55 protein-coding genes and 1 pseudogene (2 of these 56 only partly in view) are annotated in these 55,151 nt (G+C 70.1%); 24 read left to right on the top strand and 32 right to left on the bottom strand.

Annotated features, from left to right (window positions below):
• Positions 1–258, top strand: the 3' portion of a protein-coding gene (locus V2J85_RS08400; protein WP_261954101.1) for a hypothetical protein. 33 nt of this gene lie to the left of the window's left edge; the window shows 258 of its 291 coding nt (coding positions 34–291); its start codon lies beyond the left edge, outside the window; it ends in the stop codon at positions 256–258.
• 22 nt (positions 259–280) lie between these two features.
• On the opposite strand, the gene V2J85_RS08395 is transcribed toward V2J85_RS08400, so the two are convergent.
• Positions 281–523: a hypothetical protein gene (locus V2J85_RS08395; protein WP_261954100.1), complete on the bottom strand. Its 243-nt coding sequence runs from the start codon at positions 521–523 to the stop codon at positions 281–283.
• A gap of 284 nt (positions 524–807) precedes the next feature.
• Here V2J85_RS08395 and V2J85_RS08390 point away from each other — a divergent pair, with 284 nt between their 5' ends.
• Complete coding sequence (locus tag V2J85_RS08390; protein ID WP_330821096.1) at positions 808–1,755, top strand: FG-GAP and VCBS repeat-containing protein; 948 nt, start codon at positions 808–810, stop codon at positions 1,753–1,755.
• Here V2J85_RS08390 and V2J85_RS08385 read toward each other — a convergent pair.
• Positions 1,701–4,745: a M48 family metalloprotease gene (locus tag V2J85_RS08385; RefSeq protein WP_330821095.1), complete on the bottom strand. Its 3,045-nt coding sequence runs from the start codon at positions 4,743–4,745 to the stop codon at positions 1,701–1,703. The two genes, V2J85_RS08390 and V2J85_RS08385, sit on opposite strands and share 55 nt — an antisense overlap.
• Positions 4,746–4,816: 71 nt before the next feature.
• Positions 4,817–5,317, bottom strand: coding sequence for a hypothetical protein (locus tag V2J85_RS08380; protein WP_419836761.1), 501 nt, complete (start codon positions 5,315–5,317; stop codon positions 4,817–4,819).
• A 270-nt stretch (positions 5,318–5,587) separates the two neighbouring features.
• Between V2J85_RS08380 and V2J85_RS08375 the strand changes: the two genes are divergently transcribed.
• The 3 genes from V2J85_RS08375 to V2J85_RS08365 all read left to right on the top strand — a co-directional run bounded on the left by V2J85_RS08375 (position 5,588) and on the right by V2J85_RS08365 (position 7,853).
• Positions 5,588–6,298 (top strand): maltokinase N-terminal cap-like domain-containing protein, encoded by a 711-nt coding sequence (locus tag V2J85_RS08375; RefSeq protein ID WP_330821093.1) that lies wholly within the window; start codon positions 5,588–5,590, stop codon positions 6,296–6,298.
• 188 nt (positions 6,299–6,486) lie between these two features.
• A complete protein-coding gene (locus V2J85_RS08370; RefSeq protein WP_330821092.1) occupies positions 6,487–6,987 on the top strand; it encodes an LppU/SCO3897 family protein in 501 nt (166 codons plus the stop codon).
• A gap of 149 nt (positions 6,988–7,136) precedes the next feature.
• On the top strand, positions 7,137–7,853 hold the full coding sequence (locus tag V2J85_RS08365) for a haloacid dehalogenase type II (protein ID WP_261954094.1): 717 nt from the start codon (positions 7,137–7,139) through the stop codon (positions 7,851–7,853).
• 42 nt (positions 7,854–7,895) lie between these two features.
• Here V2J85_RS08365 and V2J85_RS08360 read toward each other — a convergent pair whose 3' ends face one another.
• The gene (locus tag V2J85_RS08360) at positions 7,896–8,933 is read right to left on the bottom strand and encodes an oxidoreductase (protein WP_330821091.1); all 1,038 of its coding nucleotides are present in this window, start codon (positions 8,931–8,933) and stop codon (positions 7,896–7,898) included.
• A gap of 99 nt (positions 8,934–9,032) precedes the next feature.
• Between V2J85_RS08360 and V2J85_RS08355 the strand changes: the two genes are divergently transcribed.
• Complete coding sequence (locus tag V2J85_RS08355; RefSeq protein WP_261954092.1) at positions 9,033–9,677, top strand: TetR family transcriptional regulator; 645 nt, start codon at positions 9,033–9,035, stop codon at positions 9,675–9,677.
• 16 nt (positions 9,678–9,693) lie between these two features.
• Here V2J85_RS08355 and V2J85_RS08350 read toward each other — a convergent pair whose 3' ends face one another.
• Both V2J85_RS08350 and V2J85_RS08345 read right to left on the bottom strand, forming a co-directional pair.
• Positions 9,694–10,194, bottom strand: a complete 501-nt coding sequence (locus tag V2J85_RS08350) for an RICIN domain-containing protein (protein ID WP_261954091.1) — start codon at positions 10,192–10,194, stop codon at positions 9,694–9,696.
• 564 nt (positions 10,195–10,758) lie between these two features.
• The gene (locus V2J85_RS08345) at positions 10,759–11,157 is read right to left on the bottom strand and encodes a DUF3662 domain-containing protein (protein WP_261954090.1); all 399 of its coding nucleotides are present in this window, start codon (positions 11,155–11,157) and stop codon (positions 10,759–10,761) included.
• A gap of 179 nt (positions 11,158–11,336) precedes the next feature.
• On the opposite strand from V2J85_RS08345, the gene V2J85_RS08340 reads away from it, so the two are divergent.
• A complete protein-coding gene (locus V2J85_RS08340; protein ID WP_261954089.1) occupies positions 11,337–12,200 on the top strand; it encodes a calcium-binding protein in 864 nt (287 codons plus the stop codon).
• Between the two features lie 159 nt (positions 12,201–12,359).
• On the opposite strand, the gene V2J85_RS08335 is transcribed toward V2J85_RS08340, so the two are convergent.
• Together V2J85_RS08335 and V2J85_RS08330 are read right to left on the bottom strand one after the other, a co-directional pair.
• Positions 12,360–12,899, bottom strand: a complete 540-nt coding sequence (locus V2J85_RS08335; protein ID WP_330821090.1) for a DinB family protein — start codon at positions 12,897–12,899, stop codon at positions 12,360–12,362.
• 29 nt (positions 12,900–12,928) lie between these two features.
• The gene (locus V2J85_RS08330) at positions 12,929–13,621 is read right to left on the bottom strand and encodes an RraA family protein (protein WP_330821089.1); all 693 of its coding nucleotides are present in this window, start codon (positions 13,619–13,621) and stop codon (positions 12,929–12,931) included.
• 290 nt (positions 13,622–13,911) lie between these two features.
• Between V2J85_RS08330 and V2J85_RS08325 the strand changes: the two genes are divergently transcribed.
• Entirely contained in the window at positions 13,912–14,820 is a 909-nt protein-coding gene (locus V2J85_RS08325) for a trypsin-like serine peptidase (RefSeq protein ID WP_261954086.1), read from the top strand.
• A gap of 84 nt (positions 14,821–14,904) precedes the next feature.
• Here V2J85_RS08325 and gntA read toward each other — a convergent pair whose 3' ends face one another.
• A complete protein-coding gene (gene gntA, locus V2J85_RS08320; protein ID WP_261954085.1) occupies positions 14,905–15,633 on the bottom strand; it encodes a guanitoxin biosynthesis heme-dependent pre-guanitoxin N-hydroxylase GntA in 729 nt (242 codons plus the stop codon).
• A gap of 773 nt (positions 15,634–16,406) precedes the next feature.
• On the opposite strand from gntA, the gene V2J85_RS08315 reads away from it, so the two are divergent.
• Positions 16,407–18,044, top strand: a complete 1,638-nt coding sequence (locus V2J85_RS08315) for an APC family permease (protein ID WP_261954084.1) — start codon at positions 16,407–16,409, stop codon at positions 18,042–18,044.
• A gap of 126 nt (positions 18,045–18,170) precedes the next feature.
• On the opposite strand, the gene V2J85_RS08310 is transcribed toward V2J85_RS08315, so the two are convergent.
• From V2J85_RS08310 to V2J85_RS08290, 5 genes are all read right to left on the bottom strand, one after another.
• On the bottom strand, positions 18,171–18,935 hold the full coding sequence (locus tag V2J85_RS08310; RefSeq protein WP_261954083.1) for a Clp protease N-terminal domain-containing protein: 765 nt from the start codon (positions 18,933–18,935) through the stop codon (positions 18,171–18,173).
• 203 nt (positions 18,936–19,138) lie between these two features.
• Entirely contained in the window at positions 19,139–20,689 is a 1,551-nt protein-coding gene (locus V2J85_RS08305; RefSeq protein WP_410011344.1) for a M4 family metallopeptidase, read from the bottom strand.
• A gap of 348 nt (positions 20,690–21,037) precedes the next feature.
• Positions 21,038–21,829, bottom strand: coding sequence for a class I SAM-dependent DNA methyltransferase (locus V2J85_RS08300; protein ID WP_330821088.1), 792 nt, complete (start codon positions 21,827–21,829; stop codon positions 21,038–21,040).
• A gap of 108 nt (positions 21,830–21,937) precedes the next feature.
• Positions 21,938–22,864, bottom strand: a complete 927-nt coding sequence (locus V2J85_RS08295) for a hypothetical protein (RefSeq protein WP_330821087.1) — start codon at positions 22,862–22,864, stop codon at positions 21,938–21,940.
• Between the two features lie 84 nt (positions 22,865–22,948).
• The gene (locus V2J85_RS08290) at positions 22,949–23,605 is read right to left on the bottom strand and encodes a class I SAM-dependent DNA methyltransferase (protein WP_261954079.1); all 657 of its coding nucleotides are present in this window, start codon (positions 23,603–23,605) and stop codon (positions 22,949–22,951) included.
• Between the two features lie 371 nt (positions 23,606–23,976).
• Between V2J85_RS08290 and V2J85_RS08285 the strand changes: the two genes are divergently transcribed.
• Entirely contained in the window at positions 23,977–24,270 is a 294-nt protein-coding gene (locus V2J85_RS08285) for an LppU/SCO3897 family protein (protein ID WP_261954078.1), read from the top strand.
• Between the two features lie 181 nt (positions 24,271–24,451).
• Here the strand turns inward: V2J85_RS08285 and V2J85_RS08280 are convergent, their stop codons facing one another.
• The 3 genes from V2J85_RS08280 to V2J85_RS08270 are packed head-to-tail and all read right to left on the bottom strand — an operon-like array spanning position 24,452 to position 26,282.
• Positions 24,452–24,985 (bottom strand): ABC transporter substrate-binding protein, encoded by a 534-nt coding sequence (locus V2J85_RS08280; protein WP_330821086.1) that lies wholly within the window; start codon positions 24,983–24,985, stop codon positions 24,452–24,454.
• Entirely contained in the window at positions 24,982–25,728 is a 747-nt protein-coding gene (locus V2J85_RS08275) for a 2OG-Fe(II) oxygenase (protein ID WP_330821085.1), read from the bottom strand. The genes V2J85_RS08280 and V2J85_RS08275 overlap by 4 nt, the downstream gene beginning before the upstream one ends.
• 44 nt (positions 25,729–25,772) lie before the next feature.
• On the bottom strand, positions 25,773–26,282 hold the full coding sequence (locus V2J85_RS08270) for a methylated-DNA--[protein]-cysteine S-methyltransferase (protein WP_261954075.1): 510 nt from the start codon (positions 26,280–26,282) through the stop codon (positions 25,773–25,775).
• Between the two features lie 273 nt (positions 26,283–26,555).
• Between V2J85_RS08270 and ctaD the strand changes: the two genes are divergently transcribed.
• The gene (gene ctaD, locus V2J85_RS08265) at positions 26,556–28,274 is read left to right on the top strand and encodes an aa3-type cytochrome oxidase subunit I (RefSeq protein WP_330821084.1); all 1,719 of its coding nucleotides are present in this window, start codon (positions 26,556–26,558) and stop codon (positions 28,272–28,274) included.
• On the top strand, positions 28,271–28,660 hold the full coding sequence (gene ctaF / locus V2J85_RS08260) for a cytochrome c oxidase subunit 4 (protein ID WP_261954073.1): 390 nt from the start codon (positions 28,271–28,273) through the stop codon (positions 28,658–28,660). Before ctaD ends, ctaF begins: the two co-directional genes overlap by 4 nt.
• 16 nt (positions 28,661–28,676) lie before the next feature.
• Here ctaF and qcrB read toward each other — a convergent pair whose 3' ends face one another.
• The 4 genes from qcrB to V2J85_RS08240 all read right to left on the bottom strand — a co-directional run bounded on the left by qcrB (position 28,677) and on the right by V2J85_RS08240 (position 32,819).
• Positions 28,677–30,329, bottom strand: a complete 1,653-nt coding sequence (gene qcrB / locus V2J85_RS08255) for a cytochrome bc1 complex cytochrome b subunit (RefSeq protein WP_261954072.1) — start codon at positions 30,327–30,329, stop codon at positions 28,677–28,679.
• 140 nt (positions 30,330–30,469) lie between these two features.
• Positions 30,470–30,790, bottom strand: a complete 321-nt coding sequence (locus V2J85_RS08250; RefSeq protein ID WP_261954071.1) for a phage holin family protein — start codon at positions 30,788–30,790, stop codon at positions 30,470–30,472.
• 379 nt (positions 30,791–31,169) lie between these two features.
• Positions 31,170–31,802 carry a hemerythrin domain-containing protein gene (locus V2J85_RS08245; protein ID WP_330821083.1) on the bottom strand — a complete coding sequence of 211 codons (633 nt, stop codon included), beginning with the start codon at positions 31,800–31,802 and terminating at the stop codon, positions 31,170–31,172.
• Positions 31,803–32,330: 528 nt separating this feature from the next.
• Positions 32,331–32,819, bottom strand: a complete 489-nt coding sequence (locus V2J85_RS08240; protein WP_330821082.1) for a TetR/AcrR family transcriptional regulator — start codon at positions 32,817–32,819, stop codon at positions 32,331–32,333.
• A gap of 211 nt (positions 32,820–33,030) precedes the next feature.
• Here V2J85_RS08240 and V2J85_RS08235 point away from each other — a divergent pair, with 211 nt between their 5' ends.
• On the top strand, positions 33,031–34,092 hold the full coding sequence (locus V2J85_RS08235) for an FAD-dependent monooxygenase (protein WP_330821081.1): 1,062 nt from the start codon (positions 33,031–33,033) through the stop codon (positions 34,090–34,092).
• 145 nt (positions 34,093–34,237) lie between these two features.
• Here the strand turns inward: V2J85_RS08235 and V2J85_RS08230 are convergent, their stop codons facing one another.
• The gene (locus tag V2J85_RS08230; protein ID WP_261954067.1) at positions 34,238–34,795 is read right to left on the bottom strand and encodes a SixA phosphatase family protein; all 558 of its coding nucleotides are present in this window, start codon (positions 34,793–34,795) and stop codon (positions 34,238–34,240) included.
• Positions 34,796–35,101: 306 nt separating this feature from the next.
• On the opposite strand from V2J85_RS08230, the gene V2J85_RS08225 reads away from it, so the two are divergent.
• The 4 genes from V2J85_RS08225 (at position 35,102) to V2J85_RS08210 (ending at position 38,475) form a co-directional block, all read left to right on the top strand.
• Positions 35,102–35,584: a hypothetical protein gene (locus V2J85_RS08225; RefSeq protein ID WP_261954066.1), complete on the top strand. Its 483-nt coding sequence runs from the start codon at positions 35,102–35,104 to the stop codon at positions 35,582–35,584.
• 282 nt (positions 35,585–35,866) lie between these two features.
• On the top strand, positions 35,867–36,613 hold the full coding sequence (locus V2J85_RS08220; RefSeq protein WP_261954065.1) for a VC0807 family protein: 747 nt from the start codon (positions 35,867–35,869) through the stop codon (positions 36,611–36,613).
• Between the two features lie 436 nt (positions 36,614–37,049).
• Positions 37,050–37,967 carry a DMT family transporter gene (locus V2J85_RS08215; RefSeq protein ID WP_410011215.1) on the top strand — a complete coding sequence of 306 codons (918 nt, stop codon included), beginning with the start codon at positions 37,050–37,052 and terminating at the stop codon, positions 37,965–37,967.
• 235 nt (positions 37,968–38,202) lie between these two features.
• Positions 38,203–38,475, top strand: coding sequence for a hypothetical protein (locus tag V2J85_RS08210; protein ID WP_261954063.1), 273 nt, complete (start codon positions 38,203–38,205; stop codon positions 38,473–38,475).
• Positions 38,476–38,611: 136 nt separating this feature from the next.
• On the opposite strand, the gene V2J85_RS08205 is transcribed toward V2J85_RS08210, so the two are convergent.
• The gene (locus V2J85_RS08205; RefSeq protein ID WP_330821080.1) at positions 38,612–38,893 is read right to left on the bottom strand and encodes a DUF6355 family natural product biosynthesis protein; all 282 of its coding nucleotides are present in this window, start codon (positions 38,891–38,893) and stop codon (positions 38,612–38,614) included.
• Between the two features lie 521 nt (positions 38,894–39,414).
• Between V2J85_RS08205 and V2J85_RS08200 the strand changes: the two genes are divergently transcribed.
• Both V2J85_RS08200 and V2J85_RS08195 read left to right on the top strand, forming a co-directional pair.
• Complete coding sequence (locus V2J85_RS08200) at positions 39,415–40,491, top strand: mechanosensitive ion channel family protein (protein ID WP_261954061.1); 1,077 nt, start codon at positions 39,415–39,417, stop codon at positions 40,489–40,491.
• A 313-nt stretch (positions 40,492–40,804) separates the two neighbouring features.
• Positions 40,805–41,752 carry an NmrA family NAD(P)-binding protein gene (locus tag V2J85_RS08195; RefSeq protein WP_330821079.1) on the top strand — a complete coding sequence of 316 codons (948 nt, stop codon included), beginning with the start codon at positions 40,805–40,807 and terminating at the stop codon, positions 41,750–41,752.
• A 13-nt stretch (positions 41,753–41,765) separates the two neighbouring features.
• Here the strand turns inward: V2J85_RS08195 and V2J85_RS08190 are convergent, their stop codons facing one another.
• Positions 41,766–43,247 (bottom strand): DUF4419 domain-containing protein, encoded by a 1,482-nt coding sequence (locus tag V2J85_RS08190; protein ID WP_330821077.1) that lies wholly within the window; start codon positions 43,245–43,247, stop codon positions 41,766–41,768.
• 353 nt (positions 43,248–43,600) lie between these two features.
• Between V2J85_RS08190 and V2J85_RS08185 the strand changes: the two genes are divergently transcribed.
• On the top strand, positions 43,601–44,254 hold the full coding sequence (locus V2J85_RS08185; RefSeq protein WP_330821076.1) for a DUF3159 domain-containing protein: 654 nt from the start codon (positions 43,601–43,603) through the stop codon (positions 44,252–44,254).
• Between the two features lie 96 nt (positions 44,255–44,350).
• Positions 44,351–44,605 (top strand): hypothetical protein, encoded by a 255-nt coding sequence (locus tag V2J85_RS08180; RefSeq protein ID WP_261954057.1) that lies wholly within the window; start codon positions 44,351–44,353, stop codon positions 44,603–44,605.
• Positions 44,606–44,773: 168 nt separating this feature from the next.
• Here V2J85_RS08180 and V2J85_RS08175 read toward each other — a convergent pair whose 3' ends face one another.
• A complete protein-coding gene (locus V2J85_RS08175) occupies positions 44,774–45,094 on the bottom strand; it encodes a hypothetical protein (protein ID WP_261954056.1) in 321 nt (106 codons plus the stop codon).
• Between the two features lie 15 nt (positions 45,095–45,109).
• Positions 45,110–46,369 (bottom strand): hypothetical protein, encoded by a 1,260-nt coding sequence (locus tag V2J85_RS08170; RefSeq protein WP_330821075.1) that lies wholly within the window; start codon positions 46,367–46,369, stop codon positions 45,110–45,112.
• A 175-nt stretch (positions 46,370–46,544) separates the two neighbouring features.
• Here V2J85_RS08170 and V2J85_RS08165 point away from each other — a divergent pair, with 175 nt between their 5' ends.
• A complete protein-coding gene (locus V2J85_RS08165; RefSeq protein ID WP_330821074.1) occupies positions 46,545–47,231 on the top strand; it encodes a Clp protease N-terminal domain-containing protein in 687 nt (228 codons plus the stop codon).
• Positions 47,232–47,671: 440 nt separating this feature from the next.
• The gene (locus V2J85_RS08160) at positions 47,672–48,520 is read left to right on the top strand and encodes an EamA family transporter (protein WP_330821073.1); all 849 of its coding nucleotides are present in this window, start codon (positions 47,672–47,674) and stop codon (positions 48,518–48,520) included.
• A 54-nt stretch (positions 48,521–48,574) separates the two neighbouring features.
• Here the strand turns inward: V2J85_RS08160 and V2J85_RS08155 are convergent.
• From V2J85_RS08155 to V2J85_RS08145, 3 genes and pseudogenes are all read right to left on the bottom strand, one after another.
• Positions 48,575–49,441 (bottom strand): annotated as a pseudogene (locus V2J85_RS08155) (extracellular catalytic domain type 1 short-chain-length polyhydroxyalkanoate depolymerase); the annotation flags it as partial.
• Between the two features lie 576 nt (positions 49,442–50,017).
• Positions 50,018–50,905: an alpha/beta fold hydrolase gene (locus V2J85_RS08150; protein WP_330821072.1), complete on the bottom strand. Its 888-nt coding sequence runs from the start codon at positions 50,903–50,905 to the stop codon at positions 50,018–50,020.
• 34 nt (positions 50,906–50,939) lie between these two features.
• Positions 50,940–51,398, bottom strand: a complete 459-nt coding sequence (locus V2J85_RS08145; RefSeq protein ID WP_261954051.1) for a helix-turn-helix domain-containing protein — start codon at positions 51,396–51,398, stop codon at positions 50,940–50,942.
• Positions 51,399–51,631: 233 nt separating this feature from the next.
• On the opposite strand from V2J85_RS08145, the gene V2J85_RS08140 reads away from it, so the two are divergent.
• On the top strand, positions 51,632–52,351 hold the full coding sequence (locus tag V2J85_RS08140; RefSeq protein ID WP_330821071.1) for a hypothetical protein: 720 nt from the start codon (positions 51,632–51,634) through the stop codon (positions 52,349–52,351).
• A gap of 81 nt (positions 52,352–52,432) precedes the next feature.
• Here V2J85_RS08140 and V2J85_RS08135 read toward each other — a convergent pair whose 3' ends face one another.
• The 3 genes from V2J85_RS08135 to V2J85_RS08125 all read right to left on the bottom strand — a co-directional run.
• On the bottom strand, positions 52,433–53,011 hold the full coding sequence (locus V2J85_RS08135; RefSeq protein WP_261954049.1) for a GNAT family N-acetyltransferase: 579 nt from the start codon (positions 53,009–53,011) through the stop codon (positions 52,433–52,435).
• A 138-nt stretch (positions 53,012–53,149) separates the two neighbouring features.
• On the bottom strand, positions 53,150–53,866 hold the full coding sequence (locus tag V2J85_RS08130) for a class I SAM-dependent methyltransferase (protein ID WP_330821070.1): 717 nt from the start codon (positions 53,864–53,866) through the stop codon (positions 53,150–53,152).
• Between the two features lie 211 nt (positions 53,867–54,077).
• Positions 54,078–55,151, bottom strand: the 3' portion of a protein-coding gene (locus tag V2J85_RS08125) for an MFS transporter (RefSeq protein ID WP_330821069.1). The gene runs 408 nt beyond the window's last position; the window shows 1,074 of its 1,482 coding nt (coding positions 409–1,482); its start codon lies beyond the right edge, outside the window; the stop codon is at positions 54,078–54,080.

The raw sequence follows: 55,151 nt of genomic DNA, 5'->3' as shown, positions 1-55,151 counted from the left end.
GACGAATCGCCGCTGAACCACACCTGGCCCGTACTGCTGTTCATCGTGGCGAACATCGGTACCGGCTTCGCCGCCGACAACCCGGTCATCTTCTGGATTTCCGCGGCCGTCGGACTTCTCGGCATTCTGGCCACGGTCGGCTGCCTGAAGAAGATGTGGAACATCCGGAACGAACAGCCCAGTTCCTATTTCTGGGGCCTGGTGCTCATCACGTATTCGGGCTACCTCATCTATTCCCTCGCCGACCATGTCATGTGATATCGGATGAGGGGGCCCGCTCTCACCGCTGTCCCTTGTCCAGCACCCGGCTGACCGGGGTGAGCAGATGGAACACCGACGTGAGGGAGGTCGCCGCCCGGGCCACTTTTCCGTGCGGTCCCAGATCGTGGAGCTTGGCCAATTCGTGGTCCACGCTGAACAGCAGCGGCTGGTCCGTCTGCGAGGCGTTCGCGGCGGGGTGGACGGCGGCCGAGGCGCCGGCGGCCAGCAGCAGCGCGGCGAACGTACGGTTCATTTTGGTCATGCCGTTCTCAACGACAGCACGGCCCGATGGCAACCGCGGCCGCGAAACTCACACTTTATGACGCCCGGCCCCTGAGGCCCGGCCCGGCCGGCGCCCCGGACGGCCGCCGGCGCCGCCTCCCGTCGTCCACCACAACCCCTACGGGGGCTGAACGGTCTCCCTGGGCAAAGACACCTCGGGAGGCCGCCTGACCACGGGCTCCCGGCGCAGAGAACGGACCTGCCATGCCCACCGCGCAGCGAATCAGCGGACCGATGAGGGCGTCGGGGGAGAAGCGGCCGACGGTGACCACCGGGAACGGCACGAGCCCGGCCCGCTCCGTCCGTCCCGCCGGGCGCGGGCGGTCCACGCTCTCCTCGGCGGCCTGCTCGGTACTGCTCGCGGCCGGCCTGGTTTCCCTGGACGCCGGCCCGGCCACCGCCGCCACGCCCGGCCTCCGCGGTGACTTCAACGGTGACGGCTACGGCGACGTGGTGGCCGCCTCGGACGGCGGAGCGGGCCGGCTGACCGTGCTCCACGGCGCGGCCGGCGGCCTCGGCTCGCAGCGGGCCGTCCTCGACCAGGAGTCGCCGGGGGTACCGGGACACAACGAGGACGGGGACGGCTTCGGCCGGGCCCTGGCCGCGGCGGACCTCGACGGCGACGGACGGGCGGAGCTCGCGGTCGCCGGCCGCGGTGAGGGCGGCGGCGGCATCGGCGGCCGGGTGACGGTCGTGTACGGGGCGGCCGGCGGCCCCGGCACCGGACGCCCGACGCTCTTTGTCGACCAGGACACCGAGGGCGTTCCCGGTACGTCCGAGCCCGAGGACACCTTCGGCGGGGCGCTCGCCATCGGCGACGTGGACGGCGACCACGTCGGCGACCTCGTGGTCGGCGCCCCCGGGGAGACGCTCGGCTCGGGCACGGCGGCCGTGAAGTCGGCCGGCGCGGTGACCGTACTGCGCGGCTCACCCGGCGGACTCACGACGGCCGGGGCGCAGATGTACACCCAGGACAGCCCGGGAGTGCCCGGCGCCGCCGAGCCCGGTGACCGCTTCGGCGCGGCCCTGCTGCTCACCGACACCGACCACGACAGCCGGGCGGACCTCGCCGTGACCGCCGACGGCGAGAACGGCACCGGCATGGTCTGGCGCCTGCCCGGCAGCCCGGCCGGCCCGACCGGCACCGGCTCGGCGTACTACGGGGCTCCCGCGGCTCCGGCCGTACGCTTCGGGGTTCCGCTGGAAGGCTGAGCCGGTCCGCCGGCTGCCGGTGGCCTCCCGGGGGCGGCGTGCGTTCTTCGCCCCGGGGCGGCTTGTGCCGTGATGACGTCGAGCAGTTCCGTGGTGGCCTGGCCGATGTCCAGGAAGTCCCGCATGGCCTTCGTGAACACCGGGAACCTGCCCTCCACGATCGCCCGCCGGCAGTCGGCGCCCGCCTGTCCGCCCCGCCGTTGGAGCCGCGCCCACCGCTGCTGGGCCCGCGGGTCCGGCAGCGGAAGGTAGCGACCGGCCTCCGTCACGACCTGCTCGACGGCGACGCAGTGCGGACGGATCCGGCGGTCGGCGTAACCGCGGTCGGTGAGCGCCGACTTGTCCTGCAGCGCCGTGACGATCCCCAGGACCTCGGCCCCGAAGCGTCCGGTGAGGTTCCGTCCGCCGAGCCGGAGCCAGGCGTCCGTCTGCGCACCGAGGACCTGGGGCGAGGCGGCCGGGATCGCGTCACGGGGCATCAGCTGCTCCTTCGTGAGCGAGGCCCGGCCGGGCCGTCCGCCGTCGCCGCCGGGCAGTCTCACCGTCGCGTTGAGCACGAGGACGGCTCCGCACGTCACGCCGACCCACACCCGTCGCGCGACCACCCTCTCCCGCCGGGGCCCGGGCCGTCCCCACCTCCGCTTCGCACTCTCCTCAACGGGCTTGATTTTGTTGGTACTTGGACCATCCCGCCGTAGTGCCCGCCGCCCCACCCTCCGCGCCGCCATCCCCAGCAGCGCGGCCGCGGCGGAGACGAAGATCCCGAGCCCCAGCACGAGGGGCAGCAGGATCTCGGTGGTCGACCAGATCGCGTCGGGCTGCCAATGGCAGGTGGATCTCAGCGTGTTGAGCGGGCCGAGGCAGCCGTCGAAGGACCCGAGCAGGAACAGCCCGGCCAGCCCGAGCAGCGCCGTGGTGCCGGCCGCCACGAGAGCGAGGAGCAGCGAGAAGCGGGCGGTCAGCGCGGCGGTCAGCGCGGCCGTGGCGGCCGTACCGCAGACCAGCACGATCAGCGCCGACGCCAGGAACACCAGCAGATAGGTGCCGTACCGCCGGTCGACCGGCGGCTGCCAGGTGTGCATCGAGGCCATGACCGCGACGATGCCGGCCCAGCACACCAGCGCGCCGATACCGGCGGCGTACAGGGGGCGTCGCAGCGACGGCAGCACCGCCGCGGGCCCTCGGGCCGGGCCGGACGCCCCGCGCAGCGCACTTTGCACCCAGCGCGGCGCCGCCCCCTCCGCACCGCGCCGCCGTACCCACGCGAGCAGCGGCAGCAGCCACAGCAGCGCGGCGGCCCACAGCATCATCGGGTCGGTACCGATCGGCAGCAGCAGCGGCAGAGCCATCGCGATCGCCGAGAGCGCGCCCTCGTGCCCGGGCACCGTGCCCGGCAGATCGTGCTCCAGCGCTTCCCGGATCCCGGTGTTGGAGTACGCCCACCCCATCGTCAGCACATGGCCGTCGGACTGCCACCAGGCGTACCACAGGGCGAACACCGCCCAGGTCGCGGCCAGTCCGAGCAGCATCGCCGGGCGCAGGGTGCGTCCCCGCCACGAACGCACCGACAGCTCCGCGTACTGCGCCGTCCAGCCCAGGATGCCGACGCTCATCACGAGGAGCAGGGCGAACGCTTCCGGATGCCGGGGCAGCCACCGCGTGCTCCCGGACGTCGTGCTCATCAGCAACTCGCCGACGACGAGCCCCACCCCGAGCCACCACCCCGCGCGCAGACCCGACGGCACCCGGCCGCCGGTCAGTACCGCACGCGCCACACCGCGCCACAACGCCACGCCCGGAATCGCCGCGATCAGGCCCGCGAGCAGGGCCGTCAACGGCCCGAGCAGCCATCCCTGCCGCACGCCCGGCAAGAGGTCGGCCATCTGGTCGCCGACGATCGTCGACGTGGCACCGGCCACGAAGAGGGTGCCGGCATGGGGCGCGAACAGTTCCCGCGGATCGCTGAGCGACGCCACCCGCCGGTCCCACGGGGGATGCGTCCGCCACAACGCGGCGAACGCCCCCCAGAGGCGGCGGGAACGGGACGCCCGGGGCGACCCCGGGTCGCGCCACGCCCCGGCATCCGCGCCCCAGGCAAGTGCGTCCAGATCCGCATAGGTCTCACGGGTCCGCAGGACATCCGCACGGGCGAGATGGACGAACGCGATCATCGCGGCCGACAGCACCAGTTCGTGCGCCGTGCCGATCCGCTCCGCGGGCCCGAGGACCGACATCGCGGAGGACCTGAGGTCCAGCGCGATCCAGACCAGGTACGCCGGCAGCACCGCGACGAGGAACACGCGCCAGAGGGCGACCGTGGCATACGTGACATCGACGTCCCGATTACGGATGTGCGCGAGCTCATGCAGGACCACCGCACGGAAGCCCTCGGGATCCTGCCGCCGACGTGCCACCAGCCCGCCGTGCAGACAGACCGCGTAGCGCCGCAGCCGTCCGAACACCACCGCACCGGCCGTGACCTCCGCCGGCGCGATCACGAACCGCGGCGGACGCCCGGACAGCCCGGCCACCTCGACCAGCTCATCCAGCACCGCACGCAACTCGCCCCGCCCGTCTGCCGGTCCGGCGCCCGGCCCGGCCCCCGGTCCGCCGACGAGGCCCCCTTCCACCGGCACGACCCGCCCTCGGCGGCCCTTCCAGCGCGGCAGCATCCAGTAGAGCCCGCCCGCCGCGACGAGGAGCGCACCGAGCACGACGACCGGAACCCACCCCGCGACCGACGGGACGAAGCGGTCCAGACACCTCTGGTAGGCGTCACCGGCGCGCACCGTGGTCAGCGCGATGCCCAGGTAGTCGCTGTCCGGATCGGCCCCGGCCGCGAGCGCACACCCGACCCGGATGTTGCGGGGATCGGCGACCGACTCCACGATCTTGTCCGTCACGGTCGCACTGCTGGTCAGGAACAGCACCATCAGCAAAACGAAGCGCAGCCCCGTGCCCGCCCCGAGGACGCGCTCATCGACGCCCACGCCCCCGCCGGCATCCGGGCCCGCGCTCGCCGGACGCCCCGCTAACCCGCTCCCTTTCCCACCCGCACCCATCAAGGCCGCCCCTGCGCCTCCGGTCCCGGCTCCCCGGAGCCGCCGTCCCCGCGCTCCGGCGCCAACTGCCCCTGCGACGGCGGCAGCACCAGCCGCGCCACCACCCGCTCGGCCAGCGCGGTCGCCGTCTCCGGCGCCAGCCCGCTCTCCGCCCCCAGTTCCAGGACCCGCTGCCGCACCGACTCCAACTGCTCCGCCGTCAGTGGTGGCACGACCCTGACCGCCGCCGGCCGGCGCGCCACCCTGCGCAGCCACGCCTTCGACCGGCGGCCCACGTTCTCCACGGCCGCGCCGGCCACTTTCCGCGCGGCCTCGTCCAGCGCCAGCCACACCACCGGAGCCACCAGTGCCGTGACCTCCTGCACCCCGAACCCGAGCGGTTCACGGGTCCGCCCGCGCCCCCTCAGCCGCGCCACGGCCCGCTCGTCGTCGAGCCGCAACAGCCCTTCGACCAGGACCCTTTCGTCCGGCGCGACCTCACCGACGACCTCCCGGACCATCTCCCGCACCGGAACCCCGCCCCGGTCACCCCCGCCGGCCCCGGCCCCCACGTCCCGCCCGACCGCACCAGGACCGCCGGTCCCCCGCACCGCGCCCATTCGCCACCAGCCCCCTCGTCGCCCTCGACCTCACCCCGAACGAACGGCCCACCGCCCGCACATCGTAGTGACGCCACTTCTCCGGTGCCTCCTACAGCGGGCTTTCCGTCTTGGCAAGATGCCCCCAACAGGGGAACCCCTGGGGAAGTTCGAGAGAAGGTCCGAGGCACCATGGCCGTCGTCCACGACACCACCCTCAAGCCCACCAAACTGGAGCTGCTCACCTCATGGCTGCCCACGCAGCCCTGGTACCTCGGCACCGGGAGCGCGCCGGAGCTCACCAAGGCCGGTGGCTTCCGGCTCGACGATCCGGACGGTGAAGTGGGCCTCGAATTCATGGCCGTCACCGACGCATCCGGCGACCGGCCCGTCACGTACCACATACCGCTCAGTTACCGGGGCGCTCCGCTGGAGGGCGGCGAGCGCGCGCTCGTCGGCAACACCGAACACGGGGTGCTGGGACGCCGCTGGATCTACGACGGCATCCACGACCCGGTCCTGACGGCGCAACTCTTCGCCCTCATCACCGGCAACGCCGAGGCCCAGGACCAGAACACGAGCGACGCCGTCGACCCGTCCGTCACCGCATCGTTCTCCGCCTCCGGCACAGCGGCGAGCGTCGGCGGCGGCCCGGCCGCGATCACTCCCGTGGACGTGGTCAACGGCCCGCACGGCACCGACGTCCTCGTGGCCGTGGACGCCAAGCAGCTCACCCTCTCCCTCCACCGCGTGCTCCGGCCGCAGCGCGGGGACGGCCCAACCTCCCCCGACCCCATGGAGCTTGGGCACGTCAGCACTGTCTGGCGCCTCCCCGACGGCACCACGGCACGCGGCCGGTTCGCCACCGTCCATGACGGTGCGCCGGCCGGCGCCACCGCATAGCTGCCGGGTTCCGGTGGGCCGACAACCCGTATGTGCCGGGCCGACCGCCCATACGCCCCAGAGCGGCAGAAGGCTCATCCGGAGGGGGACCGATGCCGGCCGGGCAGGTCGCGGCAGGTAGCCTGCCCCGGTCAACAGCCTGTTGATCTTCAGCCGGAGTCGAGCAGTCCACCATGGGGGACCCCAGAATGTCCGCACCACCGCCGTACCAGAACCAGCCGCCGCACCAGCAGTACGGCTACGCGCAGCCGGTCCAGCCGCCCGTCCAGCAGCCGTACGGACACCCGCAGCCCCCCGGCGGCCCCCAACGGCCCCCGCAGCGCAGCCCGTTGCGGGGGCTCATCACCGCCCTCGTCATCCTGGCCATCTTCGGCGGCGGTGCCTGGTACGTGTGGGACTACAACACCAACCCCAACGGCGGGAAGGCCAAGAAGGAGGCCGAGCGGGTCGCCCGGCGCGAGGCGGCGGACAAGAAGTACAACCCGAAGATCGGCGACTGCGTCAAGGTCAAGGACCCCGAGGGCGAGCCGGTGACGCTGATCGTCGACTGCGGCTCGGCCGATGCCGAGTACAAGTTGGGCGAGCGGCTGGACGGACCCGCCCAGAAGTGCGGGCCGAAGTGGGACTACGGTATCGAGTACGTGGGCCGGCACACCGCCAGCTACACGTTGTGCTTCAGCAAGGTCTGATCGAGCCGCCGCTCGAAGGTTTCCCTGCACCGCTTGCCGCCGGCCGCCGACCCGCTTCCCGCGGGCGGCGGCCGGCACGTCGTCCCGACGACCGAGGGTGCAGGACACCCGCTGCTGCGCGGCACGGGAACAGGGGGACAGGGATGGGCATGGACATCGACGCCGCGGTGTTCGACGTCTTCGGGACGTTGACCGACTGGCGGTCGGGTGTGACGGAGGCGCTGGCCGCCGTCGGCAACCGGGCCGGACTGCAGGCCGATTGGGGCGCCGTCAGCGACGCTTGGCGCCGCCGCTACCGGCCGGCTCTGCTCAGGGTCGTGTCCGGCGACCTGCCCTGGCTGCCCCTGGACGGTCTGCACCGCATCGCGCTCGACGAGGCGCTGGCCGGTCACGGAGCCGGACTCGATGCCCTCGGCGAGGCGGAGCGGGACGAGCTCGTCCGGGCCTGGCACCGGCTGCCTGCCTGGCCCGATGCCCCGGCCGGCCTGGAACGGCTCCACGACAGCCGGGTGATCACCGCCACGCTGTCCAACGGCGGGGTCGGTCTGCTCGCCCGCCTCACCAAGCACGCCGGGCTCCGCTTCGACTGCCTCCTCTCGGCCGAGCTGGTCAAGTCCTACAAGCCCGACCCGCGGGTGTACCTGTCGGCCGCCGAACTGCTCGACGTGGAACCGCGAAGGCTCCTGATGGTCGCCTGCCACCCGGACGATCTGGCGGCGGCCGCCGACGCCGGGCTCCGCACCGCGTACATCCCCCGCCCGCTGGAATGGGGCCCGGACGCCGCCCCGGTCCCGACGCCCACCGACGTCGACCTCGTCGCCGCCGACGTCCCCGACCTGGCCCGCGTGCTGGCAACCAACGGCTGAGCGCGGCCGTCGGTGCGAGGGGCCGGGACCGGCGGCAAGTGCCTAGGGAGCAGGCGGCCGTTGGGCGGCCGCCGCGAGGGCGAACCGCACGTCGGTCAGCCGCTCCGACACCTCCCAGAGGCGGCGGCCGGTCTCGGCATCGGCCGCCGTGGGAGACAGCCGTACCCGCGTCGGCCCGCCGCGTAGCTCGGCCGGGCCGTCGGGCCCGATGAAGGCCCCGCTCTCCACTTCCGGTTCGGTCGCCGCGTACAACTGCGGCAGCGCGCCGCGGTCCGGCGGCTGCGCGAACAGCGGATTGCCGATGCGGCCGAACACCACCCGCCACAGGCCGACCGGCCCACTCATCTGCAGGTTGGTCGCGGTGTATCCGGGGTGCGCGAGCAGACTCCGCACCGGGCTGCCGGCTTCCGTCAGTCGCCGGTGGAGTTCCCGTCCGAAGACGGCATTGGCGAGCTTCGACTGGTTGTAGAAGGCCATGGGCGCGTAGCCGCGCTCGCCGGCGAGGTCGTCGAAGCGGAGGCGTCCCTGGCGGTGGTTGATCGAACTCACCGTCACCACACGGGGGTTGCGTCCCGCCGTCAGCAGATCGAGAAGTAGCCCCGTGAGCGCGAAGTGGCCGAGGTGGTTGCAGGCGAACTGCAGCTCGTGCCCCTGTGCGCTCAGCGAGCGGGGCGGGGCCATCACACCGGCGTTGTTGATGAGCACGTCCAGGTGCTGATGGTCGGCGTGCACCCGCTGGGCGAAGGTGCGGACGGAGTCCAGATCGGCGAGGTCGAGGTGGCGCACCTCAAGACGGGCGTCGGGCTGCTCGGCGGTCAGCTCGGCGACCGTACGGCGCCCCTTGGCCTCGTCGCGCACCGCCAGGATCACCTGCCCGCCGCGGCGGGCGAGCGCCCGCGTGGTTGCCCGTCCGAGGCCGCTGTTGGCTCCCGTGACGACGAAGACCCGACCGGTCTGGTCCGGGATCTGCCCACTGTCCCAGCGGTGTTGCCGGGATCTCGACCGCTGTCGCGGCTGCTGTTGCGGATGTTGATGCCGTGGCTGATGCCGTTGCTGATTCCGCTCTGCTTGCTGCTCCATGCGGCACATGCTGTCGCTGCTGTCACCGAGTGTCAATACGCGCCTGGGTGTCATTGCGCTACCGAGTGCCAATGAGGGCATGGTGTGTACGATGAGGCCATGAGCTCCCGCCCCCACGTCAGCCTGGCCCAGCGCAAACGGCAGCTCGTCTCCGACGAACTGACCCAGGCGGCGCTGCAATTGCTGGCCCAGAAGGGGTTCGACGCGGTCACCATCGACGAGATCGCCACCGCCGCCGGCGTGTCCAAGCGGACGTTCTTCCGCTACTTCGCGTCCAAGGAGGACGTGGTCGTGCAGTTCCTGGCCGACATGGGGAACGACATCCGCGCCGAGCTGGCGGCCCGGCCCACCAAGGAGCGCCCGTCCGTGGCGCTGCAGCACGCCATCGCGGTCCCCCTCGCCGCCTGCGCCGACCACTCCGACCGGGCGCTGCCCGTGGTGCAGCTGATCCTGCGTACGCCCGCCCTCTACGCACGCTTCCTGGAGCGTCAGGCCCAGTGGCGCGACGACCTGTCGGCGGAGTTGGTGGCTCGCCTGGACCTCGATGCGGACACCGACCTGTATCCGCGGATGGCCGCCGGCATGGCCCTGAACGCCTTTGACGCCGCACTGCAACGGTGGAGCGGAAGCGACGGCACCGAGGACCCCGCCGCATTGATCGACCGGGCCTTCGCCGTCATCGCCCCGGCGCTGAACGCCTGGCGGGGCGGGAAGTCTGCCGGGCTCGCCGCCCCGCCAGGTTGAGCCGGTGCCGCGGGCCTCAGCCGATCAAGGGGATCCACCGCTGGTCGTCGGAGCCCGTGCACGGAGCGAGCGCTACCGCGTTGCGATTGCCGGCGTCGGCAATGCAACCCCTGGCGAACTTACGGCTGATGAGGGCCGAGCCCTCGTCTCTGTTCGCGTAGTCCCAGTACTGGGCCTGGATTCCGGAATTGCAGTCCTCCAGCGCAATTTGCTGCCCGATACCCTTGGCCGTGACGCACCGGCCGGGGTGGATGGCGCTTTCCAGCTGGTAACCCTGGAACCTTCCGGCCTTCAAGTAGAAGTCCTGAGTTCCGGAGATGTCGGGAGACCAGGACTTGAGGGTGTCGTTTCCGAAGGCGTCGAGGTTGCGGTCGCTGCCGACGTTCTGGAACGTGTACCGCACGTCCGGCCGGATCGTCGGGACGGTCGCCGCCTGCGCGCTGCCGGCGGACAGCAGACCCACGCTCAGCAGGGCGGATGCGGACAGAACGGCGGCGATGGCCTTGCGACTTGCCACGGGCTCCTCCTGACCTGGTGACGCGGTGCGCGTCACGCGAAAAGGTTGATTGTGCACTTTCCCAAGGCATGTGCCTCGGAAAGGAACCTACGGTTGGCGGGCGCCCGCCCGGAAGTCGCGTTCCGGACGTCGAATGGGTCGATCAGTTTCCCCTTCAAGGGATTCGCATTCCCAGAGGAGCGGCTTTGCGGCAAGCGGGAATTCGGCCTGGCCGAAGGCCGTCCCTGCGGAACGCCGGCCGGTTCGGCCGAATGCGGAGAATTTCCGGCCAGTACTCGGTCGTCAGTATGCGGGGCCGGGCGGGAGAGGATAGGGGGCGGCGGTGACGGGGACGGGGGCGGCCCGGTGAATTCCCCGCCGAGGCGGAGTGTTTGCCCTGACGGTTGCGTCGTGATCAGGGCGTGAGCGAGGAGTTGCGGGGCCCGCCCCTCGGCGGGAAACGGTGAGCGGCCGCGCGGGCGTCCATGGCCGGATCCCGGCAAAGCGTGACATCGTCGCAGGTGTCGGCGTAAAGCTGCCGGGGAGGAAGGGGCGGTGTCCGGGGGAGCGGCGTCCTGGAGAGGCTCACGTTGTCCGTGAGGTGAGGGCGCCGGCGGGGATGTGGGTGCTGGCCGTACTGGTGACCCGGTAGCGGCCGTTCGGCACGTCCGCCGCGGTGATGTGGACGGTGAGCGGGCCGGCCCACTCGTAGTCGCGTTTCGCGGCGTGCTGGGCCAGTACGTCGGTGAGTCGCTGCCCCACCTGCCCGCCCCGCGCGGCCAGTTCGTCGTGCACCTCCGGTGCGAGTTCGACCGTGTACTCATTGGGTACGAGGACGCGGTGCTGGTTGCAGACGATCGCGTGGTCGTCGCATTCACGCCGCAGGTCGTCGCACAGCTCGACGGGGTCGTTCCCGGTGACCTTGGCGATCAGCGCGCTCTCGTACTCCTCCACTACCTGTTCCATCTGCTTCAGGAGTCCCATGGGAGGTCGCGTGCCCGAGAGTGCCGTGTGCATGCAGGCACAAGAACTCCATGTTGAACGTACAACCCTTCACATCCTTCACGGGTCTCGTGATCGGAGTCAGTGGACTCCACGACCGATCCGGGTCCCGCCGGCCGTCTTCCACGCCGGCGGTTCCCCTTTCTCCTTCCGAGGAACACATGCGCATTCGTGCCACTGCCGCCGCACTGTCCGGCGCCCTGGCCATATCCGCCCTCGCCATCCCGGCCGCACAGGCCGCGGACGCCCCGGGCGCAGGCGCCGCCAAGGCGCAGCTCACCCCGTTCGCCGCGCAGTCCCCCGCCGTCGCCGGCGCGGACGACGCACAGGGAGACACCAAGATCACGAACGTCACCGTCAACGGCGGTAAGGACATCGTGGTCGGCACCAGCCTGAAGAAGACGTACACCGTCTCGGTCACCGCCACCGACCCGGCCGGAATCTACGACGGCTACGCCTTCCTGTGGCACGGCACCGACCTGGATTCCAAGACCGGTGTCGACGGTGCCATGACCCCGAGCACCGACCACGGCAGCTGCAAGCAGGTCAACGCCACGACGTCCACCTGCTCGGTCACCCTGGTCGCCGACCCCGCCTCCACGATCTACGGCAACCTCCTCGCCGGCAGGTGGCACGTCTACGCGGCCGCGGTGGGCAAGGACGGTGACTACACCATCAAGGACACCTACAAGTCCGGCTGGGTGAAGCGCGCCTCCAAGCTGACCACGAACGCCGGGCCCGAGCCGGTGAAGACGGGCGCGACCCTCACCGTCACCGGCGCCCTGACCCGGGCGAACTGGGACACCGACACGTACGGCGGGTACGGCAACCAGTCCGTGCAGCTGCAGTTCCGCAAGCAGGGCGCCAGCAGCTACAGCACCGTCAAGACCGTGACGTCGGACAGCCGCGGCAACCTGAAGACGACCGTGAAGGCGTCGGCCGACGGCTACTGGCGCTACGTCTTCGCCGGCACGCCGACGTCGTCGGTGGCGACGGCCACGAGTGACTACGTCGACGTGCAGTAGTGACCACGTCGACGTGGAATGACGCGTCGAGGTGAGGTGCCCGGCCAGGCGAGGTAACTCGCGGTCCTGAAGGCGGGCACGTGGGCGGGGCGGCCGGTTGTCGGCCCCCCCGCCCGCGGTCTGTGGTGCGGGGTCCGCGGTGTCGGGCCCCGCGGCGGCTCACGCCCCCGTGACGCCGTCGATGCGCTCCCGGAGCAGATCCGCGTGACCGTTGTGTCGCGCGTACTCCTCGATCATGTGGACCAGGATCCAGCGCAGGGAAACGCCCTTGTCGCCGACGTGGCCGGCCTCCTGTTCCGAGAGCCGCCCGGAGTCGTCCAGGGAACGGCCCGCGATCAGCTCGCGGCTCCGGGCGACTTCCGCCCGCCAGACGGCCAGCGCCTCGTCGATCCCGCGCCCGGGAACGAGATCAAAGCCAGCGCCCTCTCCCTGGCCGCTGTCCTCGGCGAATACCGCGGGCACGTCCTGGCCGGCGAACACCCGCTGGAACCAATTGCGTTCCACCTCGGCCAGGTGCTGCACCAGGCCCAGCAGTGTCATCGACGAGGGCGGCACCGAGGCCAGCCGTAGCTGACGGTCGTCAAGCCCCTCGCACTTGAGGGGGAGCGTGGCGCGGTGAAAGTCCAACCAGGCTTCCAGCGTGGCACGTTCATCGGCGTGTGGTGGCGGCACGGTGCGTCCGTCGGGTGTCATGACCATGGGACACACCTTCGCACAGAGGGCGGGGCTCACTCCTCGATGGCACCGCCGATGCGGCGGAGGTGCTGCCGGAAGGTGTAGGTGGGGTCGGTGCCGCGGCGGGCCAGGTAGTCGTCGAAGGCCGTCTGGTGGCGCAGGGGCTGGCCCGCGCGGATCTTACGGGCCTGTTCGCGTTCCGTCCGCCGGATCCGGAGGGCCGTGGCGAGGACCTCTTCGGCATGCTCGGCGGCGAGGAACACCACCCCGTCGTCATCACCGAACACCAGGTCGTCGCGGCCGACCAGGTGCTCCCCGAACCGTGCCGTCGCGAGCGCCTCGGGCTCCCGCTCGTCGAGCCGTACCGGGCCGGGCGGACAGGCGCCGTAGCTGAACACCGGGCGGCCGATCTCCACCAGCTCGGGTGTGTCGCGGTGCAGGCCCCACACCACCAGCCCCGCCACGCCCGCCGCTTCGGCCTCCAGGACCGTCAGGTCACCGATACACGCTTCGTCCGTCCGCCCGCCGTTGTCGATGACCAGCACGTCGCCCGCTTCGGCCTGGGCGAAGGCCTCCAGGAACACGTCCACGCTGCCGTAGTGCCGCACCGGCAACGCGCGGCCGGCGACCCGTTGCCCGGGGACGACGGGGGCGATGCCGGCCGGTGCCGTGCGCAGCGGTACGCCGCAGCGGAGACACGCGTCGGCCACCAGTGGCGTGGACAGCTCGGTGAAGGAACTCAGCATGGTGTGCTTCCCGCTCTCTGACGTGCGGCTTCCGGGACCTCTTACCGGCCGGGACTCTACGCGGCGTTGCTCGGCTGGTGTGGGGGAGCGCGTCGCGGCGTCTGCGTCGGTCGTTCCCCACCGCAACGGACATCCACCCTGCTTCGGGTGAAACCTGGCATCGCGTCAGCCCGTCATCGACGGTGGGGCCGGCGCCCCGTTCCGCCAAGGCCCTTCACATCGCTTCCCGTCCCCTCACGTCACTTCTTGTCCCTTCAGGTTCCTTCCCGTCCCTTCAGGAGTCGATCGTCATGTCCGCCAGGTCCGCCCTCCCCGTCCGCCTCACCGCTCTCGGCGCCGCCGTCAGCGGCCTCGCGCTCTCGCTCGTCGCCGCTCCGGGGGCCGGGGCCGTCGTCCCGAAGGCCCCAAGTGCGGCCGTGCTCAAGGTCGGTTACACCGCCGAGGAACGCCGAGCGGCCCTCGCCTACTGGACGCCGGCCCGGATGAAGGCCGTGGGGAAGTCCGTGGACCTCGGGCCGACCGGGCCGAAGTCCCGGCCGTGGAGAGGCGCGGCGATGAAGGCCGTCGGGCGGCTCTTCTTCGTCAACGGTGACGGTGCCGACACCTGGTGCACCGCGACCTCCGTCAACGGCGCCAACCGCTCCGTGGTCATGGCCGCGGGGCACTGCGTACGGCGCCCGGCGTCGCCGGTCAACACCTACGTCGACATGGTCTTCGTGCCCGGTTACAGCAAGGGGAAGCGACCGTACGGCGCCTTCCCGGTCCGGGCGACGTTCACGCCGCGGACCTGGGCCGAGGAGGGGGTCAACGACGTCGCGGCACTGGCCGTGGACACCGACGCCAAGGGGCGTGCGCTGGCCGATGTGGTGGGCGGCCAGCGCATCGCCTTCCACCGCCGGGTCGGTGGGAACACCGTCGCTTTCGGCTACCCGGCCACTCGTCCGCAGCGCGGCGAGGAGCTTCTGCACTGCACCGGTACGGCGAAGCCGGCGCCCGGGAACGAGCAGGCCGTCCCGTGTGACCTGGGCGGAGGCGCAAGCGGTGGCCCCTGGCTGACCGACTTCAACCGTGCGACCGGCAAGGGCGTGCTGATCTCGGTCAACAGCCACGGCGACGGCCCGGAGACCGGCACCCACATGTACGGTCCCGTGCTGGGCGCCACGGCCGAGGCGGCGTACCAGCAGGCGCAGCACGGCTGACGACCGGGCGGAGCCTGCGCATCCCCCGGGGGCCCCGCCCGGGGCCCCCGGGTCCTCCGCCCGTCTCACCGACCGGGCCCTGTCTCACCGCCCGTGCTGGAGCAGCCCCTCGGTGAAGTCCTCGGTCGCCGGGGCGTGCCGCGAGGCGTACGGGCACGTCCAGTCCTCCTCCGTGAACCGACCGGAGAAGTGCCGCGCGGGCTGCTCGTATTCATACACGGTGAAGCTCGGATTGACGGAACCGTTGTTCTTGGCCTCACGGCGGCGAATGGCGCCCTGCATCGAGTAGAACTTCTCGCCGAGGAGCACGAACTGCGCCAGGGAGTTGAAAGCGATCGCCGACGTCGAGAAGCGACGGCTCGCCCTGGAGGCGCCCGGGTGCATTCCCACGACGAAGAACGCGTGACCGCCCGTGTGGAATCCGAAGTTCGGCGTGCGGGGATCGGACGAGGCGCCGTCGTCCAGGCCGAAGGTCCGGCTGTCGATGTCATGCATGAGCTGGAGGTGCTGCCATATCAGCCCCTCGTAGGCGAGCTCGTCCACGTTCCCCGGCTCGTCGAACGTCGCGACGAACGTGCGAAAGCTCTGGTCCGACAGCAGCGGCCGTAGCGCCGCCACGTATTCAAGGAGGTCGCGGTAATTCTCCTGGGCTGATCTCTCGTTGCCCATTCTTTGGTAGTGCCGGTGCGTAATGGTGTCGCGTTTCAGTGCGGCGCGGGCGCCCAGACAGCTGAACTCCCGGGATTGAATGAAGCGGTCCAGTTCGCTGCGTACGGCTGCGGCGCTGTGCAGAGCGGTATCGGGTTCCGTCATCGTGAGACCTTGCCTTGGCTGGATGTGAGCGCTTGATGCCACCAGGCGCGGGCGGGCCGGATGCGTCCCCTACCTCAGGGAGGCCGACGGCGTGCCGGCGGGGGAGGGCCGGGCGCGGTGGCTGCTGATCGGTGTCCTCCCGGGACGTGATCAGCGGCTGACCGAATCGACACTGAGGTGTACGAGTCCACCAGGCAATACCAAAAACGGACAAAGCGGGGTTCGTGGCGGCATCCGGCCCCAGGGCGGGTGATCGAGTCCGTGCGCGGGAGGTGCCTGTGTCGCGGCCGGACCCGTCTTTTCGGGGTGTCGTGAGCTCGCCACGCCTCAACTTGCGGAAAAGTTACGGGGGTTGGGTTCGCTATTCCCTCGGGCGCCGTGTCGTGCTCGCACGCCGGTGTTGATCGCCAGGACTGCCTCTCCGGGCGGCGTGGCGATGAACCCGCCGCAGCGCCGCAACTACCCCGAATGTCGACCCCGGGCAATACCCTCCAGGCCAATTTATCCGCCGCGAATGTTCAAATTTTCCCCAACTCGAATTCCTCGAATTGCCGGCCCGTACGAGTAATCGACCGGTAGCTCTCCGGTGTGCCGGGGCGGCTGTGAGGCTCAACCGGGCGCCCCGTGCCGCCCGAAAGGCCGGACGTCAAATCTCTGTATTGGGCATGCATTTCCGCCGAATGTAACTATTCAGTCAACGGCTCTTTGCAGGGCTCTGAATGCTCTCTAGTCTGAGGCAACTTTTCGGCCAGCCCTGTCTTGAAAGGCCTCCTATGGCAAGCGTTGACCAGATCGCTCCCCTGAAGACACGCGATCCGGGCTCCCTCCGCAGGGACGTTGGACTGATCGGCCTGATGTGGGCCTCGGTCGGTTCGATCATCGGCTCCGGTTGGCTGTACGGAGCCCAGAAGGCCGTGGTCGTGGCGGGCCCGGCCGCAATCATCTCCTGGAGCATCGGCGCGGTCGCGATCGTGCTCCTGGCGCTGGTGCACGCCGAGCTCGGCGGACTGTTCCCGGTGGCCGGCGGTACGGCGCGGTACCCGCACTACGCCTTCGGCGGCCTGGCCGGGATGTCGTTCGGCTGGTTCTCCTGGCTCCAGGCCGCGACCGTGGCTCCCATCGAGGTCGAGGCCATGATCGGCTACGCCGGTCACTGGTCCTGGGCCCAGGGCTTCCTGCACGCCAACGGCACCCTCACCACCAGCGGTTTCATCGTGGCCGTCATCCTGATGGCGATCTTCGTCGCGGTGAACTTCCTCGGTGTGAAGGTGCTCGCCCACACCAACAGCGCCGCCACCTGGTGGAAGATCGCCGTACCCCTCGGGGCGATCTTCGTCATCGCGGCGACCAACTTCCACCCGCACAACTTCACCTCGCACGGCTTCGCACCGTTCGGCGCCAAGGGCGTGCTCAGCGCCATCAGCACCAGCGGCATCATCTTCGCGCTCCTCGGCTTCGAGCAGGCCATCCAGCTGGCCGGCGAGAGCCGCAACCCCAAGCGTGACCTGCCGCGCGCCACGATCGGTTCGGTCGTGATCGGCGCCGTCATCTACACGCTCCTGCAGGTGGTCTACATCGGCGCGCTGCCGCTGGCCTCCTTCGCGCACGGCTGGGCCAAGCTGGACTACGTCGGCATCAGCGGTCCGTGGGCGGGTCTGGCCACCGTGATCGGCCTGGGCTGGCTCGGCTGGGTCCTGTACGCGGACGCCATCGTGTCCCCCGGCGGCACCGGCCTCATCTACACCACGTCCACCTCGCGCATCTCCTACGGTCTGAGCAAGAACGGCTACGCACCCCGGCTGTTCGAGCGGATCGACAAGCGCGGTGTGCCGTGGTTCGGCCTGATCATCTCCTTCCTGACCGGCGTGATCTGCTTCCTGCCGTTCCCGAGCTGGCAGGAGCTGGTCTCCTTCATCACCTCGGCGAGCGTCCTGATGTACGCCGGCGCCCCGCTCGCGTTCGGTGTGTTCCGCGACCGCCTGCCGAACCGTGAGCGTCCGTACCGCCTGCCCGGCGGCAACATCATCTCGCCGCTGTCCTTCATCGTGGCCAGCCTGATCATCTACTGGGCCGGCTGGAGCACCCTGCAGCGGCTCGGCTGGGCGATCGTCATCGGGTACGTGCTGCTCGGCAGCTACGCCTGGTACGCGACGAAGAAGCAGCTGCCGAACGCGCCCCGGCTGGACTGGAAGGCCGCCCAGTGGCTGCCGGTCTACCTGATCGGCATGGGCCTCATCGCCTGGCAGGGCGGCTTCGGCGGTCAGGGTCACATCCCGCTGTGGTGGGACATGGCCATCGTCACGGTGTTCTCGCTGGGGATCTACTACTGGGCCCGCAGCACCGCCGTCTCGACCGAGGCCATCGAGCAGAACATCGAGGAGGTCGCGGTCGTGGACGAGGGCGGCCACTGACCGCACCCAACCCCTCCGCCTGCGACACCAGGAGCCGATGGGTCCGGCCGGTTCTCCGGCCGGACCCATCGGCTTTCGCGTTGCCTTCTGCTGTGCTGCCGGCCGGGGGCCGAAGCGCAGGCCCCGCTATGCGCCCGCCTTCCCCTGCCCGTCCGCCGGGGCTCCGCTCATCCGCTTGAGCACCTCCAGGGCGGCCTCCACGTGCTCCTGCGTCGCGGCCTTGCTGATGCCGACATCGGTGAGCAGCCCCGAGCCGTTCTCGTGCTCCAGGAGTGCCAGCAGGATGTGTTCGGTGCCGATGTAGTTGTGGCCCAGGCGCAGGGCCTCACGGAAGGTGAGTTCGAGGACCTTCTTCGCCTCGGCGTCGAACGGGATGAGCGCGGGGACCTGCCCGGTGGAGGGAGGCAGGGCCGCTGTCGCCGCCTCCCGGACGGCCTCCAGCGACACGTCCTGCGCGAGGATCATCTTCCCCGCGAGCGCATCGGGTTCGGCGAGCAGCCCGAGGACGAGGTGCACGGTGCCGATCTCACCGTTGCCCGCCGCATGGGCCTCCTTCTGGGAGGCCACCACGACGCTCCTCGCCCGCTGGGTGTACCGGCTGAAGCCCTGGCTCGGATCGAGGTCCGAGTCGCCCGACGTCTTCGGCACGAACCGCTTCTGAGCGGCCTGGCGGGTGACGCCCATGCTCTTGCCGATGTCCGTCCAGCTGGCGCCGGAGCGCCGGGCCTGGTCCACGAAGTGGCCGATGAGGTGATCGGCGATGTCGCCGAGGTGGTCAGCGGCGATCACCGCGTCGGTGAGCTGGTCGAGGGCGTCCGGGTGGGCCTTCTTGATGGCCTCGATCAGGTCGTCGAGGCGTACGGGATGGGTGGGTCCGCCTGGATTCGTCATGTGACAACCTTAGGTTGACAGGCGAGCGAGTGTCAACCCGTGGTTGACGGTGGTGAAGGGTGATGCCGCCGGCCGCTGAGGCCCCCACCACGTCCCCAACGCGAGCGTCCCGGCACCGACGCCGACCTCGATGTGCGTCATGCCCATCGATGTCCGCGCGGTGCCGGGACGCCCTGGTGCCCGATGCCGTGAGGCGGTTGGTGCTACTTCACGTTCACGCCCGCCCAGGCGGCGCCGACCGCCTTGTACTCGGCGCTGGTCGTGCCGTACAGGTCACCGGCCGCCTTCAGGGTCGCGGTGCGCGCGGCCTTGTAGTTGGTGGTGGAGGTCATGTACGTGGTGAGGGCCTTGTACCAGATCTGCTCGGCCTTGTCCCGGCCGATGCCGGTGACCTTGGAGCCGTCGACGGTGGGGCTGTTGTAGCTGACGCCGTTGATCGTCTTGGCGCCGCTGCCCTCGGAGAGCAGGTAGAAGAAGTGGTTGGCGACGCCGGACGAGTAGTGCACGTCCTTGTTGCCGACCGTGCTCGACCAGTAGTCCGCCGAGCCGCCGTCCTTGCTGGGCTTGTCCATGTAGCGCAGCGGGGTGCCGTCGCCGTTGATGTCGATCTTCTCGCCGATGAGGTAGTCGCCCGGGTCGGTGGAGTTCTTGGCGTAGAACTCGGCCGAGGTGCCGAAGATGTCGGACGTGGCCTCGTTGAGGCCACCGGACTCACCGCTGTAGTTGAGGCCGGCGGTGGCCGCGGTGACGCCGTGGCTCATCTCGTGGGCGGCCACGTCGAGGGAGGTCAGCGGGTGGGTGTTGCCGCTGCCGTCGCCGTACGTCATGCAGAAGCAGCCGTCGTCCCAGAACGCGTTGACGTAGCTGTTGCCGTAGTGGACGCGGGAGTACGCGCCCTTGCCGTCGTTGCGGATGCCGTTGCGGCCGAAGGTGTTCTTGTAGAAGTCCCAGGTGACCGCCGCGCCGTAGTGGGCGTCGACGCCGGCGGTCTGCCGGCCGCCGCCCCACACGTCGTCCGCGTCGGTGAACAGCGTCCCGGTGCCGGACGTCCTCTGGTTGAGGTCGTACGTCTTGTGGCCGCCGCGGGCGCCATCGGTGAGCTGGTAGGTCGAGCCGCTCTTCGTGGTGGTCAGCGAGACCTTGCCGCTGTAGGTGCTGGTCCCGGTGCCGGTCTCGATCGCCTCGTCCTCGAACAGCTTCTTGCCGGTGGCCGCGTCCGTGATGACGTGCAGTGCGCTGGGGGTGCCGTCCTTCTGGGTGCCGGTGACGACGGTCTCGTACGCGAGGACCGGCTTGCCCGAGGCGGCCCAGATCACCTTGCGCGGCGTGCTGGAGGTGCCGGTCTTGGTGTCCTTCTTCGCCGCGGCAGCGCTGAGGGCGCTCTTCTTCGCGGCGGAGGGGGCGAGCGCGGCGGTCGTACTGGCCACGGATATCCGGGCGTTGGTCGCCTTGGTGACGCTGCGGGTGCCGTTCCCGGCCTGGTGCACCACCAGGTCACCGCCCAGAACGGGCAGGCCGGCGTAGGTGCGGTCGTAGCGGGTGTGCACCGTGCCGTTCGCGTCCTTGATGACGTCCCGGACGACGAGCTTCTCCTTCGCGCCAAGGCCGATCTTGGCGGCGATCGTGGACGCGCTGCTCTGCGCCTCCTGCAGCGCGGACACCCGCTGCGCTGCGGAGAGTTGGACCGCCGACGCGCCGGTCGCGCGGTCCGCCTGCGCACTGGCCGATCCGGCCTGGACGCCGACCGCGACCATCGCGGCGGAGGCGACCAGGGCGGCAGCGCGCAGGGTGTTCTTGCGGGGGGTGGACGAGATCCGTCTCAACTCGGTCTCCCTTGTGAGGGCCGCGGGGTCGCGGACCCAAGAAGTGGTCCGGGCAGCCGAGGGGTGGGGTGCCCGGTGGAGGAGTGAATCGACCGAAGATTGCCACGAGTTGAGATCGATTGACAGATGTTCAACAAGCAAGAAACTACGAATTTACGAATCGGACCGTTTCTTGACAGGTTTTGTCCCGCAGTGCGGCGTCTTGCGGACGCCCGGCTGTGCCCTGGGCCGGCAGCGGCTGCACCACGCCGGCGTCGACCCGGGACGGGACGCGCGCGGTCAGTCGGCGGGCTCCTCCCCAACGAAGTCGGCGGGCTTCTCCCATACGGAGACGTGTCGGTGGCTCTCGCTCGTGAAGGGGCCCTTCCCCCAACCGTCCCACCGCTCACGCAGCCGCAGCCCCGCCAACTGAGCCATCAGATCGAGCTCCGCGGGCCAGACGTACCGGAAGGGGATCGACCGGTATTCCCCGCGGCCGTCGACGACGTCGACGTAGTTCGAGCTCATGGTCTGGGTGGCGACGTCGTACAGATCGAAGGCCCAACTGGTCGGGCTCACATGGAAGGGCACGGCGCTCTGCCCGGGCGGGAGCTTCCGCAGCTCCGGAACCCCGACCTCGATGACGAAACAGCCTCCCGGTTCGAGGTGGGCCGCGACGTTGCGGAAGCACGCCACCTGTGCCGCCTGTGTCGTCAGATTCATGATCGTGTTGAACACGAGATAAGCGAGGGAGAACGTCCCCGGTACGCGCGTCGCCGCGAAGTCGCCGATCGTCACGCCGATCGCGTCACCGCCCGGCTTGTCCCGCAGCCGCGCGACCATCGCCCGTGACATGTCGATACCGTGCACCGGAACCCCGCGACGCGCCAGCGGCAGGGCGATCCGCCCCGTTCCGATGCCCAGCTCGAGGGCGCGGCCTTCACCGGCCAGGGCCGCCAGCACGTCGACCGTTTCGGCCACGGCGTCCGGGGCGAACATGTCCCCCGACGACTCGTCGTACCTCGCGGCGACCCGCTCTCCGAAATACCCGTCCGTATCGCCTACTTCATCCACTTCATCCACTTCATCCATCGCGCGACCGTACTGCGGAGCCGCTTCCCGGCGCTGCTCAATTTCGCCGGCCCGGTCTCGGGCGCGGGCGTGGACTCGGCTCGGTCTCGGGCGCGGGGTGTACGGGCGTCAGCTGCGCATCGGCCGGTCGAGGAGCGGGGCGAGCTCGGCATCGGTCGCCGGCCTGAGGGTCGTCAGCAGGTGCCGGGCCGCGGACAGGCCGGCGCGGCCGCTGCCCTGGAAGGTCACCGTGTGGACCAGCCCGTTCCGGCGCAGACGCAGTTCCCGCCGCGCGTAACCGCCCTCATACGTGACCAGTTGGCGGCCGTCCCCGTCGTCCGCGCAGTGGATCGTCTCGCCGAACGGGACGGGACAGCCGCGCGCATCGGTGCGCCGGGTGTCGTGCCCGCTCCGCTCCACGGAGAGGTGCAGGTCCGGGGCGCCGGGGCGGGCGTAGGTCGCGCCGAAGGCGCTCTCGCTCGCGCCGACGTCTTCCAGTGCGTATCCGGACGGCGGTTGACCGACCCGCAGCAGGCCGCGGTCGACGCCGTTGGCGGTGAGCCACTCGGTGAGCGTGGGTGGCTGGGCGGCGTCCCAGGCGAGGTAGGAGCCGCCGGCCGCGAGCAGGGCCGCGGCGGCGAGCGTGGCCAGCCGGGTCCGCGTGCCCGGGAGGAAGAAGGCGGCGCCCAGCGCGTAACAGAGGCCGCCCCAGGGATAGAGCGGAACGGTGAGGTGCAACCCGTCGTCGCGCAGGTTCGCCGCGACGGCTGCCACCGCCCCCGCCGTGCCGCAGGCGTACACGCCCGCCGCCCAGGCCCACCGTCCGCGCGCCCGGCGGGTGAGCGGCACGAACGTGCGGACGGAGGTGGCGAGGGCGGCGAGCGACGCCATGCCGAGGGCCGGCCCGGCGACCAGGACGGCCACGAGTGCCGCGGCGCGGCCGGTGAAGAGCGCGATCAGCACCGCCTGGAACTGGACGGCGGTCAGCACACAGCCGACGAACGCAACGGCCGCGAGGTGGGCGACGAGGCGCCCCGCTTCAGTCTTCCGGACCATACTTCGTGATCACGCGGAGCGGGGCACGGCGGTTCCGCACCGACGGGGCGCAGGCCGCGTCAAGCACGTCGGCTCACCGTCACGTCAGCCGGGCCTGCGGGCCAGGAAGTACGCCTGCCGGCCCTGCGTCGGCCGCTCCTGGTCGTCGGGTTCGCGGATCAGCCGGGCGTCCACGACCAGCCCGGCCGCGCTCAGCAGCTCGGCGATCTCCTCCGGCGGCATCCAGTAGACGTCGAGCGAGAGCGCGTGGCCGTAGGCCTTCTCCAGGTGGCGGAGCTGGTTGCCGACCTTGAACGCGATCAGCAGATGACCGCCCGGGGCCAGCACCCGGTGGAACTCGGCGAAGACCGTCGGCAGCACCTCCGGCGGGGTGTGGACGATCGAGTACCAGGAGACGATGCCGCCGAGAACGCCGTCCTCCAGGTCCAGGGCCGTCATCGACCCCTCGTCGAACCGCAGGCCCGGGAACGTCCGGCGGGCGACGGCAACCATCTCTGACGACAGGTCGATGCCGAAGACGGGGACGCCGAGGCCGTGCAGGTGCGCCGTCACCCGGCCGGGGCCGCAGCCGAGGTCGGCGACCGGGCCCGCGTCATCGGCCCGTACGGCTTCGGCGAACGCGCCCAGCATCGCCCGGTCCAGCGGCTTGGCCCGCAAGGCGTCGCGCAGCAGCCGCTCGTAGTCGACGGCCACGGTGTCGTAGGCCGTGCGAACGGCGTGCAGATGGGGTGTTTCGCTCATGGTCGAGGACGGTAACCCCCTCGCCGAATCGTCGAACGGGCGGGGGCGTAGCCTGCCGTACCGAACATCGAACGGCGAGGGGGAACACTCTGTCCGCGTACACACCGCCGCCTCCCGGCGGTCCGTCCCCGTATGACCACAACGGCCCGAACCCCTACGGCCCGCCGCCCGGACCGACTCCCTACGGGCAGAGCGGCCCCGCCCCGTACGGGCCACCCGCGGCGGCCCCCTACGGGCCACCCGCGCCCGCTCCGTACGGGCCACCCACTCCGCAGCAGTGGGGCCGGCAGCAGTGGGGGCAGAACCAGCCGCCGCCGGGCGCTCCCGTGTTCGTGCCGACCGGGCCGAATCCCCGGCAGTGGCTCAGGCCGGTGATCGCGCTGGCTGTCGTGGCCGCTCTCGGCACGGTGTTCTGGCTGCTCAGCGACGGCAAGGAGCCGGCGAAGACCGCCCGTGAGGCAAAGGTCGGGGACTGCCTGGAAAACCGGGGCACGCACGCCAAGCCGGTGCTGTTCACCATCAACTGCACCGATCCCCAAGCGGATTACAAGATCCGGTTCACGCCCGGACCCAGCGGCGAGTGCCCCGCTGAGTTCACCCAGTACGAGGAGAGGGGCGGCAGGCTCGGGGACACCACGCTCTGCCTGACCCACGTCGACCACTGACGGACGGATGCCCGATACGACCGGACTCCGCGCGCCCCGGGTGCCGCGCTGGGTTCCTCATCGGCGACCAACTCGTCGACGAGCGCGCGCAATTGCCGTATGAGGGCGGCGGCCCGGGGGAGTCCGGTGGAGCCGGTCGAACGGAGCAGGACCGCCCCTGACCGGGGCCGAAAGGAGCGGGTCACCGCTGGGCGTCGGCCGCCACCGCGGGCAGGTAGTGGGTGGCCCAGCCCCGGCGCAGATCCCAGGTGCCGCCGTCCCGCGATGCGCCGCGCAACCCGTGGACGGTGTCGGCACGGGCGAGTTCGACGAGTCGGGGCGTGCCGAGGGAGGCGAAGCCGACGGTGCGAGCGGGGTCCCAGTCGGTGGAGCGGCGCAGGCGCCGGAGCAGTGGGGCGACGCCTGCCGGTGCGCCGGCCAACACCCAGGCGTCCGGGGTCTGGGCGGTCAGTCGCCGGGCGGGCCGCAGCCACGAGGCCGCGTGCTCGGGCCAGTCGACGACCGCGAGGACGTCCTTGCCGAGCGCCTGCCAGGCCGCGGTGAACGCCTGCGCGGCGGCGCGGGAACTCCCGTCCCGGCCGTGGCCGACCGCGACGGACCGGATCCGCGAGCGGTGCCCGGTCAGCAGGCCGATCAGGGCGGCCAGCTCCACCTCGGTGTGCGGAGCGGGCACCTCCCGCGTACCCGGCTGGGGACCCGTGGTGGGGCCGTTCATGACGCCTCGTGGAAGACGAGGCCGAGCGTCCGCCGCACCCCGGAGCGGACGGTGCTCACGCCGTGCCGCATCGGCCCGACGGACCAGCCGCGCCGGGAGGCCACCGGGCGGTCGCGGGTGGTGAAGACCAGCGCGTGTCCCTGGGGGAGCGTGGTGGACGAGCCCCGGGACTGGGCGCGGGGCCGCTGTTCGGTCATCAGGAACTCGCCGCCGGTGAAATCGACACCGGGTGCGTCGAGGCCGATGACGACCTGGAGCGGGAAGACCATCTCGCCGAACACGTCGCGGTGCAGCGCGTTCCAGTCGCCTGCGCCGTAACGCAGCAGGATCTGGGCGGACTTGGCCTGCCCGGCCCGGTGGCACGTAGCGAGCCACCGCCCGAGATCGTCCGGCCACGGGGCGCTCCGCCCGAGCTTGGCGGCCCAGTCGCGGGCGATCGGCAGGAGATGCGGGTAGAACGCCTCGCGCAGTTCGCGGACGGCGTCCGGCAGGTCATGGGTGAAGTAGCGGTACTGACCGGAGCCGAAGCGGTGGCGGGCCATGTCGACGGTGGTGCGGAACCGTTCGGCGTCGTCGTACAGGGCGGCGATCTCGCGGCACCGGCCGGGTGTGAGCAGCGGCCCGGTCAGCGCGCTGCCGTACTCGTTGACCTCGTCGGTGAGGGCGCCCCAGTCGGCGGCGTCGACCCGTGCGGTGAGGCTGCCGTCCGGTGAGGTGGCCTCGGTCGTGGTGGCGGGGGTCATGGTGGGTTCCTTCGTGAGGTGTGCGTCGCTCTGGAGCCGGTCACTCAGGCGGCCGCCTGGGCGGCGCCCTCGTGGAGCAGCAGTCGCTGCTTGCGCTGCAGGCCGCCCGCGTAGCCGGTGAGGGCGCCGTTCGCGCCGATCACGCGATGGCAGGGGCGGACGATGAGCAGCGGGTTCGCGGCGATCGCGGCGCCGACCGAGCGGACCGCGGTGCGCGGGGCCCCGATCCGGTCGGCGATCCGGCCGTAGGTCGTGGTGGTGCCGTACGGGACGGTCTCGATCGCCGCCCAGACCTGCCGCTGGAACGCGCTGCCGGAGGGGACGTAGGTGAGGTCGAAGCGGGTGCGGGTGCCGTCGAAGTACGCGCGCAGCTGGCCGGTGATCTCGGCGAACGCCGCCGCGTCCCCGGTCCAGCCGTCCCGGACGGTGACGCCGCCCTTCTGGCCGGGCACCGACAGCGAGGCCAGCGCGGTGCCTCCGCGCGCGGTCCGGGACCGCTCGCCGACCAGCAGCAGCTCGCCGAGCGGGCTGTCCATCGTGGTGTAGAGCGTCATGGTCGCTCATTCCTTTCCCGAGGAATCAGCATCATGGAGATGCGACGTCATGGAATGTGTCGTCATCGGATTCCTCATCCAGGGAAAAGTCTGCGCTGTGTGCCGCACCGGGGCTGGCGGTATTCGGACGTGATATCGCAATGACGTGCGGTGGGCCATGGGGGCGGGTCTGGATGGTCGACAGAAGGTTTGGCGGCCAACGGTTGCGGCTACACAGTGAGGCGCGGTGAGGGGCCGGAACCCGCCGCCGGCCGCCAGTGTCTCGGAGGGGCGATGTCGCAGCTGGACCACGACCGGCGGCGGGAGCCGCTGGACGCCTCCCAGAATCCGCGCGTCAAGGCAGGCAACAGGATCCGGAAGTATGTGACGACCACCGATCACAAGGTGATCGGCAATATGTATCTCGTCACGGCCTTCGGGTTCTTCCTGTTCGCCGGAGTTCTCGCGATGCTGATGCGGGCGGAGCTGGCCCGACCGGGCCTGCAGATCGTCAGCAATGAGCAGTACAACCAACTGTTCACCATTCACGGCACGGTCATGATGCTGCTCTTCGCGACCCCGACGTTCGCCGGGTTCGCCAATGCCGTCATGCCCCTGCAGATCGGCGCACCCGACGTCGCCTTTCCCCGGCTCAACGCCCTGACGTACTGGCTCTTCCTCTTCGGCGGGCTGATGGTGGTGTCGGGATTCGTCGTGCCGGGCGGTGCGGCCCCCTTCGGATGGTTCGCCTACGCACCGCTGAACAGCGAGGTGTTTTCGCCGGGTGCCGGCGGCGACCTGTGGGCGGCGGGCCTGGTCGTCGCCGGTCTCAGCACCACCCTCGGCTCGGTCAATTTCGTCGCCACCATCATCACGCTGCGCGCCCCCGGAATGACGATGTTCCGGATGCCGATCTTCACCTGGAACATCCTTTTCACCTCCATCCTGGCGCTGCTCGCCTTTCCGGTCCTCACCGCCGCACTCCTCGTGCTGCTGGCCGACCGGCGGCTCGGTGCGCACGTCTTCGACGCGGCCAATGGCGGGGCGCTGCTCTGGCAGCACCTTTTCTGGTTCTTCGGCCACCCCGAGGTCTATATCGTCGCGCTGCCGTTCTTCGGTGTGGTGACCGAGATCGTGCCCGTCTTCAGCCGCAAACCGGTCTTCGGATACGTCGGCATGGTCGGCGCGACGATCGCCATCACCATGCTGTCCGCCGCGGTGTGGGCGCACCACATGTTCGCCACGGGCGCGGTGCTGCTGCCGTTCTTCTCCCTGATGTCCTTCCTGATCGCGGCACCGACCGGGGTGAAGTTCTTCAACTGGATCGGGACGATGTGGCGGGGCAGCCTGTCGTTCGAGACGCCGATGCTCTGGGCCGTCGGATTCATGGTGACCTTTCTCCTCGGAGGCCTCAGTGGTGTGCTGATCGCCTCACCCCCCATGGACTTCCAGGTCACCGATACCTACTTCATCGTCGCGCATCTGCACTATGTGCTGTTCGGCACGATCGTCTTCGCGATGTTCGGCGGCTTCTATTTCTGGTGGCCGAAATGGACCGGCCGGATGCTCGACGAGCGACTGGGGAAGATTCACTTCTGGACGTTGTTCATCGGATTCCAGACCACCTTCCTCGTCCACCACTGGCTCGGTGAGATGGGCATGCCGCGCCGCTACGCCGACTATCTCGCCGCCGACGGCTTCACCCTCCTGAACACCATCTCCTCGGCCGGTGCGTTCCTGCTGGGCCTGTCGACCCTGCCCTTCCTCTACAACGTCTGGAAGACCGCGAAATACGCGCCCGGGGTGGAGAGTGACGACCCATGGGGATTCGGACGGTCGCTGGAATGGGCCACCTCGTGTCCGCCGCCCCGTCACAACTTCGTGGCGCTTCCCCGGATCCGTTCCGACTCGCCCGCCTTCGACCTCCATCATCCCCAGTACCTCGAACTCGCCCCGGGTGAACGCGGAACGTCCGAACCGACCCCGGACACCTTGGGAGACGAGCAGAAGTGAAAGCCGAGGCGTTTCTCTTCGCGGGCGTCGCCCTCTTCTTCCTGCTCACCGACGCGGTGTACATCTGGTTCGCCCGGGAACCGGCCGGCATCGCCGCGCTCACGGTGTCCTGTTTCATGGCGGTCGTCATCTCGTTCTTCTGTGCCGTGAACTACCGCCGCAAGGGCGAACGGCCGGAGGACCGGCAGGAATCCGAGATCCACGAGCGCAGCGGCCCACTCGACTTCTTCCCGCCGCACAGCGGCTATCCGATCGTGGTCGCACTGGGCGTGGCACTGTCGGGACTCGGCCTCGTCTACGCGGTGTGGCTGCTCCTCATCGGGCTCGGTGTCACCGTGTCCGCCATCTTCGGAATGGTCTTCGAATTCGCCCGCCGCGACGACTGAACGGGCCCGCTGAGCTCTAGGAAGTCTCTTCCTCGCCCGCGCGGCCCGCGCCCGCCACCGGGTCCATCGTCTTTCCGGAAATCTGGAGACGCTCCTCCGCGGTGGCCGGCATCTCGACCCGGTCGCGGTAGTACCAGGCGCTCAGCACGGCGCGCAGCCGCTGCCGGCGCGGTGCCCGCCCGCCCGGATGCTCCAGCGGCGCGGGAACGTCCCGCACCAGGAGACGGTAACGCTGGTCGGTGTCGAGCGGCCGGTTGCTCTCGCCGATCCCGCCGTAGACGTTCTGGCTGATCTGGCCGGTCTCCTCGCCCTCCTCCAGCAGCTGACGGTCATGGGCCTGCAGGGCCAGGCAGAAGCGCTTGGTGATGAGGAACGCGAGGATCGGGCCGACGATCACCGCGACGCGGAAGATCCAGGTCAGCGCCTCGACCGAGACCTCGAAGACCGCGGCGACCACGTCGTTGCCGCCGGCCACCAGCAACACGGCGTAGAAGACGATCGCGGCGACCCCCAGGCCCGTACGGGTGGGGCGGTCGCGCGGCCGGTCGCAGAGGTGATGCTCCATCAGGTCACCCGTCACCCACTTCTCGAAGTACGGGTACAGGTAGAGCACGAGGAAGAGCACACCGGGCAGCACCACCGCCGGGAGGAGCACGTTCCACATGATGGTGTGCCCCGCCACATTGGTCTCCCACGGGGGCATCAGCCGCAACGCCCCTTCGAGGAAGCCCACGTACCAGTCCGGCTGGGCATCGGTGGACGCCTGGTCCGCCACGTAGGGGCCGTAGTCCCACACCGGGTTGATCTGGGCGACCGCCCCCAGCCAGGCCACCACCCCGAAGACCATCAGGCCCAGACCGGTGGACTTGGCGGTGAACTGCGGGAACATCGGCTGCCCGACGGCGTTCCGATTGGTCTTCCCCCTGGCCGACCACTGAGTGTGCTTCAGATAGACCACCATCACCAGATGCGCACCGAGCAGGGCGATCAGAATCGCGGGCACGAACAGCACATGCACCGTGTACAGCCGGGCGATCAGGATGTGGCCGGGGTACGACCCGCCCCACAGGAAATAGCTCAGATACGTCCCCACGACGGGAATGGACAGCACGATGGTGTTCGCGGTGCGCAGCCCCGTGCCGGACAGCAGGTCGTCGGGGAGCGAATAACCGGCGAATCCCTCCAGCAGGGCGAGCAGGAACAGCGTCACCCCGATCATCCAGTTGCCTTCGCGGGGACGGCGGAAGGCCCCGGTGAAGAACACCCGCAGCATGTGCACGCCCAGCGCGGCCACGAACACCAGGGCCGCCCAGTGGTGCATCTGCCGGATCAGCAGCCCGCCCCGGACATCGAAACTGATGTCCAGGGTCGACGCATAGGCGTCCGTCATCACGAGCCCGTCCAGCGGGTGGAACGCACCGTGGTACGTGCTCTGGCTCATGCTGGGTTCGAAATACAGCGTCAGATAGCTTCCGGTCAGCACCAGCACCACGAGGCTGTACAGCGCGATTTCGCCCAGCAGGAAGGACCAGTGGTCCGGGAAGGCCTTGCGCAGCAGCTCCTTCGCCAGTTCGGAGACCGGGGCCCGGCGGTCCAGCGCGCTGTAGCTGGTGACGGCCGCCTCGCGGGCCTGCGCCGCAAGCCGGGCCTTCCGCTTCTGGAACAGCATGCTCCACTCCCTCTTCGCCCCTGCGGGTGCCTCCCTGCGCCCGGTGCCGCACCGACGATCACGGACCCGGGCACCCGACCGCGCGGAGCCGATCGAGCCCGGGCCCGACGGCCGCCACCTGCACTCTTTGGCGTACGGGCTCAGTCGGCCGTCCGGTCGGGGATCATCTGCACCACCGCCCCGCGCGAGGCGGCGCGGGCCTTCCGCAGCCGCCAGCAGCCGAACGAGGCGAGCGCCGCGGCGCCCGAGGCGTAGCCGAGCGCCATGGTGGCGGCGGCCCGCTGCGGTGGCGGCCAGTGGCGTTCCGCCGCGCGCAGCACCGCCTCATGGGCCGACAGCAGCGCCAGCGAGGCGCAGACACCGCCGGCGGCCAGGGCCAGGGAGCCCAGGCGCGTCTCGCGGGCCCTTGCGGTCAGTTCGTCCCTCGCCCGTTCGAGCTCCGCCTGGACCAAGGTGGCCACCTCCTCGGATCAACCGTCCCGCAGCCCCGGAGAACCTGCCCGCGGGGTCCGGCGGATCGGGTACGCAACCGTCTTGGTCCGGCGGATCGGGTACGCCACCGTTTTGGTCCGGATGCTGCTCGGCCATCACACGAGCCCTTTCTCGACGCGTACCACGAGCGCACCGCCTAGCCGTAACACCTCCACGGCAGGGCCAAACGGGACGGGCGCCGCTGCCACCCGCCTGGCGCGCCGGTTTCCTGCGCATGGCCGCGGTCCGGGCGCCGGCCAGGACGACGGCTTGTCGGGCCGCTCGTCCGGCTGGTCGGGGCGCTCGTGCGGACTGTCGGGCCGGCCGTCCGGACTGTCGGGCCGCTCGTCCGGACTGTCCGGCCGCCCCTCAGGAGCGCCGGGTGCGGCCCCGCCGGGTGAGGAAGTCCCGTACGCCGTCCAGCAGGCCGAGGCCGGGGCTCACCGCCCGGGTGGCCAGGGCGGAGTCCGGGGCGTGGGGCCGGGGGTGGGTCGGGGCACCGTTCCTCGCCCGCCGGACCTTCTCGCCGAGCTCCCGCCTGGTGTGCGCGGGGCAGGTGGCCTGCAGCCGGGGGAAGAGCCGTTGTTCCTCGTCGAGGAGGTGACCGGTCACCCGGGTCGACAGGGCCAGGACCAGGGCGGTGAAGTCCTCGTCCTGCGACTCCCGCTGCTCCAGCTCGTGCAGCAGCTCCTCGATGTGCCCGTGGTCGGACAACTCCTTCTCGGCCCACCGCCGCCCGTCCGCCACGTAGTCCCGCACGGCGGGGTACAGGTACGCCTTCTCCACGACGAAGTGCCGGACCAGGGCGGCGGACACCTGCTCGACGAGGGCCTTGCGGGCGGCACTTCCCGGTGCGGCGGCGCGGATACGGTCGAACAGCCGCTGTACCGCGCGGTGATCGGCGGTGAGCTCCTCGATGACGTCCGGGGCGTCCGGGGCGTCCCGGGCATCGGAGGTGTCTGGCGCGTTCGGGGTGTCTGGGGCGTCCGAGACGGGGCCCATCGGTCAGCGTTCCTTCGAGTGGGTGTGGGGAGGCTGCACCGGGGGGCGAATTTCCGCGAGGTGACGCGGGTGTTGATCCTCTGCCGTTCCCTCGCTCACCGGCCCACCGTCCTCGGATGGTCTCTGACCTCATGTCCATCTTGAGGTAGCGCACCGCGTCGGGCGCGCTGAAGGCGAGGGCGGTCAGCGTGGCGGCGGTCAATAACGCGCGGACCATCGGGGGGCGCGCCGACCGGCGCGGTCTCCTCCGGCGCGCAGAAGAAACGCCGACCCGGCCCCACGGGAATGTCCCGGCCGTCATCGTCCACCAGGGTGACGACGATATGCGTCTGGCAAGGACCCCGGCCGTCCGGCGAGGCGGGGCACGGCCATACGTTGGCTTTGGAGTGGCCGACCCGTGGGGGCCGACCGTGGCGGCCAACCCATGGGGGCTACCTCGTGGGGGCCAACCCATAGGCGTCAATCCAGGGACGTCAGCCAGGGAGGCCAATCCCGGGACGTCGATCCAGGGACGTCAATCCCGGGACGTCAATCCAGGGACGTCGAGCGCAGTTCCGTGATGACTTCCGCGCCCGACGGCGCGTTCTCCGGGTCCACCAGCCACTGCAGCATCAGACCGCTCAGCAGGGCGAGCGGTACCGAGCCCCCGAGCCCCTCCCGCGCCATGCGCTGCCCCTCGGCGAGGTGCGCCCGTACCTCCGGTGACCGTTCGGCCTGCACCGCGGCCTCCAACTGGGCCACCCACAGGGCCCGATGCGTGGTGAAGCTGTCGATCAGCGCCTGCCAGCGCTGCTCCGGCGTCCCTTCGGGCGCGCGACTCGCGAGCTCGTCACCGAGCTCGTCCACGGCCTTCACGAGCGCCTGGGTGAGCAGCGTGTCCCGGGACCCGAAGTGGTAGCCGATGGCGGCATGGCTGACTCCGGCCGCTGCCGCGATGTCCCGGACGGTGGTCCGCGCCCAGCCGCGTTCGATCAGGCACTGCTTCGCGCCGGCGAGGAGGTCCTCTCGATTTCCCATGTCCGCAGCGTATCCGAGGGTTGTCCGCATGGTTCATCCGCTTGGTTCATCCGCTTGGTCGACCCTAACGGGATCCACCCACTGCTCCGTCCGACGGGATCCATCCACTGCTCCGTCCGACGGGATCCATCCACTGCTCCGTGCGTTCTTGCCCAAATGGTTTATCCAAACGGTTTGCCCATTTGGTCAAACCCTGGATATGGTCATTCCCATGACTCACGCAACGGTTCTGATCTCGGGCGCGAGCGTGGCCGGACCCGCCCTCGCCTACTTCCTGCACCGCGACGGCTACGACGTCACCGTGGTCGAACGCGCCCCGGACCTCCGGGACAGCGGATACGCGGTCGATTTCCGCGGCGCCGCGTTCGACGTGCTCGACGACCTGGGCATCCTCGCCGAGGTGCGCCGCCACGAGACCAAGATGCGCGGCACAGCCCTGGTGGACGAGGCCGGCACCGAGACCGGGATGCTGCCGGCCGAAGCCTTCGCCGGTGAACTGGAGGTGCCGAAGCGGGAGTTGACCCGGATCCTGCACCGGATCACCACGCACGACGTGGAGTACGTCTTCAACGACTCGATCAGCGCGCTCACCCAGCACGACTCCGGCGTCGCCGTCGAGTTCGAGCGCGGCGCGCCCCGTACCTTCGACCTCGTCATAGGGGCGGACGGGGTGTACTCGAAGGTCCGGCGGCTCGCGTTCGGCCCGCACGCCGACGCGGTGCGCCACCTCGGCCTCTCCGGCGCCGGCTTCAGCACCGCGAACTACCTCGGTCTCGACCACAGCGGTGTGCTGCAGCATGCACCGGACACGGCGATCTACGCGTTCAGCGCGGGCGACGCGGACCGGCTGACGGTCAGCCTCTCGTTCGCCACCCCGACGCCCGCGCTGGACCGTTGCGGCCGGGAGGAACAGGAGCAGGCGCTGCGCACGGCGTTCGCGGGACGCGGCTGGGAAGCGCCGCGACTGCTGGACGCCATGACCGAGGCCGACGACTTCTACTTCTCCTCGGCCTGCCAGGTCCACCTGGACCGCTGGTCGCAGGGCCGGATCGCCCTGCTCGGCGACGCGGGCTACTGCGCCGCGCCCACCAGTGGCATGGGCACCTCCCAGGCCCTGATAGGCGCCCGGACCCTGGCCCGACACCTGGCCGGAGCGAACGGCGACCACACGACCGCCTTCGCCGCTTACGAGGCGGAGCTGCGGCCGTACGTAGCGGAAAACCAGGCGACGGGTGTGGAAGGGGCGGCGATGTTCGGGGGCGGGGAGCGGTGATTACCGGTCGGTGGCTGAGGGCCGGTGGCCGGCAGGCAGCAGGCAGCAGGCAGCAGGCAGCAGGCAGCAGGCAGCAGGCGGTGGTCGGTGGTCGGTGATCGGTGGTCGGTGAAGAGGGAAGTAGCTGTGAGCTGAGCGTTCCGGGTCACTTCCCAGGAGCTTCGCCGCGCGGGACGGTGAAGTCCGTGAGGGTGGCGGTGCCCGGCGCGAGGTCCGCCCAGGCGCCCCGCAGGGCCAGGACCGCAATCCCCGACGTAGGGAATTTCGCCCGCACCCGCCCCAACGCCTCCCCGTCCGCGTCCCTGCCCCGCTCTCCCTCTTCCTGTCCTGCCAGCGCCAGCACCACGTCTTGGACGCCCGGCTGATGGCCGATCAACAGCACCGTCCGCCGCTGCTCCGGAACCTCGCGCACCACATCGAGCAGCTCGGCGGCGCTCGCTCCGTACACCCGCGGCTCGAAGACCACCTCCGGTCGGGCGCCGAGCTCCGGTGCGACGAGGTCCCAGGTCTCGCGGGTGCGGCGGGCCGTGGAGCACAGGACGAGGTCGGGCACGCACCCGTCCGCCAGCAGCCGGCGCCCGGCCGCCGGCGCATCCCTGCGGCCGCGCTTGCCCAGCGGGCGCTCGTGATCGGGCACGTCCGGCGGCCAGGCGGACTTGGCGTGGCGCAGGACCACCAGCCGGGCAGGAAGGGGCGGCGTCATGCCTTCATTGTCCTCCGGGTCACGGTGGGCGCGGGCCTTGGAGCCCGGCCCGGTTGGCGCTGTCGCTCATGCTGCTGCTCGGCCATGCTGCTACTCGGCGCGCGGTGCTCGGTGCGCGGTACCCGGTGCCCGGTGCCCGGTGCCCGGTGCCCGGTGCCCGGTGCTCGATGTTCGGTGCTTCGTGCTGACGGGCGCTACGTGGACCGGCAGCCGCTCGACGGTTAAGTACGGAGCCCCACCCCACCTCAGCCCATCTGAGTACCTGCCCTCTGGCAACCACGCTCTCCGGCCACGTTGACTCACCCCATGACCGACGACGCAACTGCTCTGCCGCCTCACCCTGCCCCCACCGCATACGCGCCAGAGCCCGTCGCCCACCGCCACGCCGCACCGGCCACCGTGCCCCCGCCGCCCCACCCTGCCGTGCCCCTGCCCCTGCCCCTGCCCCATCCCGTCCCCTCCCCGGCACGGCGGCTCCGTGACCCCTTGTGGTGGTGCCCGCCGCTGGTCGCCGTCGGGGTGATCGGCGGTCTCTACATCCCGGCCTTCACCCTCTACGCCTTCGCCACCATGGCCACGGATTCCTGCGGCCCGGATCTTTGTCCGGCCAACGTGACCGTCCCCCTGATCAGCGCTCCCTTCCTCTACGCGACCGGCGCATGCCTCGCCCTACTCTCCTTCGCCTTCCCCTGGACCATGCGTTGGCGCAAGGCGCGGCTTTCGGTCGCTTGGGTCGGTACCGCAGCCTCCGCGTCGGTAGTGCCGCTGCTGCTCTCCGTCATGCTCTGAAGAGTCGGGGCCGGTGCCCGTCCCGGCGCCAGTGTCGAGCACTGCCGTAGGCCTGCCGCAGGCGATGGCCATCGTCATCTTGCCGAAGTGGACCGGCCAGCAGGTCGAGGTCCACCCAGCGGTTGAGGAGCACGGGTGGAGAGCCACGACCGCCGGACCAACCCTGGGGCCGACGCCTCTCCACCCTCCCAACTCCTAACGTCGAGGCAAGTGGTCGTGAGCGGTTGTGCCGCACGGCCGACACCTCGTCATCTCTACTTCGTTCGGATCGCTGGGGGACTCATGAACACCGTGGAAGGCAGGAAATCCATGGAGGGCATGAAAAGCATGGAGGACGCGGAGGCCAGGCAATCCGTCGATGGCGCAGCAGCCACGGGAGGCGTGGAAGCCACGCGTACGGACGGCACACACCGAAGGCGCGCCTTCCTCATCCCGCTGATCGTCAACATCCTCCTGCCCTTCGTCGTGTACTACGTGCTACGCGCACAGGACGTCGCCCAGTGGCAGGCGCTGCTGCTGAGCGGTGCCATTCCGGCGGCGCACGCAGTAGGCACCGCCGTGATACGCCGACGCGTCGAATTCGTTGATCTAGTGGTGCTCGCCCTGCTGGTCGTGTCGGCCGTCACCTCACTGATCAGCGGCAGCCCGCGGATACTGCTCCTGAAGGACGCTGCCATCCCCGCCGTCCTAGGGGTCTGGGTCCTGGGTTCGCTCTTCGCCGCCCGTCCGTTGGCGTTCCAGTTCGGACGCCGACTAGGCGGGCCGGGTGCGGAGGAAGCGGCGGAACGCATGTGGTGCGAGCGGCCGGACTTCCGTGCGGCGCTCCGCGGACTCACGGTGCTGTGGGGCACCGCGCAACTGCTCGACGCCGTATTGAGCACCGTCGAAGCAGTGGCGCTGCCCGTTGACCTGGTGCCAGTGATCGGCCGCTTCCAGTCCCTCGGCATATTGGCCGCCACGGTGGCACTCACCGTGCACCACAGCCGCGCCTTCCGCAGGCGCCACGGCATATCCCTCCTTGGCTCATGAGCAGCGGTCAGCCACCACGCCGTCTACATATCGGCCGCCGTGCTGCCCATGCGCCCACGACCCGTACGTGTGCCTACCGCCTTGGGGCTTCCGGTACCGACAGCCACGGCCTGCCCCAGACCAACGACGCCGCCTGTTGCCTTCCCCATAGCGGCCACCGGCTCAGCCCAGGCACCAGCCACGGACCACACCCACGGTTCATGCCCACACGCCGGGTCGCTTTACGCCGGGACGGCCCAGGACGAGGCGGGGGAGGGAGGAGAAGGGGGAAGGGAAAGGGGGCGGGGGAAGGCCAGGCCTCTAACGGAGGGAAGTGTGCGGCCGTGGTGTGGTCGTCGTTCTCATCTGGTGGCGTGCCGTGCTCCGCGCGTTGCGGGTTGCTCTGCCACGGTTGCTGCCAGGAACCAATGGCCTCACGACCCGAGGGGATCGCACGGTGGCGGCTGTGTTGTCTGCGCTGTTCGCGCTGCTGGCGGCCGTGGGCAACGCCACGGGTACCGTGCTCCAGCGCCTGGCTGCACGGACCGTACCGGAGGGTGATGCCTTCAGTCCCAGGCTGGTCCGGCACCTGGTGCGTAATCCGGCATGGCTCGGCGGGATCGCCGTGGTGGTCGGCGCCGCGGCGTGCCAGGCGTTGGCCCTGGCGCTGGGTTCGCTTGTCCTGGTCCAGCCGATCCTGGTGACCGAACTGCCCCTGGCGCTCGTGATCGCCTGCGCGCTGTCCCGCCGACGGCTGCCGGCGGCCGGCTGGGCCGGTTCCCTGAGCGTCGCCGTCGGCCTCGGTCTGGCGCTGGCCGCTGCCGCACCGTCCGGAGCGGGCACCGAGGTCTCGTCGGCCACGTGGGTGGTGACGCTGCTGGCCACCGTTGGTGCCATCACGCTGTGTGCGGCGGCAGCGGCGTCTCGCCCGCGGGGGAAGGCCCGCGCGGCCCTCTTCAGCGCCGCCTCCGCGATCGGTTACGCCCTGACGGCGACCTTGATGAAGTCCGCGACCGACACGTTCAACCGGCACGGCCCGAGCACCTTCTTCGCCTCCTGGCAGACCTACGGATTTGTGGCGGCCGGGGCATGCGCACTGTTTCTGCTGGCCAACGCGCTGGAATCCGGCCCGCTGGTGGTCTCCCAACCCGTCCTCACCCTGGGAGAGGCCCTCGTCAGCCTGGCCCTGGGCATCGTGGTCTACGGGGACCGCGTACGCACCGGATGGTGGCTGATCCCGGAGGCGATCGGGGCAGTGCTGGTCACTTGGGGCGTGCTCATCCTGCCAAGGGTCCAGATGGAAGACGAGAGGGAGGAGGGCGGAGGGGCCGGGGCGGGGGAGCAAGGGCCGACACCGGGAGGCACCGCCACCTGACAGTCCGCCCGTGCTGGTGCAGGCCCCGCACCTACGACGGCACCCTTGACGGACACCAGCGCCTGCGCAATCTGGACAACGTCGCTTGCCACTTGCCGCTTGCTGCCTACCGCTTGCCGCTTGCGCTTACGCCCACGCCCCCTGCCTATCCGCCTACGCCCCATGCCTGTTGGGCTGCCTCCTCGCCCGAGCGCACCCACGTCGTAGTCCCGACCGGCCCAGTAGGGTTGCGGCCATGGGCAAGGGGATGGGGCGGTGGCCCACGGTAGATCTGGACAGCGGCGTCGAGGATGCGACGCTGCTCATCCTGGAGTGGCTCGGTGAGCAGGGGATTGGAGCCATGATTCGCATCGATGCGGAGCGCCTGCGCGAAGGCCGGCCAGCGTGGACCTTCGCCGCCGGTGGCGGGCCGTTGCCGCCGATGAGAGCTGACGGCGCCTCGGTCGCCGAGTGTATGGGCCGTGCCCTGAGTCGAATGAGAGAGGCTGGGGTGGCCGTTCCCTTCTGAGTCGCCCGAGGCTCCGTAATTCCCGTGTGCTGCGACGGCTGTCGGTTGCCAGGCTGACGGCTGCCGGTTGCCGGCCTGACGGCTGGCGGACGAGTCGTCGCAACGGGCCGGAGCAGGAGGGACAGCTCGTGGCCGGTCAGCAGGTGCGCCCGACGTAGTGCGCGCCCTGGATCCTGGAGGCGGAGCCCAGCCACGTACGGCCCGGGCCGACGCAGCGCTGGTAGTCGGGGGCCCAGGCGACCTCCACCTTGATCACGACGTTCGAACCGTCCGTGGTGCAGTGGCGGTAGTACGCATCACTGCCTGTCTTGTAGAAGCCACATGGTTCTTTGGCCAGGGCGGTGGCCTGACCAGGCGCGGCGGTGACCGCTCCGCAGAATGCGGCGGCACCGAGCATGAGGGCGGCAAAGCGGCGCATGGAACACCCTTCCTCAGGACGCTGACCCGACTTGGTGTCGTTGTTCGTTCTCACGGCTCAAGTCGGCCCTTCTCAAAACACCAGTTGGTCCGCCGCCGTGTATCGGTCGACGCGTGCGGCTTCGCATGACTCCCCTTCGCGGAATCGTCCATGCGCAGCACCGCACGTGTGGGTGACGGCAGAATGGGCCAGATCGGGGCGCGGAGTGTGGGGTGGGGTTCGTAGTGAGCGCATGCCTGATGGAGGCGGGCGGGCACGGGTGGTTGGTTTCTCCTGGGGTGCTCGCTGCGTATCGCGTCGTGTGCGGCAGGATGGCTGATCGCGTCAGGACGACCACGACTTGCGGGACCTTCACGTCTTCGTCTACGTACATGGACACGTACACGTACACGCACACGTCTGCGGTCGGGCCCCGGCGCATTCGAAGTCCTAGAGACAAGCAGGTAAAACCGAATGATGGAGCATCACATGCGATGCGTGGCAGTGGCAGGGCTGCAGTTCCCGGGAGCGGGGGTTGACCGGTGAACCGTGATGTCACGCTGCATGACCTGATCGTTGCCGGTGCCGCGCTGATTGCCGGTATCGTCGCCGGACTGTTGTGCAAAGCGGTGTTGCGGTGGCTGGGAAAGCACGCGAGCAGAACGCGATGGAGCGGCGACGACGTCATTGTCGATTCACTGCGATCCGTGGTGCCCTGGGCGGCGATATCCGGTGGTCTGGCGGCTGCGGCCGCTGCGCTGCCGCTGACGCCTACGGTCGGACGGAACGTCAACCGCACGCTGACCGTGCTGCTCATCCTGGTCGTTACACTGACCGCGGCCCGGATGATCACCCGACTCGTGAGGTCGCTGGCCCAGTCACGATCCGGCGTGGCCGGATCGGCCACCATTTTCGCCAACATCACCCGCATCGTGGTGCTGGCAATGGGCGTTCTGGTCATCCTGCAGACCCTGGGCATTTCCATAGCCCCTCTGCTCACGGCGCTCGGCGTGGGCGGCTTGGCGGTCGCCCTGGCATTGCAGGACACCCTCGCCAACCTCTTCGCGGGCGTACACGTATTGGCTTCGAAGACCGTGCAGCCCGGTGACTACATTCGGCTCAGCAGCGGGGAGGAGGGATACGTCGTCGACATCAACTGGCGTAACACCGTGGTCCGCCAGCTCTCCAACAATCTCGTGATCATCCCGAATGCGCAGCTGGCCGGCACCAACATGACCAACTTCACCCGGCCGGAACAGCAGTTGTCGATCCTCGTCCAGGTTGGGGTCGGTTACGACAGTGACCTCGAACACGTCGAGCGGGTCACCCTGGAGGTCGTCAAGAGCGTGATGACCGACGTCAGTGGCGCCGTTCCGGAACACGAACCGGCCGTTCGTTTCCACACCTTCGGGGACTCTCGGATCGGCCTTACGGTGATTCTGGGAGTGGGTGAATTCAGCGACCAGTATCGGATCAAGCATGAATTCATCAAGCGGCTCCATCAGCGGTACCGGGACGAGGGAATCAGGATTCCCGCGCCGACACGGACGGTGGCACTACAGCAGCCGGAGGGCGTGGCGATACCGCAGCAACGGGGGACGTCGGACCCGGTGTTGTAGGCGGTGAGGTGAGGTGAGGTGAGGTGAGGCGGGGGCGGGGATCGGGTGGCGGTTGGGTCCTCGCCTGCGCCTGGCGCGGGTGCCGGTGCGCCTCCTGACCCGGCTCCACCGGTCCTGACCCGGCTCCACCGGTCCTGACCCGGCTCCACCGGTCCTGGCCTGTCTCCGCCTGTCATGACGGTATCCGTCGTCATCGTCCTCAACATGCTGGTATCCGCCAACATCCCCGCATTGGTGGTTGGCCCCGGCGCTCCGTTGCGCACTGTGGGCGGTGACAAGCGGGACAGACGCCGCCTGCAGAGGGAGAAGCGCGATGGACAGGGATACCGCGATGGACACGGGTGCGGCCATGAACCGTGCGGCGGAGGGCGCGGCGGAGCGCACCGTGCTGGTTATTGGCGCGACGGGAAACGTGGGCCGCCAGGTCGTCCCCCAGTTGTTGGCGACTGATGTAGGTGTAGGTGTACGTGTACACGTACGGGCCCTGACCCGGCACCCGGACTCGGCCGGCCTGGCGTACGGCGGCGTCGAGGTACGGGCCGGCGACCTGGCCGACGCCCGCGGCCTGGAAGAGGCCCTGGAGGGCGTCGACCGGGCCTTCCTCATGTGGCCCTTTCATACGGCTGACGCCGCGCCCGCTGTCGTCGATGCGCTACGGCGGCACGTGGAGCACGTGGTCTTTCTCTCCTCGGGGGCCGTCCAGGACGGGCTCGCCCCCGGGCAACAGCGGCACCCGGTAGGCCGCTCCCACGCCGCGGTGGAGCGCCTCATCGAACGGTCGGGACTCGGCTGGACGCATCTACGTCCCAGCACCTTCGCCAGCAACACCCTCTGGTGGGCCGACCAGATCCGCACCGGCGACGTGGTGCGCGGCGCCTACGGGGCGGTGCCCATGGCTCTGCTGCACGAGGCCGACATCGCCGCCGTCGCCGTACGCGCCTTGACCGAGGAGGGCCACGACAAGGCGGTCTACACGCTGACCGGGCCCGAGATCCTGACCCAGGTCGATCAGGTGCGCATCATCGGAGAGGCCATCGGACGGCCTCTCCGGTGGGAGGAACTGTCGCGGGAGGCCGCCCGCCAGCAGCTGCTGGCCGACGACACCTTCCCCGACTCCTTCGTGGACACCCTGCTGGACGGGTACGCCGAGATGCTTGATGCCCCGCGGCCGGTCACGACCACCACGGTCGAGGAGGTGGCCGGAGGGCCGGCACGGACCTTGCACCAGTGGGCCGTTGACCACGCTGCCGACTTCCGTTGACCCTGGCCGGCTGTTAGAGCGCGCGCAGGGCGTCGCCGAGGTCCGGGCCGTAGGTGGCCCAGCACTGGATGTCCCCGGCGTCGGAGACGACATCGCCCAGATACCAGTTGCCGTCGCCGTCGTCATTCCGGTCGCCGGCCCGGACCGCGCAGATGCCGTTGAGGTTGATCGCGTAGTCGACCTGGAGGGGGCTGCCGTTGTGGGTGACGGTGCCGATGGTGGTGAGCGGATGGGCCTGCGGGCAGCCGGTGAGGCGCTGGACGTCCGCCCATGTCCAGGGCTCGGGCAGGCGCGCGCCGGCGTACGGTCTGTCCGCTCGTTCGCCGTCCGGTTCGGCATGCGGTGCGCCGTCCGGCTCGGTGGCAGGCTTGGCGTTGGGGTTGGGCTTGGTTGTGGGAGCCAACTCGACTACTGCGTGGCCGAGTTGGGGTCGGATCCACTCTCCCTCGCGCTCGATACCGAGGATGCCTCCGAGGAACGCCATGTCCAACGTTCCCGTGGGGGTCTCCCAACGGAACGGGACCTGGGAGACGTGCGAGGGAAAGTCGTCCTCGGCGGTCGTGCCGGGCCCGAACGACGGCTTCGGGCGCGGACCGTCGTCGGTGTACCGGTGGGCGAAGAACGCGGTGATCCAGCCCGTCACCCGGTCGCCGCCCGAGGCCGACTCCCACTTGTAGAGGGAACGCCAGAAGTCGAGGTCGACACCCCAACCCGAGGCCGTCGCCCAGATCGCGTCCAGCACCGGCTGCAGTGCCGTGAACCACGGCCGCAGCCCTTCGAACCACTCCGCCAGTTCCCGCACCCGGGCCGCCAGCAGACGCCAGTCCCGGTCCGTGCCCTCCAACCGGATTCGCGGAATGCCGCAGAGGGTCTGCCACCGAAAGCGGTAGTACGGGCTGACCACGTCCATCAGCGCCACCAGCATGGCCGTGGCGTCCGTGTCCGTGGTGGTGGAGAAGGTGGGCTGGAAGAGGTCGGCGGCCTCGTCACCGATCCGGGCGCGCAGTGGTTGTTGGACGAGGTTGATCGAGCGCTCCCAGTCCAGCGGGGCCGAATCGTCCCGTACGACGATGGTCTGCCGGTGCCCGGGCGTCTCCGTGAAGATGCCCTCGTACGTTTCGGGGTTCAGCCGGATGTGTACGGCTACCTCGTGCACGACGGCGTACCAGAGGACATCGGGCGAGAGGCTCAGGGGGAGGTGCGCGGTGAAGCAGGTGTGCAGGGCGCGGAGCAGGAGGCTGGAGGTGGGTTCGGCGATGTCTGGGGCGCCGGAGGGCCAGCCTAGGAGGTGGTCGGTGCTGCGGTGGTGAAAGTGTGCCGGTGGCTGGTCGCGGAGCGTCGCCCGTAGGAAGCCATCGTTGCCGAGTTCGGTGAGTTCCGCGGCGAGCCCGGCGGCCTCGTTGTCTGCTCGGCCTACTTCACCTGCAGCGTCTTCTCTGCGTTCTCCGCCCTTCCCGCCTTGTTCGTCCAGCGGCAGGTCTATCTCGTATGCCATCGGTCCCCCTCGGTCCCCCTCCGCTTCCGCTCCCTGAAACGCCGATCCGAACGGCTTGATGTACGGCGATCGTCCGTGATCTTAAAGCGCCGAAGGTCGAACGCTGAACGACTGGCAGGGAGCGGAACTCAACATCAGTGAGCCCCGGCGTGGGTATGGAGGCTCCTCGTCGACCGGCTCGGGGATCTCGTCGTCGAATCCTTGCTCGGGGTGTTGCTTGTCGTCGAGCAACGGCCACTCGCCGTAGTGGCGGGTTCGCCGAGTCGAGGTGCGCACCGGATGCGACTCCGGTCCGTGGAGCACAGCATGGCAGCAGGGATGCCGGACCGGACGGAGTCGACCGGAGGTTTCGTATGACCCACCCTGACACGACGCCCAAGCCCGACGACGCGCCGTCACCGAGCGACCCGCGACGCCCCGACGCCACACGCGGTCTCAACCTCTTCCTCGGCTTCGCCCCTTGGATCATTTTCGCCGTGGTGGCGAGCCCCAGTTCGTGGGGGTTTGCCGCACTCGCCGCGCTCATCACGGCGATCGGGGCCAGCATCCCCGACATCAGGCGGCGCAGCCTGAAGATCCTGGACATCGCCGGCATGCTTTTCTTCGCCGTCATCTGCATCCTGTCGCTGGTCCTCGACCGCCACGCCCTGATCTGGCTGGAGACATACGCCCAGACCCTGTCCGCCGGGGTGCTGGCCGTTGTGGCCCTCACCTCCCTCGCCTTCATGCCGTTCACCGAGCAGTACGCCCGGGAGTCCGTGCCCCGCGCGTACTGGGGGAGCCCGCTCTTCCGGCACGTCAACCGGGTACTGACGGCGGTGTGGGGAGCGGTGTTCCTGGTGACGGCCCTGCTTGGCGTCCTCGCCCTGCACACCACGTCAGGGGCGGACTGGCTCAACTGGATCATTCCGATCGCGTTGCTCGTGGGCGCGGTCCGCTTCACGAGGTGGTACCCGGACCAGGCCCGGGCGCGCGCTCAGCGGTCGGCTGCCTCGGCTGCCACGTAGGCGTCGGGTGGCGGCCCACCGGCTCAATGAGGGAGAGGGCCGGATTCACTCGTACGTGTGCTGCACCGCAATTCGAACATGTGATGCAATCTTCGTGTGACTCCTCCCTATGCCTTCCCCGAAGATCTCGTGCAGGCTCAGCGCGCCTGGTACACCGCGTACCGAGAGCTTTCGTGCGAGGAAAACCCATCCCAGACCACGGTGCTGCGCCGCAGACTGCAGCAGCTGTCGGTGCGGATCGCCACGCACCCGTACTGGGCGAGCATCCCCGGCCGGGCGCCCGCCGCCCGCATGGCGCTCAAGCAGCAGACCTGGGAGCTCGAGCCCGAGCCTGAGGAGGTCAGGCCGTGATCGCCGGCACGCACCACGCCCTCCGCGGACGAAGCGCGAGCACTCTGCAGAAGTTGACCGGTGACCACCACGGCGGGGGCGTCTCACCTCCACCGGGGCCCGTCGTCGATACGACAGAGCCCCGCCGCCCACCACCGCCGCCCACCAGCAGAGACCCCTCTGGCCACTTCAGACGAGGTAGGGCCACAGGCTGACGCTCTCCCGCCTGACGCGGATCTCGACCCATGTCCCATGGACTTCGTCCGGAGGTGGTGGGTCGGCGAGGTCGAAGAGGATCTGGGTACCGCTGCCCAGGTCCAGGAAGGCCGCTCCGTCTCCGGTGAGGTTCAGTCGGCCTCGGAGGACGATCTGGTCGCCGTCCTCGTGCAGTGCGGGCGTGGTGTCGGCAGTCGGTCGGGTGTTGCCGGCCCAGGCGATGTCCTCCTCGACGGTCCACTCGACGTGGTGTCCGCGCTCCACATCCTCCGGGGCTCCCGGCCAGCGCACCACGGCAGTGCCAACTCCCTACGAACCTGGCTCCGCATCCGCGGCCGCATTCATATGCGCATCCGCGTGCGCGTTCGCAGCCGAGATGTGGGGTGGTGCCAGTTCCACCCGGCAAAGCCGGGCCGGGGTGCCGTCGCGGCGGATGTCTTCGTCGAGGAGGCCGGCCCAGTTCGGGCGCCAGTGGGCCGCTCGGCGTGCCATTTCGAGGCGGACGGTGTGGGGGAGGGTGGCGACGATTCCACGTCTGGCCGGCCACCAGTCCGGCAGGCAGTCGTAGCCGCGCTCGATGGTGCTCGTGGTGTTCGTGCCGGTGCCGGTGTCGGTGTCGGTGTCGGTGTCGATGTCAGAGTCGGTGTCGGAGTTGGTCACTGTTATGCGGATGTATAGCCAGCGGCCCCGTTCGGGGTCGGCTTCCGCGTTCCGTAGGGCGGCCAGCAGCGTGGCTGTCTCGCCGAAGATGCGTCGGCCCAGCACGTCCAGGAATCCGTCCGCGCCGCGGCCGTAATCGGTGTCCTCGGCGTCCACGAACGTTGCCGAGAGCGCCGAACTCCCCTCCGTCCGGGGGCCGTTGGCGCGTAGCCAGGCGATCAGTCGGTCCCGTTCCGGCGTGGCCGGCGGTGCCGGGCGGTTGAGTTCGGTGGCTGCCTTCATCTCCACGGCGAGTACCGCGGCGTGCTGCTCAGGAAGCCAGCACGGGACCCTCCGGTCGGTGGGCTCGCCCTGGCCGGCCGGCAACACGGCGGCCCCGTTCGGGACCGGGGCGGCAGCGGTTCGTCGGTGTGCCGCCTCGCGCTCGCGTACGGCGGCCGGGTCCGCGCCGTCGGTCACCAGGGCATCGCAGACCTGCCGCACCTCGCTGTCGTCCGTCGGGACCATGCTGTGCACGCCGTCGTCGTGCACCTCGACGGGGTACGGAGCCCGCGCCCACTCCCGGCCGTCCCACCAGTACACAAAACCGATCTCCTCGCCGCCGGCGATGACGTCGTCGAGCCACTGCCATGGCAGCCAGGAGGGTCCGTCGGCCAGCAGGTCGACGGGCGGGGCCAGGCCGACGGTGTCGCTGTAGTCGTGGTCGATGCCGTAGAGCACGGCTCGTCCGCCCTCGACCCAGGACAGGGCCCACCAACCGTTCCCCACGTCCGCGGAGCGCAGTCCGGTCTCGTCAAGGCGGTAGTTGTGAACGGGGAGCTGTTGCTCGCTACTCCAGGCGGCGAGGGTGGCGGCGTGGGACCAGAGAACGTCGGGCGACGGGAGGTGCGGGGGTTCGTTTGTGATCACTGTGCCGGGCCGTTCGGAGCGGATGGGAGGAGGTGGGGGATGGGAGGTGGGAGGTGGGAGGTGGGGTGCGTGCTGGATATCCGGCAGCGTACGTGACGTTGGGGGGACAGGAAGGCAAGTGCGCCTTGACAAACGGGAATTGTCAAGGCGTACTTGCCTCATGCCTCTCCCAGACTTGGACGACCTGATAGCGGAAGTCGACAGGACCTGCGATGCCGCGCACCGGCCCGGTGGACAAGAACAGCCGGACTGGCTCGCACTGCTCACGGTGGCGGCGAACCTTGCCGGTCAACTGCAAGCACTGGCAGACGACTTGGTCGAGGACTATGTCGAGCACTGCCGGATGCACGGCAGCTCGTGGACGGACATCGGTACGGCGCTGGGCGTGACCAGGCAAGCCGTGCAGCAGCGCTTTCACGCACCCCACAAGCGCTACGGGCCCGAGACCATGACGGACGACCTCCGCCAGGCCATGGTGCATGTGAAGCAGGCCGCGGTGCATCACCGCAACAACTACATCGGGACGGAACACCTGCTCTGGGGCCTCACCGCGGAGGACAACACGGCAACGCGTCTGCTGCGGGCCGCCGACGTATCGCCCGAGGACCTGCACAAGGCCGTCGGGGCGCGGCTGAGCATGGGGGCGTCGCAAGCGGCGGAGCGGATTGCCTGGACGCCCTACTCCCGTAAGGCGATCGCGATCGCGGAGGAGCGGGCCGAGGCGGCGGGTTCGGCAGGTATCGACTGCGACCACCTGCTTCTGGGGCTCGCCCAGATCGGTCGTGGCGTGGCCGCCGGGGTGCTCAGTGAGGCCGGAGTGGATGCGGCGACACTTGACGGCCGTCCTCGTCTTCGCGGCTGAGCTGCCTGGCGCACGGGGCGCACGGGGCGCACCGAGCGCACTGGGCGGACGGGGCCCACGGGCCGGACGGGGCCCACGGGCCGGACGGGGCGGACTCCATGGGTCCTGCAAAGTCCCCGCAAAGACCTGATGCGGCTGTCCTCCTCCTCCCACGGAAACCTGACAGGTGGACGCAGCTGCCATGTGCGGCGCGGCTGCCGATTCGCCAGGTCAACGGGCCCGGAGTGATGCGGATTTCGTTGATCGTCGGGGGTTGTGGCCATGTTGTCGCCATGCCATTTTCGCTGTGCCATGTTGCAGGTCGGTGCGACCGGGCGATGCGATTCCCCGTCCGGCCAGACGCCACCGGGCGGACGGGCGGAGGGACGGAGGGTGCCATCAGTCAGCTCGTCAGTCGCCGTGCGCAAGCCATTGCCGTGATCAGCCGGGGATTGGGCGCAGTGCCCGCCCCCGGTCTGGTCATGGGTGGCGTGCTCGGTCTGCAGTGCGGGGCCGCGCTGACCACCCGGCTCTACCCCGTCGTGGGTCCGGCGGGAGTGGTCAGCCTGCGCCTGTGCCTGGCCGCCGTCGTCCTCACCGCCCTGTGGCGCCCCGGGCTGCGCTGGGACCGGACCACCCTCGGCGTCGCGGCCGCCGCCGGCACCCTGCTCGCCGTCCATCACCTCAGCTATTACGAAGCGGTCGACCGTCTCCCCTTGGGCGCCGCCACCACGATGGAGTTCCTCGGCCCGTTCGCCATCGCGCTGTTCGGCTCGCGCCGGGCCGCCGATCTGCTGTGGGCCTGCCTGGCCGCGGCGGGTGTCGTGCTGCTCAGCCACTCCGGCATTCCGCTCGACACCGCGGGACTGGCCTGTGCCCTCCTCGCCGGATGCTGCTGGGGCGGCTACATCCTGGTCGGCAAGAGGCTCGCGGAACGCGTCCCGGACGGGCGCGGTCTGGCCCTCGCCGTCACCTGGGGTGCCCTCCTCAGCCTCCCGTACGGCATCGCCCAGGCGGGCTCCAGACTTCTTGAGCCCACCACCCTCGCCCTGGCCGCCGTCGTCGCCATCCTCTCCAGCGTTCTGCCCTACACCTTCCACCTCGAGGCCCTCCGCCGGCTGCCGCCCCGCACCTTCGGCGTCCTCACCAGCCTCGAACCCGCCGTCGGCGCCCTCATCGGCCTCGTCCTGCTCGGCCAGCACCTGGCCGTCCCCCAATGGGCCGGTGTCCTCGCCGTGGCCCTCGCCTCCATCGGTGCCACCCGCGCCCCAGGACGCGCCGGTCCCAGGAAGTGTGCGGGCAGTTCGTGATGAGGGTGGCGGGGGCGGCCGCCGGCGGGCGGCAGAACCGCCCTGCTAAGAACCGAGGTTGAAGAATTTGGTGATCCAGTAGCTGGAGCAGATGGAGGCGATGAAGTTCGCGGTTCCGGTCCGGCCGCACTGTTGGGGGCCCGTGCCCGGGTCGACCGGAGTGCCGTGGCCGATGCCCGGCACCTTGTTGACCTGGACGGCTACGGTGCCGTCCGTGGCCAGGTATTCCTGACTGCGGGTGGCGTTCGGGCCGATGGTGGAGGTGCGGTCCGGGGTTTGGCTCAGGCCGTGGACGGCGGTCCATTGGTCGCGTAGTTCGTCGGCGTTCCTCGGGGCGACCGTGGTGTCGTTGTCACCGTGCCAGATCGCCACGCGGGGCCAGGGGCCGGAATACGACGGGTAGGCGTCGCGGACGCGTTGTGCCCAGGCGGCGGGCGTACCGTCGACGCCGGGGTTCATGCAGGTGAACGGCCCGGTGTCCTTGGTGCAGTTGTAGGGGAGGCCGGCGACGACGGCGCCCGCCGTGAAGACGTCGGGGTAGGTGGCCAGCATCACCGAGGTCATGGCGCCGCCCGCCGACAGGCCGGTGACGTAGGTGCGTGAGCGGTCTGTGCCGTAGGCGGTATTGGCGTACGCGACCATCTGCCGGATCGAGGCGGCTTCTCCCTGGCCGCGCTGGTTGTCGAGGGGTTGGAACCAGTTGAAGCACTGGCCGGGGTTGTTCGCGGAGGTCGTCTCGGCGAAGACCAGGAGGAAGCCGTACCGGTCGGCGAAGGTCGTCAGCCCGGAATTGTCGGCGTAGATCCGGGCGCTCTGGGTGCAGCCGTGCAAGGCGACAACCACGGCGGGATGTAACGGGAGTTGGGGCGGTCGGTAGACGTACATGGTGAGGTTGCCCGGGTTGGCGCCGAAGTTGGCGATCTTCTCCAGGGTGGTGGTCGGCCGTTCCGTCGCGGCGGTGTTGGTGTGGTGGTTGTTGATTCCTGCGGCGGGCGTGGGGGTGAGTAACGCTGCGGTGCCCGCGGCTATCAGGCAGGTGGCGGCCAGCCGGGTCAGACGTGCGCGTGGGCGGCGGCGCTGTGCTGGAGCGGTTGGGGACGCGGGAGTCTGCTGGTGGGACGGTGTGTGCGGTGGGGGGAGCGTCACCGTGACCTCCTGTGGCGACGTGGCGACGTGACGACGTGGAGACATGACGATGTGGCGACGTGACGATGTGGCGATGTGGCGATGTGGCGATGTGGCGACGGTACGAGCCGGTCGGACCGTAGGGACCGGTCGGGCCCGCGACCCAGCGGTGTGCCGTGTCTGCGCGCGGGCGCAGGCCGGTGTGAAGGTGCCCGGCCACAGGTCTGCGTGCGGGGACACCGCTGGATTGCTGGTCACCGTACGAAAAGGCCACTACGGCGCGTCATGGTGCCGGTCACCACAGTCCACCGTCCGTCCGGTGTCGTGTGATGGTTGCGCCGGGATGGGCGCGGTGCTATTTCGCAAAGTCGGTCAGCCGCGGAGGAACGTGAGGACCGAGTCGGTCTGGTTGAGGAGGGCGTGACCGGCCTCGGGGAGGACGTTCACGGTCGCGTGGGGGAGGCACTGGCGTACGCGCCGGACGGTGCCCTCGGAGTCGAACATGGCGTCGCGGCTGCCGACCGTCACCAGCGTGGGCATGGTCAGGCGGCGCAGCGCACTGTCGGGGAAGAGGGGGAGCCGCTCGGTGCGGGGCTTGAAGTGAGTGAAGGTCAGCATGACGTGATCGAGGAGATGCTGGGTCTCGGGGGCTCTCAGGCCGGTGACGGCCGCGGTTGACCGGCGCACCCCCCGGCGTCCGACCGCGCGCAGGAGCACGGCCTTGAACAGCCAGGCCACCTTCTGCCGGCCCACGCCGCCGGGGCAGAGCAGGGCCAGACGGGTCACTCGGTCCGGCCGGCGGGTGGCGTAGTCGAGTGCCACCCATCCGCCCAGGGAAGTGGCGACGATCGCCGTTCGGCTCACGCCCAGATACTCCAACACCTCGTCCAGCCAGAGCGCATGGGCGTCGGAGGACAAGGGCGGGCGGGAGGGGGCGCTCAAGCCCGGTTCGCCTATGAGGTCCAGGGCGTACGTCCGGAAGTGCTGCGACCACGAGGCGATGTCGTCCAGCCACATCGTCGTGTTCGCTCCCGATCCGTGGAGCAGTAGTACGGGCGGCGCGTCCTTCGGGCCGGAGGCGAGGACGAAGGTCTCGCCTTCGCGGGTCGGTATCCGTACCTCCTCGGCGGGGACCGGCCAGTCTTGGAGCATCTCTCGGTAACGCTGCTGGATCTCCCTCGCACCGGCTTCGGTCTTGTAGATCGTGCTGGTGCTGGTGCTGGTGCTTGTGCTGGTGGGGGCGTTGGTGCTCGCGCTCATGCTCCTGTTTGTCCTCGTGTGTTCGTCCTCGTGCTCATGTCGCGAGCACTCCGTCCATGCATTCGAGCACCCGGGCCGTGTCGGCGAGACCGCCCAGGACGATGACCTTCAGCCGGGCCCTCTCCTTGTCGTGGGCCGTCTCGATCCGCAGGGGCGCATGGCCCGGACCGCGGTCGGTGGCCACGCTCATCAGGAGGTTGGTCAGGCGGTCGACCCTCTCGGGGGTGATCGCGTCGATCTCGACGATGCTGCAGACCTCGGTGTGCTGTTGCTTCTGTTGCTTCTGTTGGTGCGGTCGCCGTTCGTCCGCGTCGCCCGGAGGTGCGGGTGCCGGGCGGCCGGTGAAGGCTTCCAGGTCCTCGTGGGCGATGCGGTACTGCTTGCCGATGCGCACCGCGTGCAGACGTCCGTCCCGCACGTAGTTCCGAATGGTGCGGACATGCAGGCCCAGGTGCTCCGCTACTTGCTCCACGGAGTAGAAACGATCAGGCATGAAAATACCTTAACCTCCTCTATTCGTCAGTGCAATGAGGAAGTTTGAGGAAAGTAGGGAAGGTTGGAGAGTGGTGTGATGCGTAGTGGTGAGGTGAAGCGAAGGGAGGTGAAGTGAGGTGAAGTGCTGTGCCGTGCCTCGGTGCCCAGAGGCTGTAAGCCATCTCAGTGGCCGTCAGGGACGCCGGGTGGCTGTGCAGCCGGTCGGGGGCGAGGTGGCGCCACGATGGGGCGATGGAGGAGAGAGACTCTCTGGAGGTCACGCCGGGCGGGGCGCTGCGTACGCCGCGGGCGGCTGGTGCGGCCGGAGTGCTGGCTGCGCTGCTGCTGGCCGCCGTACTCATGATCATCCGCATCAGCTTGCCTTCCCCGATCCCGGTCCGCGCGGGGGAGTGGCCGTCACGATCGTCCCACCGTCAGATCCTGGAAGTCGCCCTGGGCTTGTTGCCGTTCGCTGGCATCTTCTTCCTGTGGTTCATGGGCGCCGTACGGGATCACATCGGGCGCACGGAGCGGGACATCGGGCGTCCGGCGAACGCCGGCTCGGGAACTGAGGAAGAGCGGGCGGAGAACAGGTTCTTCGCGACCCTCTTCCTGTGCAGCGGGCTGATGTTCACCGCCTTGGTGCTCGCGGCGGGGGCCGCCGCCGGCGGCCTGCTCGCCATCACCGGCAACGTCCCGGCCGGTGCGCAGGACCTGTGGACCTACGGGCGGGCGACGCTCACCTTGCTGGCGAGCTACGCCATGCGGATGGCCGCGGTGTTCACGCTGTCCACCACGACCATCGGACTCGCCTTGCGGGTCTTCCCGCGCTGGCTCGCTTGGCTCGGCTATGCGGCCGCGCTCGTGCTGCTCTTCGTCGTCGGTTCCGTCCCTTGGACCGAACTGGTCTTTCCCCTCTGGATGTTGGCCACCAGTACGTACATCCTGATGGTCTCCTTCCGTACGCGGTGAGGGGCGAGCCCGGTGAGGGGTGAGACCGGTGAGGGGCCGAGGGCGGTGAGGGGATGAGTGGGCCGCCTGGGCTCCTGGCTCCTAGGCGCCGCGCTTGGCCGCGCGCCACTCCGGGGCCAGTACCGACCAGACTTCGATGTCGTGGCGCCGGCCCCGGTACAGATAGCTCTCGCGCAGCACGCCGTCCTTGGTCATTCCCAGTCGCCGGGCCACCGCGATACTGGGTTCGTTGCCCGCCGCGACCAGCCACTCCACACGGTGGATGCCCCGCTCCTCGACGGCCCAGTCGATGAGCACGCGTACGGCTCGGGTCACCAGCCCCTTGCCCGCGGCCGACGGCTCCAGCCAGCAGCCCGCCTCGGCAGTGCCCTGATGGACGTCCATGGTGCGGAAGAGGACCCCGCCGACGAGCCGGCCGTCCAGCCAGATGCCGCAGAGGCGGCCGGTGTCGGCGGCGGCCTTCTCCACGTACGAGTGGAGGTACGCGCGGCTCGCGTCCAGGTCCACGATCAGGTCCGCCAGCCCGATGTACTGCCCGATGAACTCCCGTCCACGGTCGATGTGGGCGAGGAATTCCTCGGCCTGCCACGGCTCCAGCGGACGCAGCTCGGCGCGGCTGCCGCCGTTGGCACCGTCGTCACCCAGGGGTATTGCGTACATCGTTACCTTCCACACCTTCCACGTTCGGCTGCCGGGAACCGGCCGATGGGGGAACGGATCTTCTCACGGGCAACGTGCCAAGCGTCCGGTGATCCAACGGGCCAACGGTGTAGCGGTGTGCGGTCGCCTGCCACCGGATCACGGGGGTGGGGAGGCGGTGTGCCGGGGTTTCCAGCCCCAGGCGGTGAGCATGCCGGGGGAGAGGGCGGCGGAGTGTGGGGAGGACAGGGACCGGCGGGCCTGTTCGAGTTGGGGCTCGTCCACCTGGCCGGTGGCGAGGATGGCGTCGTGGGTGCGCTGCCAAGTGTCCTCCCAGAAGCGGCTGATGGGGCTGCCGGGCAGTAGTGGCGGAACGTGGATCTCGGCGGCAACGGAGTGCAGGCCCTCCTCCAGCAGGAAGGAGGGGTAGTCGGGCACCCAGGAGATGTCCGTACCGATCGTGGTGCGCAGGGCCTGCCACATCGCGCGCATGACCCGGGTGTACGGGGTGGCCGGGGCGGAGGAGGTGGTCAGGTCGACGGCGTCGCTGAGCACGAGTACGCCGCCCGGGGTGAGCAGTGAGCTCAGCTGGTTGATCATGCGTCGCCACGGGCGCAGATGCATCAGGACGAAGCGGGCGTGGACGAGGTGGAAGCGGCCGGGGTCGAAGTCGAGTGCGGTGACGTCGGCGGTCTGGGCCACGAGCCCCGGCGGGGCATCGGCGGTGAGGAAGCGGGTGTCACGGTCGACGGCCAGGACGGACGTGACGTTCGCCGACTCCACCAGCCACCGGGCGATGGTGCCGGTCCCGGCGCCTACGTCGAGGCAGTGCCAGCCGGGGCCGGCGCCCAGCGCCGTCAGCCGTTCGGTGCTCACCGTGTCGTAGGCGAGTGCTCCCAGGTCGATGCGGTCGGCCTCGCCGGCTTCCTCGGGACGGAAGGCTTCTTCGCCGTAGTGCCCGGTAGCCGGTTCGGCCGGTCCAGCCGGTCGAGCAGGCCCAGCACCCCCAAGAGGCCCAGCCGGTTCGGCCGGTCCGTCCGACCGCCGTACCCCTCCAGTACGCACCCCTCCAGTATGGGCGCGGGGGTCAGGGCTTTCCTGCTGTGGCGACCGGCCGGATCTCGTCGGTACGGCCCGTTTCCGCCCGGCCGCCCTCCGTGTGTACCCCGCCTTCCGCCGAAGGGGCCCCAGGGCTCTCCGTCCCGCCTTCCGCCGTACGGCCCCCTCGGCTCTCCGTATGTGCCCTGCCGTCCTCCGCACGGATCCCACGGGTCTCCCTATGCGCCCCGCCTTCCGCCGTACGGGCCCGGCCATGATGTCGTCGTAGGAGCAGGTGGAGGACCGCCAGCAGGACGGCGGTGGCCAGTGCGCTGTGCCACAGCAGGGCGTCCAGGCGGTGCGCCGAGAGGTACGCGCCCGCGGCGACGGCCGCCAGGGCGCACACCGCGCGGTCGACGAGGCTCTCGACCGACAGCAGGGTGGCCCGGGGCGCGCCCGCGGGTACCGCGTCGTTGACCAGCTTCCGCTGGAGCGGAGACGCCAGACCGGTCACGGCGGCGAACACGCACAGCAGCGCGACGGTCGTCCAGGGGCCGCCGAGCGTGCTGCCCGCCAGGGCCGCCGCCATCGCGAGGCTGAGCAGCGACACCCATGCCACTGGAGAGAGCCGCGAGGTGAGCCATTGCGGACGGGCCGAGGCCACCGCCTCCGCGACGGTCATGGCGGCCAGTACGGTGCCATGCGAGCTCTCGCCGATGCCGTGGTCGAGCAGCAGCGGCTGGAAGAGGTTGACCTGGCAGATACGGGAGAGCGTGAACAGGGCCACCCCCTGCACCATGACCAGGGCGAGCCAGGGCGTGCTGCGGACGGCGCGCAGGGCGGCGGCCGCCTCGTGGCTCGTGGCGCGCTTCCGGCCCGCGGCGGGGACGGCCGCGGCCTGGCGGGGCAGCAGTACGGCGCAGACGAGGGAGCCGCCCGCGCTGGCCGCGCTCAGGACGTACGGGGCGGAGTGCGCCATGGCCATCAGCGGACCGAGCAGCGGCCAGCACAGCACCTTCGCGGCGAGGCCGAGCGCGCGGGCCTGTCCCTCGGCCTTCAGGTAGTGGGCGCCCGCGCCCTCGGCCCGCAGACCCTCGTAGAGGTAGGCACTGGCGGCACCGGA

The organism is Streptomyces bugieae (genome assembly GCF_036352915.1).
Taxonomy (GTDB): domain Bacteria; phylum Actinomycetota; class Actinomycetes; order Streptomycetales; family Streptomycetaceae; genus Streptomyces; species Streptomyces endophytica.
Note: the sequence above shows the minus strand (reverse complement) of the source record. Positions and strands in the feature narration are given on the sequence as shown.

What these genes read in the sequence shown, in the direction of transcription:
- V2J85_RS08135 (WP_261954049.1), bottom strand. Translation starts at nt 53,011, where the DNA reads ATGTACGCAATACCCCTGGGTGACGACGGTGCCAACGGCGGCAGCCGC.
- V2J85_RS08315 (WP_261954084.1), top strand. Translation starts at nt 16,407, where the DNA reads ATGGCAAGCGTTGACCAGATCGCTCCCCTGAAGACACGCGATCCGGGC.
- V2J85_RS08340 (WP_261954089.1), top strand. Translation starts at nt 11,337, where the DNA reads ATGCGCATTCGTGCCACTGCCGCCGCACTGTCCGGCGCCCTGGCCATA.
- V2J85_RS08395 (WP_261954100.1), bottom strand. Translation starts at nt 523, where the DNA reads ATGACCAAAATGAACCGTACGTTCGCCGCGCTGCTGCTGGCCGCCGGC.
- V2J85_RS08345 (WP_261954090.1), bottom strand. Translation starts at nt 11,157, where the DNA reads ATGGGACTCCTGAAGCAGATGGAACAGGTAGTGGAGGAGTACGAGAGC.
- V2J85_RS08360 (WP_330821091.1), bottom strand. Translation starts at nt 8,933, where the DNA reads ATGGAGCAGCAAGCAGAGCGGAATCAGCAACGGCATCAGCCACGGCAT.
- V2J85_RS08270 (WP_261954075.1), bottom strand. Translation starts at nt 26,282, where the DNA reads ATGACGCTCTACACCACGATGGACAGCCCGCTCGGCGAGCTGCTGCTG.
- V2J85_RS08145 (WP_261954051.1), bottom strand. Translation starts at nt 51,398, where the DNA reads ATGCCTGATCGTTTCTACTCCGTGGAGCAAGTAGCGGAGCACCTGGGC.
- ctaD (WP_330821084.1), top strand. Translation starts at nt 26,556, where the DNA reads ATGTCGCAGCTGGACCACGACCGGCGGCGGGAGCCGCTGGACGCCTCC.
- V2J85_RS08380 (WP_419836761.1), bottom strand. Translation starts at nt 5,317, where the DNA reads ATGGTCCGGGAGGTCGTCGGTGAGGTCGCGCCGGACGAAAGGGTCCTG.
- V2J85_RS08240 (WP_330821082.1), bottom strand. Translation starts at nt 32,819, where the DNA reads ATGGGAAATCGAGAGGACCTCCTCGCCGGCGCGAAGCAGTGCCTGATC.
- V2J85_RS08210 (WP_261954063.1), top strand. Translation starts at nt 38,203, where the DNA reads ATGGGCAAGGGGATGGGGCGGTGGCCCACGGTAGATCTGGACAGCGGC.
- V2J85_RS08190 (WP_330821077.1), bottom strand. Translation starts at nt 43,247, where the DNA reads ATGGCATACGAGATAGACCTGCCGCTGGACGAACAAGGCGGGAAGGGC.
- V2J85_RS08220 (WP_261954065.1), top strand. Translation starts at nt 35,867, where the DNA reads ATGAACACCGTGGAAGGCAGGAAATCCATGGAGGGCATGAAAAGCATG.
- V2J85_RS08225 (WP_261954066.1), top strand. Translation starts at nt 35,102, where the DNA reads ATGACCGACGACGCAACTGCTCTGCCGCCTCACCCTGCCCCCACCGCA.
- V2J85_RS08295 (WP_330821087.1), bottom strand. Translation starts at nt 22,864, where the DNA reads ATGGTCCGGAAGACTGAAGCGGGGCGCCTCGTCGCCCACCTCGCGGCC.
- V2J85_RS08365 (WP_261954094.1), top strand. Translation starts at nt 7,137, where the DNA reads ATGGACATCGACGCCGCGGTGTTCGACGTCTTCGGGACGTTGACCGAC.
- V2J85_RS08325 (WP_261954086.1), top strand. Translation starts at nt 13,912, where the DNA reads ATGTCCGCCAGGTCCGCCCTCCCCGTCCGCCTCACCGCTCTCGGCGCC.
- V2J85_RS08245 (WP_330821083.1), bottom strand. Translation starts at nt 31,802, where the DNA reads ATGGGCCCCGTCTCGGACGCCCCAGACACCCCGAACGCGCCAGACACC.
- V2J85_RS08310 (WP_261954083.1), bottom strand. Translation starts at nt 18,935, where the DNA reads ATGACGAATCCAGGCGGACCCACCCATCCCGTACGCCTCGACGACCTG.
- qcrB (WP_261954072.1), bottom strand. Translation starts at nt 30,329, where the DNA reads ATGCTGTTCCAGAAGCGGAAGGCCCGGCTTGCGGCGCAGGCCCGCGAG.
- V2J85_RS08140 (WP_330821071.1), top strand. Translation starts at nt 51,632, where the DNA reads ATGGAGGAGAGAGACTCTCTGGAGGTCACGCCGGGCGGGGCGCTGCGT.
- V2J85_RS08370 (WP_330821092.1), top strand. Translation starts at nt 6,487, where the DNA reads ATGTCCGCACCACCGCCGTACCAGAACCAGCCGCCGCACCAGCAGTAC.
- gntA (WP_261954085.1), bottom strand. Translation starts at nt 15,633, where the DNA reads ATGACGGAACCCGATACCGCTCTGCACAGCGCCGCAGCCGTACGCAGC.
- V2J85_RS08305 (WP_410011344.1), bottom strand. Translation starts at nt 20,689, where the DNA reads ATGGTCGCGGTCGGCGTCCAGGCCGGATCGGCCAGTGCGCAGGCGGAC.
- V2J85_RS08235 (WP_330821081.1), top strand. Translation starts at nt 33,031, where the DNA reads ATGACTCACGCAACGGTTCTGATCTCGGGCGCGAGCGTGGCCGGACCC.
- V2J85_RS08205 (WP_330821080.1), bottom strand. Translation starts at nt 38,893, where the DNA reads ATGCGCCGCTTTGCCGCCCTCATGCTCGGTGCCGCCGCATTCTGCGGA.
- V2J85_RS08275 (WP_330821085.1), bottom strand. Translation starts at nt 25,728, where the DNA reads ATGACCCCCGCCACCACGACCGAGGCCACCTCACCGGACGGCAGCCTC.
- V2J85_RS08375 (WP_330821093.1), top strand. Translation starts at nt 5,588, where the DNA reads ATGGCCGTCGTCCACGACACCACCCTCAAGCCCACCAAACTGGAGCTG.
- V2J85_RS08335 (WP_330821090.1), bottom strand. Translation starts at nt 12,899, where the DNA reads ATGGTCATGACACCCGACGGACGCACCGTGCCGCCACCACACGCCGAT.
- V2J85_RS08330 (WP_330821089.1), bottom strand. Translation starts at nt 13,621, where the DNA reads ATGCTGAGTTCCTTCACCGAGCTGTCCACGCCACTGGTGGCCGACGCG.
- V2J85_RS08185 (WP_330821076.1), top strand. Translation starts at nt 43,601, where the DNA reads ATGACCCACCCTGACACGACGCCCAAGCCCGACGACGCGCCGTCACCG.
- V2J85_RS08290 (WP_261954079.1), bottom strand. Translation starts at nt 23,605, where the DNA reads ATGAGCGAAACACCCCATCTGCACGCCGTTCGCACGGCCTACGACACC.
- V2J85_RS08195 (WP_330821079.1), top strand. Translation starts at nt 40,805, where the DNA reads ATGGACAGGGATACCGCGATGGACACGGGTGCGGCCATGAACCGTGCG.
- V2J85_RS08280 (WP_330821086.1), bottom strand. Translation starts at nt 24,985, where the DNA reads ATGAACGGCCCCACCACGGGTCCCCAGCCGGGTACGCGGGAGGTGCCC.
- V2J85_RS08355 (WP_261954092.1), top strand. Translation starts at nt 9,033, where the DNA reads ATGAGCTCCCGCCCCCACGTCAGCCTGGCCCAGCGCAAACGGCAGCTC.
- V2J85_RS08300 (WP_330821088.1), bottom strand. Translation starts at nt 21,829, where the DNA reads ATGGATGAAGTGGATGAAGTGGATGAAGTAGGCGATACGGACGGGTAT.
- V2J85_RS08150 (WP_330821072.1), bottom strand. Translation starts at nt 50,905, where the DNA reads ATGAGCGCGAGCACCAACGCCCCCACCAGCACAAGCACCAGCACCAGC.
- V2J85_RS08230 (WP_261954067.1), bottom strand. Translation starts at nt 34,795, where the DNA reads ATGACGCCGCCCCTTCCTGCCCGGCTGGTGGTCCTGCGCCACGCCAAG.